Raw genomic sequence first — 43731 nt, 5'->3', positions numbered from 1 at the left:
TTTATAGGTTTGTAGTAACGGCGGTCAAACAGTAAGAGAAGTGTCGCCTATTCTATTGGGTGGCATTTTAATTGGTGGTGGACCGATGATTGCTGGTATGTTAATGTAAGGCTCTATCAATGCTAGTCTCCGAGCCTATATATAAAGCTTTAACACGTCCGCCCATGGTATTTGGTGTTCCGATGGTGCCTTTTATGATGATGGCACTTGGTTGGGCTTTGTTTGCAATTTTTGCAAAAGTGCTATTTGGCGATGTCTATTTGCTTTTAGCCGTTATGATCATTCCTTCTATATTTGTCTTTCAAATGATAGTTAAAAAAGATGATATGGCTTTTAGACTTTGGGGACTAAAGCTACGATTTTTCCGCTCTCCTTCCATAAATAAATTTTACAATGGTCGTAAAAGTTATATGGCAAATTCAACCTATTCTAAACAATCTTTACGTAACAAATATCCAAAACTTAGTGTTGTAGGACTTAGCGAGTTTGCAAATTTGGAAAATTTAATTCCTTATCAAACATTAATAGACAATATAGTAATCACAAAAGAAGGCGATTATTTGGCTAGTTGGCGTGTTGATGGCATTGCATTTGAAGTTGAGGATGATGAACTGATTGACATGAATAAAAATAAGCTAAATATGCTCGTGCGTCAGTTTGCAGGAGAAAATGTAAGCTTTTATTTTCATAACGCAAGGATCAATACACAAGTTAGCCAAAAAGAGTATTTTTCAAATGAGTTTTTAAAGAATTTTGCAAAAAAAATATTATGAAATTTTTAGTGCGGATAATCTAAAAGAAAATAGACTTTATCTTACGGCAATCTACTCACCATTAAGCAGAGCCGAAAAGATGAGCTTTAAAAACCAAAATATAGAAGCCAAAAAACGACAGATCAGAACTCATTTGAAAAGTTTTAATCAAAAATGCAACGTGATAGAGCAAAATTTGAGCCATTTTAAGCCCTATAAACTTGGTGTTTATGATATCGAAGGCGTTAAATTTAGCTCGCAACTTGAACTTTACAACTACCTAATAGGCGGTAAATTTACCAAAGTGCGCGTTCCAAATGCACCGCTTGACTTCTACCTTAACGGTAATTTAAACGAAATTTTTCCATCACAGCACACTATGCAGCTAAACTATAACGATGGCACAAGAAAATTTGTAAAAGCCATTGAGTTAAAAGACTATCCAAATGTAAGTTTTAGTGGTATTTTCGATAGTTTGATGTATGCAAATGTTGAATACACAATAACGCAAAGCTTTACTCCACTCTCTAAAAAAGAGGCAAGAGATGAGCTAACCAAGCAACAAAAAAGACTTATGGCGGCAGAGGATGATGCAATTAGTCAAATTTCAGAGCTAAGTTCGGCACTAGATGAGCTACAAAGCGATATCATATTTGGCGAGTATCACTTTTCTATCGTAATCTATGCCGATAAACAAAACGAATACGAACGCATAGCAAATCAAATAGCAGTTGTATTGCAGGATTTGGGATTTTTGGCTACTCAAGCAAACATTACCCTTGAAGCTACATATTTTGCTCAACTTCCAGCAAATTTTATGCTTCGTCCTAGACTTCATACAATCTCTAGTAAAAACTACGCTAGTTTTATGGCACTGCACAATTTCCCACGCGGAAAGCAACAAGGTAATCCGTGGGGAGATGCAATAGCAATCTTGCAAACACCAAACGGACAACCATTTTTCTTTAATATTCATAAGACAAATTTTCAAAAAGATGAATTTGGTAAAAATGATGTTTTGGCAAACACTTTCGTTCTTGGTCAAAGTGGTGGTGGAAAAACCGTGCTAATGAACTTTACGCTTAATATGCTGTGTAAATATAATGAGCTTGAAACATTTGCAGATAGCACACCAAAAGATAAGCGTAAAGCAACCTATTTTTATTTAGACAAAGACAAAGGTGCGCTTGGTAACATTATGACAATAGGCGGCAAGTATGTAATGATAACCAGCGGTCAGCCGACTGGCTTTAATCCGTTTTGTTGCGAGGCAACACCTGAAAATATCCGCCGATTAAAGGTTTTAATGAAAATGCTAGTAACCAAGGGCGGACAAACCCATCTAATGCTAACAACAAGAGACGAGGAGCAATTAAATTTAGCTGTAGATAGCGTTATGAGACTTGAAAAGAGTGATAGAACTCACGGCGTAAGTAGAGTTTGGCAATTATTGCAAGAGGGAGAAAATGAGACAAGCTCACTTAAATCTAGACTTATGGCGTGGACAATCGGTAATGAGTTTGGCTGGGTATTTGATAATGAAACTGACACGTTAGATTTTAGTGATGAAAACATTCTTGTTTATGGCATAGATGGCACAGACTTACTTAGCGACAATGAAATTTCGCCATATGTTGCTTATTATATCTTGTGGCGTATTATCGATATGGTTGATGGTCGTAGATTTGGTTTATTCATTGATGAGGCGTGGGACTGGCTCAAAAATCCAGTCGTAAGCAAAGAGGTTTTCAACAAAGAAAAGACTATTAGAAAAGAAAACGGCTTTTTATTTTTAGGCACTCAGAGCGTGGAAGATATAGCAAAATCAGATATAGGCACAGCGATAATGGAGCAAAGTGAAACTATTTTGTTACTTAGTAACCCAAAAGCCAAAGAAGATGATTATTGTAGAGCCTTGAATATGAGCGAAGCCGAATATCAATTTGTAAAAACAACAATACCTGAAAAATATGAATTTTTAATCAAAAAGGGAGTTGATTACAGGGCGATTGCAAAAATCAATCTTAGTCACTTGGGAAATATGGTAAGAGTGCTTTCTACTTCAAAAGACTATGTAGATGAGCTAACAAAGATCAATGCTATAAATATTGGCTATGATGAAAAATATCAGCTTGTAAAAGAGCTATACAGATTTTAAGGAGAAAAAATGCAAAACAATCTTGTTTATAAAACAAAAAAGACCCTAGTTATGGCTGCTTCAGTGGCACTATTGTCATCAAATTTGGTTGCATCTGGCATTCCAGTTATAGATGGTGCTGCCCTAGCACAAAATCAAATGACTTTTACGATGGAATGGACACAAACACTTAAAGACTGGGCAGAAAAAGTAAAGGTATGGGGCGAAGAAGCAACACACAGAGTTAGTGAAGTAAAAAAATGGGCTGATGAAAGGGTGCAGTGGGCAAACGATCTTTATACTAAAACTGGTATAAGAGATATAGTAAATTTCACGAAAGAGATGAACGAGCTTTATAATGAAGCCTACAATACTGGCCATACAATTTATACACAAGCAACAGGTTTTAGTCTTGATAATTTTGATGAAAGAGCGTGGGATTTATTTGTAAAATTTGGCGGAAAAGATCAATGCTCATCGATCAATGATGTTTCTCATCGAAATATTTGCAAAAAGAATACCACAAGTGCATTTAAAGAGCTTCAAGTTGTAGATAGGCAATTTGATCGCCTAAAAAGAGAAATTGATGACCTAGATAAATTAGGAAAAGAGATATCTAGAAACAAAGGCAAACAAGAAGATTTAAAAGGTTCACTTGATACAGCAAATCAAATCGCACTTTTAAGAGCAAGACAGGAAAATAACTGGAGAGCATACCAAAGAGATATGGATCAATTAGAAAATGAGAAAAAACGTCTGCAAGAGGCAGAATTTCAAGCCAAAAAAGAAAGACAATTTAAGGCTTTTGAGATATTGCAATAGGTTTTTATTATGTATGCTGTAAAAACAGAAGTTGGCAAAGGTTTATATTCACTAATTATGGATATATCTAGCAATGTTGATAACTTTTTCTCAAAAAATTATTCAACAGGAGTGAATACACTTCAATCCATAATTGATGCAACAGGCAATATTTTAGCCATATATTTAACCGTGTGGATAATGATAGAAGGTTATAGAATTTTATGGGGCAATGGTAAGCAAAGTTTTCAAAATTTTGCATTTGATGCAACTATAAAATTTATTTTTATAGTTCTTTCTATGAATGCTGGAAACTGGATAAATCTAGTATTTGAAGCTTTTAATGGGGCAAAAGATTTTATAGATACCTCTTTATCATATGATAGTAAAGGTGTATATGAAAAAGTTGCTATTTGGGCTGGACTTATGGGCGATTATTATCGAGTAGTATGGGATAAATCAGGTACTTTTGAAATTGCATATATGATTTTTATCATAATTGTTGCGTTTATAGGCTTTTTAATTGGTGCAGTTCCTATTTTAAGAGCCTTGTTCGTAAATACGCTATCATTTTTATTGCTTATGATTTTAGCACCACTTGCATTTTACTTTTTAATCTTCAAAACCACTAAAAATTCATTCTCACAATGGTTTCAAATGGTCTTATCAAACATTATAACTCTACTTTGTTTGTCATTATTTTTAAATATCTTATTTAACTATATTTTTATAAAAATTAATAAATTAGGCAATTTTTATGATGAAGCATTTACAATCGCCCTCTTAATGATATTCTATGGAATTCTATCAAACGTAATATGCGGTATGGCTGTTGGAATTGCTGAAAAGCTTACAAATATCAGTCTTGATGGATTGGCTGGTTCAGGCGTTGGTCGTGTTATGGGTCTTACTGGTGCGATTGGTGGTGCTGCAATAGGTGGTGCAATGCTTGGTGCAAGAGCCGCACAGGTAATGGGAGCAGGTAAGGCAGCTGGTTTTATCGGCTCACGCTTAATGGGATCTGCCGCATCTGCTGCCAAAGAAATTGGTAGCTCAAAATTAGGTCAGTCTGTGGGGCAAAAACTAAACGAAGGTTTAAATACACTCAAAGGCTCCTCTACAGGCAAGGCTGTTGGGTCTAGGCTAGATCAAGCTAAAAATATAGGTGCAAAAATAAATAACTTCACAAAAGGACAAGGTTGGTAATATGATAAATTTAAATAATATTTTAAATATTAAAAAACAATTTAAAACAATATTAAATTATGCCAAAATATTTTTTTCTTTATTGGTCGGCGTTAGCCTTATGAGTGGCTGTGCCACTCATAGTTCTGCTAAATTTGAAAATAATGGCAATCAAAAATGGGAGGACTACTTCGATAGCAAGGAATTTAAACCAATAAATGAGAATAAAGAAAATTTAGGTTTAAAACAAAATTTAAAAAAGGTAATGTAGATGAAAAAAGTAGATAAACAAATAGAAAATTTTGTTAAAAATAATCCTGATGAAGTGGCAATTAGCTACGAGGCAAGTATTCGCTATATAGCCGAGCAAGCAAATAAAAGAGCTTATTTCATCTCAGGAGTGGCACTACTTGTAGCTATTATTAGTGTTATAGCAGTTTGCCTACTAACACCATTAAAATCAGTTGAACCTTATGTAATAAGGGTTGATAATACGACTGGTATGGTAGATATTATAACCAGCGTAAATGAAGCCGCATTCTCGCAAAATGAAGCACTAGATAAATACTTTGCGACAATGTATGTAAAAGCTAGAGAGGGTTACTATTATGATATTTTGCAAAATGATTATGAATTAGTGCAAATTTTAAGCTATCCAGATGTTGCCAATATTTATTTAAAAACCTATGAAGGCGAAAAAGCAAGGGATCAGGTCTTAAAAAATGACTTTGAAGTCGAGATTGATATTGTATCGGTTACTCTTGGCAATAGTGCAGGATCGCCGATCGCAACCATAAGATTTAACGAAATCACTAGAAAAAAAGGCGAAAAAATAGCCATATCAAACAAGGCTAAAATCGTAACTCTTTCATATGATTATCAGCCAAATACTCTCACAACAGAAAAAGAGCGAATAAAAAATCCACTTGGCTTTAAAGTTAGCACATATAGAATTGATGATGAAATAAGGAGATAAACAATGAACTCAAATATAGATTTTATAAGACTAATTGACACAATGGCTCAAATTTTGGCTCAAAAAAATAATGATATTGCAGAACTTGTGCAAGAAATTGAAGCATTAGAAAGCAAACTTGCAAAGTATGAAAGTAAGGAGCTTTTTGAGATGGTTGGCACTTCAAGCATAGGCGATCGAGTTTTTAATATATATGAAAAATTTGTGCCTGATTTTGTAACAGATGAAGAGATAGCAATAGCTAATCTCATCGCTCCAAAATTTGACATATCGGAGTAATGAAAATGGACTATAAAACAGCTTACGCACACGATTTGCTTACACAAGCGGAACAATGCTTTACCGACAAAGAACTGTCTTATAGTTTCTTAAAATTTATTGTCAAAAATTCAAAAAACAAGCAAGAGGCAGAATGGAGACTAAAAGAGCTAAGAGCTAGGATTTGTTCTTTAGAAAATATGGCAAAAAACTCATATAATGAGATTTTGGATATGCAATATACCGCAGAACAAGAGGAAAATGAGCACATCAAAGAGCAAAGACAGGTTTTTAGAAACGATGAAATTTATGATTTTTTTTATGGATGACAAGAACGATGAATTCATAAAATATCTAAAAGAGATGGCTCCGATTGAACGGATCAATATTGCCATTAGGCAATTTGAGGCGTTAAGAATACAAAGCGATAAGCTAATTAAAGATTTAAAAAAGAATTACCAAAAAATGGCAATTACAACACCTGCCAAGCTATCAAAAACTAGTGTGCAAATTAAATCAAGTAGCACTTTGCAACTAGATCGTGGATTTTATCTAAACAATACTGGGAGATTTTAAATGATAAAAAATAATAAAAAATTATTTAATATTGCAATAATTTTATTATTAGCAATGGCAAATTTGCACGCAATAAATATCCCAAAGTTGTCCAAATTTGACAAGCATATAACTTATGCAACATATAATGCCGATGACGTTGTGCTAGTTAAATGCAAAGAAGGTTTTGTAAGCATTATCGAATTTGACAAAGATGAGCGGATAGTAAATATTGCCACTGGTTTTAGCGATGGCTGGGAGGTTATGGATAAGGATAATTACCTATTTATCAAACCCAAAAGCTACACCATAAAATCCGAAGAACAAAATATGACTGATGAAAACGGCGAACAGGTAAAATTCTATGGTAGCTCTGTCATCCAGCCAAATCCTACTGATTGGAAAACAAACTTGATTATCACAACAAATAAGGACAAGGTTTATACTTTTGATTTGGAGCTTGGAGAGGCTAGCAAGATTAACTATAAGCTAACATTTAACTATATAACACCAAAAGAAAAGATAGAAAAGGAAAAGGCTGATAAAGAACTTGCGCAAAAGATAGCGAAAGAAAAAGCTGAGTATCAAAAAGAGATCGAGCGAAACACAATACCAAGAAACTGGAATTTTGTAATGCACGTCAATAAAAATAGCGATACTATTGTGCCTGATTATGCTTATGATGATGGCGTTTTTACGTATCTTGGCTTTAGTTCTACTAAAACTATACCTAGTGTATTTTTATATGATGAGATCAATAAAGAAAGTATTCTTAATAGCCACGTTAAAAAAGACGGCAAATATGATGTGGTCATAATTCATAAAACTGCTGAGAAGATTTTACTCAGAAGTGGCGATAAATTAGTTGGTATTATCAATAAGGGTTATGGTCAAAATCCGCTTGATAAGACTTATAGCACAAATAAAGACAATATTCAAAGAGAGATTATAAGCAATGAATGAAAATAAAATTAGCGAAAATGCAAACAATCATTCAAATGATCAAGAGCCTCAAGTAGAACGTATTGCCTACGAGCAACCAGAGATAGAAAACGAACCCAACAGAAAAATGATGGTTACCGCCATTATGGGCTTATGTTTGGTAGTTTTAGTTATGGTCGGTCTTAGCTTTTTAAACAAAAATAAAGAAGTTGGCAAAACCGTTAAATCACAAGTGCAACAAATCGGAACCGATGTAAAAAGTAAAAATTTCGAATTATCGCAAGAGCAAAAGACAGAGCAAAGAAATTTTAATGAGTTTTCAGGCACGCCAGCTACACAACAACAAGCAAACGCCCAAGAAGCACAAAAAGCAGATCCGCTTTCTTCAAATCCAGCAATGCCGCATAAGCCAACATTTACACCAAAGGTTTTTAAAACTGGCGGAAGCCTAGCAATAGCTACAAGTAGCTCACAAAAAAATGAAATATATACCCCTGATCAAAATATTTCTTGGGAGGAACAAGCAAGAAAATTTGAAGAAGAAAAAGAATATGAAGGAGATACATATACGCCAAAAGTAGCAACAAAGGATAAATTTAATCCTAGCTTACTTCTGCAAAAAGGCACATACATAGGATGTTCTTTAAATACAAGGCTAGTTTCACAAATCAAAGGCGGAATATCTTGCACAACTAGTGAAAATATTTACAGCAAAGATGGCGTAACTCTTCTAATAGAAAAGGGAAGTAAAATTTTTGGTAGTTTTATAAGCGGCGAAATGAATGATGGCATAAATAGAATTTTTGTCGTGTGGAGCGAAATCAGAACACCAAACAATATCAATATTCCGGTGCAGAGCGGCGCAAGCGATGAATTGGGCGGAAGTGGTATGCAAGGATATGTTGATCATCAGTGGATGAAACGATTTGGGGCTAGTATTTTGCTTTCTATGATCGATGATGTGTTTAACTATGCCGCGAACGGCAAACGAGATAATAGCTACGATTATAGCGAAAACACAAGAGATGCAACCCAGCAAATGGCAAACACTGCACTTGAAGAATTTATAAAAATCAAACCAGTGCTTTATAGAAATCAAGGCGATATCGTTGGAGTATATGTTAATCGCGATATTGATTTTAGCAAAGTTTATAAATTGAAAGTAGGCAAAAGAAAATGAGCAATATAGGGCTAGATAAATCAACAATGCTTGATGGCTACGTTAGGCAGTATTTTGGAAAATACTTAGCCAATGACAATATAAACGAGATAGCTTATAATGGTGGAAATTTAATTTGGGTAGAGGACACAAATGGTAACTGGACTAGCTTTGAGAGTGAGCTAAATTTTAAAACGGCTCAAGCATTTGCAAACGCAAGTGCTGCGTTTAAAAATGACAAACTAGATAGGCAAAAACCTATTCTATCTTGCATTCTTTCAACTGGTGAAAGGGTGCAGATTATAGTGCCGAATGCCACAAAAGAAGACCATATATCAATTACCATTAGAAAGCCAAGCAAAGTCCGCTATACAATCGACGACTATATTAAAAATGGTTCGCTAGATCAAAAAATGGCAAATGAGCTAAAGGCAGCTATTGAAAGCGGCAAAAATATTATCATTTGTGGCGAGACTGGTAGCGGTAAAACTACTTTTATGAAAACACTTATTGATTTTATACCACTAGATGAGAGAATAATTACAATCGAGGATGTTGAAGAGATTAATTTTTGGGATCATAAAAACTTCGTGCAGTTATTTTATCCAAGCGAAGCCAAAAGCGATAGCCCAGTAAATGCAACAACTCTTTTAAAAAGCTGCCTAAGAATGAAACCAAGCAGAATTTTATTGGCAGAGGTCAGAGGCGGAGAGACTTACGATTTTCTAAACGTTATTTCAAGCGGACACAACGGCTCAATGACAAGCTGCCACGCTGGCAGTGTAAAGTCCGCCATTGATCGTCTTGTTATGATGAGTATGCAAAATGCTCAAGCACAAGTTTTAGGCAAGGATATGTTACTTGATATTGTATTAAATACAATTGATTACATTATTGTTTTTAAACGTCATAATAAAAAGCCAAATTATGGAGTATTTGGCAAACGGCGAATACTTCGTAAGAAATATCGAAAACGATACTTTTAGAAAAGAGAGCCTAAGGAACAAGTAATGAAAAGGTCTCAGGTTGTTTTTTCGGTTATTATCGCCCTAGTTCTTGGCTACTTTTTAGCCAGCGTTCTATTTTTTGGGCTAAATCATAGCTTTAAAAAACTTCCTAAATTATGGTATGCAGGACTTACCTTTGATATGTTGATAAATGGGTGGTCTAAAGCATATTTATCATACTTTCTAGCAAATTTTATTAGTTTTACACTAGCTTTTTTGTTGCCGCTATTACCAAAAAAGCAAAGTTTGTACGGCGATGCACGATTTGCAAATGCTAATGATGTTAAAAAAATGGATCTATATGGCGATGGCATAATCATCGGTAAATTTCAAAATCGCCTTTTAAGATTTGGCGGTCAGCAATTTGTCTCACTTGGCGCGCCGACACGTAGCGGAAAAGGCGTTGGCATTGTTATACCGAATTTACTTGACTGGAAAGAAAGTGCAGTAGTGCAAGATATAAAGCAAGAATGCTTTGACTTTACAAGTGGGTATAGAGAGAAAATTTTGGGGCAGAAAGTATATTTGTTTGATCCTTTCAATAAACGCACCCATAGGTATAACCCACTGGCTTACATAGATATGAATAGTGATAATGCAGATGGACAGCTTACTGATTTTGCAAATATTTTATATCCAATGACTGGAGATAGCACAACCCAGTTTTTTAATCAATTGGCACAGAACCTATTTATAGGAATTTGCTATATTGTCCACGATCTATTAAATTCGCAAGGCGGCATTATACTTCTAAAAAAGCTAAACGCAGAGATAGATTTTACGCTTTATGGCATTTTGCAAATGAGTGAAGGTTTTAAAGGCGAAGTTGATTTAGGGGATGGTAAAAAAAATCGTTTTTAAAGCATTTGATTACACATACAATGTTCTAGCCGAGCTTGGATTGATCGGTAAAAAAGCCCAAATGCGTTGCCAAAGCTATTTTAAGATCGATAGCGATAATACAAAGAGTGGTGTAATGTCAAGCTTTAACGCTCCGCTAATGATGTTTAGAAATGACAATATGAGACTAGCAACCTCTGCAAATGACTTTGATTTTAGAGATTTACGTAAAGAAAAAATGACTATCTACATAGGCATTACACCTGATCAATTGGCAAATGCAAAACTAATCTTAAATATATTTTGGCAGCAATTAATATTAGTTAATACAAAAGAACTGCCACAAGCAAATCCTGATCTAAAATATAAAGTGCTTTTAGTGATGGATGAATTTACTGCACCAGGCTATCTTAGCATTTATCTAAAATCCATTAGCTTCATTGCAGGATATTGGCTAAGAAGCCTAATGATCTATCAGTCAGGATCACAACTTGAAGCAAATCAACCTGATGGTTATGGTAGAGAAGGGGCAAAAACACTACTGACAAACCACGCTTGCCAAATTTTCTACACCCCAAGAGAGCAAGAAGATGCTGAAAAGATTAGTAAAATTTTAGGCACAAAAACCATTAAAAATAGAAGCAGAAATTTAGGGCAAGGTGGCGGTGGAAGCGAAAGCGACACTGGCAGAGCATTAATGTTAGCTCAAGAGTTACGAGAAATGCCATTTGAAAATGAGCTAATAACTATCGATAACGGAAAGCCAATTATGGCAAAAAAGGCATTTTATTACTCAGATAGCTATTTTATGAATAAATTTAAAGAAGTAAGCCCTAGCCTAAGAGCAATCGATGGCAAGGAATACGAAAAAGAGCAATACGAAGAGATTATCGATAAAAAGACTAAAAAGAGACAAAAACGTATCAAAATCAAACAAAACGGCAAAATTCCAAGTCGCAACCAACTTGAAAAAGCCATTCAGAATGGAGAAACAAATATAAAAGTACCACTACAAAATATGGCAAATATTAAATCATATTTTAAAGAGCTTTACAATGATGAATGCGAGAGATTTGAAAAATTGCCTGAAATAGTCCGAGAGATCGATGAAAATTAAGAAGAATACGAAAAGAAATTAAGACTTCAAAGGGATAGAGATGAAACAAGCAAACAAGAAGCAAAAAAACTTCAAGAACAATACGAAGCTGAACAATCAGGCAAGGCAAATGAAAGTGTAAAAAACATAGATACTGATCCAGTAGCAGATGAAACGATCAATGGTAGCGATAGTGATGAGGAGCAAATGGCCCAAAATGCTACTTGCCCAAATTATGATGAGCTAGATGATGAAAATCAAGATTATAGTGAGTAAAAAAATGAAAGATGTAAATTTTTACGAAAAGTATATAACACCGGCAGAATTGGAGGAGATGTTTGGTATAAGCCAAAGCACACAATACAAATTAAGAATGCAGAAAAACTATACCGATGAAAATAGGCAAAAACACATACCTATACCATTTGTAAAGATTGGCAATCGTATTTTATACAATATCGACAGCATAAAGAAATGGTTAAAAAATATAGAACAAAAGTGAATTTTAAAGGAGTGAAAATGATTAAATTTACATATCTAGCAAGCGTGGCAACAGCATTAATGCTTGTTGGTTGCACAAGCGTGCCAAAACCCATAGAGCTTGATGGCAATAGTCAGATCACTATCAATCAAGATCTAATCAAGCAAGAAAAACGCAATATTCCGCTTGATCCGTTCCTAAAACAAAACAATTGGACTTACAATTTAATGTTTGAGAAAATCGGCGATGAATATATTCCAAACGATATGGTTGTAAAAACATTTTATGTGGCGCATAATGCCGATAGGATTATTATAGTTGGCAATCAGGAGATAGCGCAAGATTATAAAAACTATTTAACTAGCAATGGTTGTAAAAATATAGCCATCCACCCAGTAGATAGCATTGGATTATCTAAAAAGCGTGTAAATATCTTATTTTTTGGAATGAAAGGAAAAAATGATGAGAGTTTTATCAAAAATTTTACTAACTTGTTTAGTTTCTAGTAGTGTTGTGTATGGTGCAGATGAGCTTACCGGAGACACAAAACTAGCGTGCGAAGCGATCCTGTGTTTATCAAGCAGTGAACGACCAGGCGAGTGTGCTCCAAGTCTAGCAAAATACTTTTCAATTACGGCAAAGAAAGCACACGAAACTATTAGAAAAAGAAAGAATTTTCTAAAACTTTGCCCCACAGATGAAACGGCAAAAGTAGATCAGAACTACGCAAGTCTGATTGATACACTATCGGAAGTTGGCGGCGGTTGCGATGCTAATACACTAAATAAAAATTTAGAAAAGCGTCGCGTAAGAATTGGAGAAAGCAGAATACGCCAAACCCAAATCAGAGTTAATCCAAATATGCCTGAATACTGTGTAAGATTAGCACGCCATAATTACACAAACATAAAGAGTATAAAATATACTTGTGATACTAAATTTTACGATATGGCTAGCTGGAATAGGGGTTATGAATTAATTTCCATAAATCAAGCCACATACAATACGCTACCAAGCGATAAAAAAGAAGTTCAGACAAATCCTGAATACACAAAATGTGGAGATCCTGATCGAAGTAGTTATTGGCAAAAGCTTTGTCGCCAAAATACACCACAATACTTTTTCTTTGAGAAAAAATATTTTAGTAAAGTTTGCTGGGTAGATTAATATGGAAAATAATGAAAATTTGCACGATGACACCAAAACAACAAATGAGAATGCACCAGTAAAAACACTAGAGAGCAAAGATGAGATCATTGCTAGGCTTGAGAGCGAAGCTTCACGTGCAAAAGATGAACTTGAGAATGTAGAACAAGGCAAAAAAGAACTACAAGATAAGCTTGAAAGGCTTATTTATGAGCGTAATATGACGGCTCAAATTCTAAGAGATGAAGTAGCCGAGCTAAGCTCAAAATTTGAAAAGGCTGGTTTAAAAATAAGCGAAAAGGGTGTTATATCAGTCCTTGATTATTCAAACTATCAGAAACGAGTAACTATTGCCTTTAATATGTTCGATAGTGATTTAAATATGTTGTTAAAAACCATCATTCGCATTGGGGAAGAAAATAATGCAGATTATAGCAATCATATAAAAAGAGTGGAGAATTTGCTTGATGAAAGCGTGAAATTAAGGCAACTTTTTGATTACTTAAACGAATTCATCTTAAATCCGCCCAGTAAAGAATTTATGGCTCTTATGAACAATACTCTTGGTATTAGAAAAATAGCACAAGACTACAAGGAATTTCAAAATCTTGCAGATATTACAAAAATTAAAGCAAGTATGCAAGAACAGGAAAATGTCTTTAATGAAATGGTATCAAAATTTGACAGCTTTGCCATAAATCAAAATAAATTCTTTGAAGACGAGATAAACAAAATAGAAAATTTCAAGGGTAAAATCAATGCTAGGTTAAATGATACCGGCGATGAATATAAAAGATTTAGTGAGAATATGATTTCAAATTTAAACGATCAGCTAAAAGTATTTGAGATAAATCTAACAGAATATAAAGAGATTAGAGAAAAAGAAGTAAAACTACTTAGTAAATTAAAGAAAGGAGGATACGCTCTAACAGGATTACTATTTTTATTGTGCTTGGCACTTGGTGGAGTTGTAGGCTATGCTATTTCTTTGGTTAAATAGCATTTAAAATTTTAAATAAAAAGGATACAAAATGGCAGATTTTGACAGAACAGAAAATGGTGGCGATAAAAGACTGGCAACTATTTTCATAAGCAAAACTGAGCTACAAGAGCAAAATAAAACACTCATAGGTTTTGGTATGGAACGCCCTTACGAAAAAGATGGCAAACAAGTTGAACTTGGTGCAGTAAAAGCGTTTTACGCCATTGAAAACGCTAGAAATTTCTTAAATGGCGTAGAGTGTCGCAATCATCCAGTAAAAATAGAGTGCGGTCTAGAAAATGAAAAACACACTTTTTATACAGCCTCTACTTGGATACACAATGGCGTTAATGATAAAACAGGTCAAACATATAGTTTGCATAAAATGGCTATAACAATTCGTCCTGAGATCAAAAACGAGGCAGGAGAGATCACTCAGCAGCAAGAGCGAATTTTTGCTACAAAAAATAGGAATGGCATAAAAGGCTATTCATTTGATAACACAAATGATAAAGCTCTTGAGAAAGAGTTTTTAAATAATATCTCAAAAGGCTTCAATCTAGGTCTTGCTGCTGAGAAAAATGAGACTTTGGCTAAAAATCCAAAGCTAATGGAAATCATAAATAAAATTCCTGATCGATCAGCGGTAACAATAAACTATGATTTTGTCAAGCAACAAGGCATTGTTGTAATGCCCGAAACGATGAAGTCAGTTTCAAAATCAATCAATAAAGGTGCCGAAATTCTCAATGGCGAGCTAAATCAAGAGCAAAAAAGTCAAGGCTTTGACAGATAATCTTGCATTAACTTTTTTGCCAAATTTGGGGCTAAAATGGTGGTTTTAGCCCTATTAAAATTATAATAAAAAATAATTTTAAAATGTATTAAAAAATAAAATATAATTTAAAACTATTTTTAAATTTAGTAAAGGATTAAAAAAATGGGTAGATTATTTATAGCCGAAAAGCCTGAACTCGCACGTGCAATCGCAAAAGGTTTAAATGGCAATGAGACTAAAAGCAATGGCTTTATTAAAAAAGGTGATGACACTATAACTTGGGCTTTTGGACATATTTTAGAGCTTTATAAACCTGATGACTATGCAGAAAAATATAAAAAATGGGATTTAGCAGATCTTCCATTTAAGATAGAAAAATTCAAATATAAGCCGATCGAAAAAAGCAAAGAGCAACTTAATATAATTTTAAATTTGCTGAAAAATAAAGGCATAAATGAAGTCGTCCACTGCGGCGATGCAGATGATGAGGGGCAAATTTTAGTTGATGAAATTTTACAATACGCAAACAATAAATTGCCAGTCAAAAGACTTCTTATAAACGATCTTAGCGAAGCCGGAATAAAAAAAGAGTTAAACAATATTAGATCAAACGATGATTTTTATGGCTTGTCCCAACGTGGATTTGCTAGAAGTTTGGCCGACTGGATAGTCGGACTTAATCTTACTCGCGCCTACACGGTTACAGCAAGAAAAAAAGGTTATCAAGATGGTGTTTTAAATCTCGGCAGAGTGCAAACACCTATTCTTTCCTTAGTGGTCAATAGAGATCAAGAAAATGAGAACTTTAAAAGCTTGGAGTATTTTGCGATTAGTGGCGAATTTAAAAGTTTTGATGGAATAGAATTTCGTGCAAATTTAAAGGTTGATGATAAAATTACCGATAGAGAAATAGCTCAAAATATTGCAAAAGAGTGTGAAGATAAAACAGCTAGAATTACAACAAAAAAGACTGAAAACAAAAAAGAGCTGCCACCGCTTCCCTATAATTTACTAAAACTACAAGCCGAGTGCGCCAAAGAACTTGGTTTAAAACCTGACAAAGTCTTGTCTATTACTCAAAATTTACGAGAAAAATTTCATCTTATAACATATAATAGAAGCGACTGCGAATACCTGCCCGAAACTATGTATGATGAGGCACCAAGCATAATGCAAAGCCTAAAAGAGCTTTTTAATAACACAAAGGATTTGGAGCTAAATGGAATTTTACAAAATGCCGATCTTGGTATAAAAAGCACCGCTTTTAACTCAGCAAATATTTCAGCTCATCACGGCATTGTTCCAACTGGTGCAAAAGCAAATTTAGATGAGCTAAGCAAAGATGAACTAAATATTTTTACAATGATTGCAAAAAGGTTTGCACTACAATTTTTTAAAGCAAGAGAGTATGAAGCAACCAGTATTGTAGTTGAAATTTGCGAGTATAAATTTACTGCTTCACAAAATATTACCACTGATTTAGGCTTTGCATTTTATCTAAAACCGCAAAAAGATGAAAAAAATGATAAAAACGATGAAGTAGAAAATACTTCAAGGCTAGCCGATTTGTTAGAAGGATCAACAGCAGATTGTATCAAAATCAAACTCGATGCAAAAAAGACCAAACCAAAACCATTTTATACTATGGCAACACTTCTTACAGATCTTACAGGCGTAGCAAAATATGCAAAAAATCCAAACATTAAGAAGCTACTGCTTGAAAAAGATCAGGGTAAAAAAGGCGAAAATGGTGGCATAGGAACACCTGCCACTAGATCAAATCATATTAAAAGTCTAATAGATAATGATTTTATCAGTGTTAGCGATGATAAGAAGCAAGTCATTCACGCAACACAAAAAGGCAAAGACCTAATTGCTGTTGCACCTGAAATTCTAACTAGCGTTGATATGACTGCTTTATGGTTTGAAAAACAAAAAATGATCGAAAGTCGTGATCTTAGCTTAGACGATTTTTTAGCAGAGATCAACAAGCAAATAAAAGACGAGATAGAAAAAGTCAAAGATAGCGATATGGGTAATTTTGGAGCAAGACCACAAGATGCGATAACCTGCCCTATGTGCAACAAAGGCTATTTAATTCGCCGTGAAAGTCAAAATAAAAAAGGTGTATTTTGGTGGGGTTGTAGCGAATGGCGCAATGACTGCAAGGCATTTTTTTACGACAATAATGGCAAACCGCAACTTGAGGCAAAACCAAAACAAGAGATACCTAATGATGCTCAAATTTGTCCAAAATGCAAGAGCGGAAAGCTTCTGCCAAAAACGAGTCAAAAAGGGTTTAATTATTTTGCTTGTAACGGAAAACTTAAAAATGGCAACTGGTGCAATGCCAAATTTAAGACAAATGATAGCGGCGAACTTGAAGAGATGATTTTTGATAAAAAGTGAGGAGTAGCAAATGTCAACAAGTAAAGAAAAAGATATTACAGAACAAACACTAAAAGATGAAGAAAATTCAGAAGATATGATAAAAAATATAACTACTCGCATTAATATGATTATTAATCCAAATGAAGCAAATGGCAAATATGAGATAAATAAATTTAGCAAAATATTAAATGTTGGAAAAGAGTTTAAAGGCGATGAAAATATAGCACTTTTTCAAACTTTAAAAATGATGGATAAGGCATTAATGGATGAAAATGACAAGGAATTTAAAGCTGAGTATGAAAAAATAGGATTAGAATTTACCGATATTAATGGCACTAAAATGCAAATTAATGCAACACTTGGCAAAGGTCATTTTCAAAAAGATTTAGATTATCTCATAAAAATTAGTTGTAATGATTGCAGTATAGATTGTGCTAGTAAAAGTGCAAATAACCTTTTTATAAAATCAACAGAACTAAAAGAGCCAAATTTAAATCAAGATAAAGAACAAATCAAAGAAAAAGATAAAAAAGTATTAGATTTTAAAAATCCAGCAACGCTTGACAATTTTGAAAAATGCTTAAAAGGTGGCATGGAAGCAACTATTGCACTGGCTGAAAGCATAGGAGATGAAAGCATTACTGCCTTTACTCAAAATTTAAGCCGTGTTGCTGGTGTTTCAGGGCTTGGCAAACACATAAGCAATACAATAACCCAGCAAAATAACAAAAATCAAAGCAAAGAAGTTATGAATAGACTAAGTCTTGCTTATGAAGAAAAGGTTAAAAGCGGAGCCATTAAGCTTCCAAAAGAAAAAGTTATCGAACACTCAAACCAAAAAACACTAGGTGCTAGTAGATGAAAATTTTAAAACAATTTAAAATAATAAATAATTATAAAAAATTATTTATTATTATGTTATTTTCGTGTTCCACTCTAAGTGCTGTAAATTTACCAAATATAAACGAAACTAAATTTAATTGGCTTTTTTATAAGTTTGGTAAAGAGTTTAATATACCACCCATTCTTCTTTGGGCAATAGCAAAAACAGAAAGTAATTTTGTTATAAAGGCAAAAAATATTAATAAAAATGGTTCAAGCGATTATGGATTAATGCAAATTAATTCTATACACGAGCCAACTTTAAAGGCAAAAAATTTAAGCCTTGATGACCTTTATCGTCCAGACATTAATATACAAATGGGGGCTATGATTTTAAGAAATTGCTTAAATAAGCACGGATTGGATTACAAAGCATTAAATTGTTATAACGGGAAAATTAATAACAATCCATATTCACACAAAATTTTTGCAAATTTAAATAAATTTAAAAAAGCAAAAGGAGTAATAAAATGAACTTGCATAAGGATGAAACAAGAGCTTTTTTAGAATATCTTGGATTTAATGTTGATAAACATTACAAATTTAAAATGCGAAATGATGAAAAAACAGCAAGTGCAAGTATAGATCCAAAAAATGGATACATAAAAGACTTTGGCAGCGGTTTTAGGGGCGATGTAATTGCATTTTACAAAGAAATAAAAGCTTGTGATGATAAAACAGCTTTTTTAGAAACTAAAAAGATACTTGATGATTTGAAAATTTACAATGAAATAAATGCAAACCATAATCAGGAAACAACGATAAATAACATAAAAATTCAAACATTAGAACAAAATATAATAAGAATAATAAGTAATAAGAATTTAACAACAGATGAGATATTTGAAGTTCTTTGTAAGGAAAGAAAAATCAAAGCTTATTCAAGCAGAGCCGATGATTTTTATGATAATGTTTGTGATACTATGTCTAATATGCTTGAAAAAGGCATTTTAAGTCGCAACGAACAATCAGATAGTTTTAGTATAAAATTTGAAAAAGAGCCAAAAATAGAGTATCTAGATGACAACATTATACAAAAATACGAAAACGAACGCCGTGAAAATTTTACTCGCTATCAAGAGCTGTTAGCAAAACTTTTACCAACTTGTGATAATGCAAAACGTAAAGAGTTAGCTCAAAATTTTCAAATAGGCTATTCTAAAAGTGAAGATAGGCTAATTATGCCTTTGCGTGATGAAAATGGTGGAATAATAACGCTTTGGAAATATAATCCTAATTTAAATATTAAATATACATTTAGCAAAGATCGACCACGCACAGCTTTTAATATTCTAAACTTAAAAGAATATACAAAAGATGATCGCCCTATTTTCATAGCAGAAGGCGAAAAGGACTGCCTTAATATGCTATCTCGTGGCTATAAAGCAATAAGCCTTGGCAGTGCAAGTGCTAAATTTAAATTAGAGCAAACTCAAATTCTAAAAGATTGTTATGTGGTTATTGCGTATGATTATGATGAGGCTGGTAGAAATGGAGCAAAAGCCTTAAAAGAGCAATTAAAAAATGTTTGCAATGTAGTTGAAGTAATAGACTGGGAAAAAATTTTAAAACAAAACAAATTAGAAAAAGAGCTTAAACAAGGCTTTGACTTCACGGATTTTTTAGAAGTTAGCACAAAACAAAGAGAAATAAAAAAAGGATTTGATAGATGAAAAAAAATAAGAATATAGATAAAGACAAGCTAAAGAAAAGACAAATTGTAATTTATCTTGAAGAAGATGAGTTGGAATACTTAGATTATATTTATAATAAAAAATTTTTTCCAACTCGTGCTACATACATTAGAATGCTTATAAACGAAGATAAAGAGATGAATGGTTATTAAAAATTATTTAATATTATATTAAATAATTTAATATTTTATAAAATCATAAAACAATATAAAAGTATGTAAAAATCGGCGTTTGCAACGAATTTAGATAAAATTTTACTAAAATTTTAATCTTACTTGGGAGCACAAAATGGCAAAGCGTAAAAATAACGATGATTTGTATGGCGGATTTGATTTATTTAGTATGGCAGACGCCCATCCTGAATATTTTGGCAATGATAGTCTTGGGCTTATCGTTGAAAATGCAATTAAAATAGATAAACAAATAGATGACTTGCAAAATAACATATTTAATACTATTGATGAAACAATGGATAATCAAGATGTAAAAGTTGAACCTGTCAAACAATTTAATAATATTTTCACTGATTTAAAACTAGATAAAACTATAGAGCTCGGTGGCGAAAAAGACAGATTTAGCAAGAACGTTGAAGCCATTAAACTTACAAATGAAATTTACCCAAAATTAGATCTTGGCAAAAAGGGAGAAATCGAGCTTAACATCACAAAAGAACAACAACTAGCAATTGCTAGTTTTTCAGGCTGGGGTGGCATTAATGGACTATTTGATGAGAGAAATGAAAAATGGCAAAATGAAAGAAATGAGCTAAAAGAGTTACTTTCAGAAGATGATTACAATGCTGCAAAGCGTTCAAATTTAACAGCATATTACACACCAAAAAATATTGTTAAGGCCATGTATAATGGACTTGAAAAACTTGGCATTAATACAGATGAGCCAAATTTACAAAAGAAAATTTTAGAACCCAGTGTTGGAAATGGTTCGTTTATTATTTTTAATGAAAATAAAAATTTTCATTTTACTGGTCTTGACATAGAACCTTTGACAATAAAAATGAATAAAATTTTATATCCAAATCAGCAAAATTATAATATTGGATATGAAAAATTTAGACACGATGAACAATTTGACGCAGTTATAGGAAATCCACCTTTTTTAGATGTGCCACTTTATGATAATACTCATCACGATATTTTTGGTTCGGCTCACAACTTTTTTATACAAAAAGCAACCCAATATAGCTTAAAAGAAGATGGAATTAGTGCATTTGTAGTAAGTCGTCATTTTATGGACGCCAAATACAACTCTGCAAGAGATGAAATAGCACAAAACCATACATTTTTAGGGGCTGTGCGTTTGCCAAACAATATTTTTAAGCACACAGAAGCAGAAACGGATATTATTTTCTTACAAAAAGGCAAACATCCTGAATACAATAAAGAAATCTCAAAAATAAAAGCAACTCAAATAACAGAAGATGGCATTGAATTAAAACAAAGTATCAACCAATACTTTATTGAAAATCCGCAAAATATACTAGCCAAGCCAACATATCGCACAGGACAATTTGGTAAAGGTATTTTTTATGAGCCAAAAAATGATGAAAATTTCAATCTTGATTTAGCAATAGAACATTTTATACAAGAACAGCTACCAGCAAATATATATAAATGGCGAGAACCTGCTCCGATCGTTGATTTTATCATTGAAAGCTACGATGATAACTATGAATATGTCAAAAATTTAAAAGAAAATAGCCTATTTATCCATAATGGAGAAGTTTGTAAAATAACAAGCTCGCTAGGCGATGAAATCAGGGCTTCAAAGGTAGAGAATTTAAGTTTAGCTGTTCAAAATCGTATAAAAAAATACATACCACTAAGAGATAAGTTAAAAGAGCTTATTGCATTAGAACAAACCAATATCAAGGACGATGATTTAAAACTGTGGCAAACAAGAGAGCAGTTAAACATCTTATTAGATAGCTATCACGCTAGTGAAGGTTTTTTATCTGGAAACAAAGCATCAGCATTTAGAAATTTGGATATTGAGTTTAGCAAGGTCAAGGCGTTAGAAAAAAACTATAAAAAGTCCGAACGTGCAAAAGATAGTAAAGAAGCCGTAAAAGAAAGTTGCGAAAAAGCAAACATACTACTTCGCCGAACAATTGGTTTTACGCCTGAAATTTTATTTGACAATGAAAAAGATGGTGTTTTAGTAAGTATGTATCAATATGGAAAAATTGACACTAACTATATCGCACAAAAATTAAACAAATCAAAGATTGAAGTTGAAGATAAAATTATTGAAGATAAGTTAGCTTTTTATGATCCGCAAAAATTAATAAATGGCGAACGTGAGCTAATATTTGCACCTATTTATTTAAGCGGAAATGTTAAAGAGAAATTGCAAATAGCAAAAGACTTGCAAGATATATACACAGATCTTATGCAAAATAATGTTAATGAGTTAAGTAAAGTTATACCACAAGATATTAGCTTTGTGGATATTGATACAAGATTTGGAAGTTCTTGGATACCAGTAAAATATTACAATGATTTTTTAGAACACGAGCTAAAAACTAGTAACTACGAAGAACAAGCTTGGAAGCTTAAAAATTTAGGCTCTATGGGTTGGCAAATAGATGGCGATAAGGACTATTTTTCACAATATGCTAGATACAATTACTCTGTTGAAGTTAAAGGACTTACAAATCAAAGATTAATTGATGGATATTATAAAATTCATCAAAATATAGGAAATAACAAAAGCGTATATGACATAATTGAAAGTGCATTAAACAACACGCCTATTAAAATTATGGAAAGAACCGATGAGCCTATGCTAGATCAAGAAGGTAATATAAAATACGACAAAGAAGGTAACATTATATACAAACAAGTAATTAATCCTGAAAAAACAGCAGAAGCAAATGCAAAAATAGAAGCTCTAAAAACTAAATTTAATGAATGGATTTATAGTGATAGAGCAAGAGCAAAAGAGCTTGAACGCATTTATAATGATAAATTTAACTGCTATGTAAAAGCTAAATTTGAAGGAGATGATTTAGAATTTAATGGACTTGATAGCAATATAAATCTTAGAAAGCACCAAAAAGACGCTATTTTTAGAAGTATGGTGCAAAAAAATATATTATTAGACCACGAAGTTGGAGCTGGAAAAACTTACGCAGCAATAGCTGCTGTTATGAAACAAAAAGAGCTTGGCCTTGTAAAAAAACCTCTTATAATTGTGCCAAATAACCTCGTAACACAATGGGATCAAGGTTTCTTTGAAGCATTTCCAAATGCTAATGTGCTAGTAGCTGATAAAAACTCACTAAGCCCAAAAGAAAGAGATGAATTTTTAGCAAATATAGCAAATAACGATTGGGATGCAGTTATTATTAAATATACTCAAATAGAAAAATTGCCAGTGCCATTTGAAACTCAGCAAAAAATTTTAGACAATGAAATTTATGAACTAAAAGAAGCACTCAGATATTACGAAGAACGTGATGAAGTAACAAACAAACGTTCAGCTCGTCAAATTGAAAAGATGATAGCAAAAACCGAACAAAAATTTGAAAAATTAATTGAAGACAGAACAAAGTCTAAAATTATGGATTTTTCAATGCTTGGCGTAGATAGTATAGTTGTAGATGAAGCACATAATTTTAAAAATTTAGGCGTAATTTCACCTATGAACGCAAAAGGAAAAGGAGCAAATATTTCAAGCAAAAGAGCTTTAAATATGTTAGCACTTACTACTTACATCAACGATAAAGACGATGGAAAGGTTATGTTTTTAACTGGAACGCCTGTTTCAAATTCATTGAGTGAAATTTATAATATGCAAAGATACTTGCAACCAAAAGAACTTGAAAAACTAGGTATAGACAGCTTTTCAAATTGGGCTAGTAATTTTGCAGGTATAGATATAGCACCAGTAAGGGATGCAAGTGGTCGTATTAAAATGGAGGCTAGATTTTCATCTCTTACAAATTTACCTGAACTTTCAAATATGTTAAGTCAGACAACAGATACAATCACAAACGATGATATTAAAGCATTTTCAAAAACATTTGTCCCAAATAAAGAAGTAATTTATATAAAAAGTGAAAAATCAAAACGAATTGCTGAATATATAGGAGAACCTGATGAAAATGGCTTATATCCCAGCCATTCAATCACAGGACGACTTATTCATATGGAAGGCGGCGGATATGATCCAAAAATAGATAATCCACTTAAAGTAACAAGTGATGCCAAAAAAGCAAGTATTGATTTTAGGCTTATTGATCCGACTGCACCTGATTACATAAATTCAAAAGTCAATATTGCTGTTGATGAAATTTTTAAAGAGTGGGAAAAATGGAGCGAACAAAAAGGCACACAACTTGTATTTTTAGATGTTGGCACACCACAAAGTGGCAGTGAAAAATCTTTCAACTTAAAATTAGATGAAAATTTAAGCAGAGAAGAAATTAAGACTGAGTATGTGGATGAATTTGAAAATATTAATGACACAATAGACAAAAATGAAATAAGCATAAATGACCTTGATGAAAATGGAGAAGTGCAAATAAAAGATGATTTTGATGATAGTAGATTTTTTCTTTATGGAGATATTTATAAAAAATTAACTCAAAAAGGAATACCAAGAGAACAAATAGCATTTATTCACGATGCAGTCAGCAACGAAGAAAAGGCTGAACTTTTTAGAAAGGTCAATAATGGCGAAGTTAGAGTGCTTTTAGGAAATCGTGCAAAAATGGGAACTGGCGTAAATGTGCAAAAACGTATTACCGCACTTCATCATATTGATTGCCCGTGGCGACCAAGTGATATAACGCAAAGCAATGGTAGAGCCATAAGACAAGGCAACATTTTTTACGAAAATGACCCTGAGAATTTTATTATTAAGGAATTTAGACATATCACGCCTGGCACTTTTGATGAAAGAAACTGGGAGTTGCAAAGCAAGAAAAATGAAGCAATTTTAAATTTCAGGAAAGGAATTGTTGGTGAACGCAGCCTTAGTGGCTTTGAAGAGGATTTGCTAAATTCAAACGAAGCACGTGCAGTAGCCAGTGAAAACCCACTTATCTTTACAGAGTTTGAGTTAAACGAAGCCATTAAAAAGGAAAAAAACGAGATCAAACGCTATAAAGAACAAATTTTCTCAAACGCAGACGAGCAAGAGAAAAATAATACAAAAATAGCCAAGCTTACAGCACAAATACCTAAAATCAATACTATTAAACAGGTAGTGAAACAAAATACAAAAGAAAATTTTACTTGCAAGATCAATAAATTTCAAGCTTCTGTTGCTCAAGGTGGATTTGAAGCAATCTCACACGAATTTATTATTCCAAAATATAAAGAAGTAGATTTTATGAAATTTAAAGATGAGCTTTCAAAAAGTATGTTTGAAACAAATCAAAACAAAAACGATAAATCTCTCTTGTTCGATATAGCTTTTAAAAATTCTACTAGTTTTGAAGCAGTTAAAGAAAAGCTAGAAAGCAATAATAATATTATGCAAGAATTTAAAAATGCTACCTTAAAAGACTATGAATTTAAATTAAATGGCGATATGCAAAAACCAGTTGAGCTAAATTTTATAAAAGATATAATCAAGCCTGAGCTTGATAGCATAGAGGCAAAACAAGATCAAATGGCTGGTATGTTACTTGGTAATATAAATTTATTGTTTGCCGCAAAAGATACACCAAGAGAGATTATGGAATACAAAGGATTTAAAGTCATAGACACAGCAACCAAGACAGCCTTTGAAGGCAATGTTGTATTTTTTAAGCTTGTAAATCAAGAACACGAGATAGAACTAGAACCAAGATCGCTCGAGTATCACGATGATAAATTGCGAGGCGTAAGTGCAAGAGAGCAAATCAGTCTAAAGGGCTTTATTGCTAGGATCAATAATGTTCTAAGCGATGAAGCACTGCAAAAGAGGTTAGAGAAAAACACGACCGAGCTAAAAACATTGCAAGAAGCAAATGCAACCCTAAAAGAATGGTCGGAAAATAACCAAACCTATCCAAAACAAGAGCTTTTTAATAGACTGCAAAAAGATCTCGAAATTTGCAACGCCGAAAACGACAAGATGACGGTCGATAGACAATATAAAAGTGAGTGGAGAAGCGGCGCACTTGAAGAATACAAAAACTGGGATAAAGCCCAAAAGGCAAAAATGCTTGAGAAGCTAAAAGAGCAAAACCAAAACATACAAATTCCAGTAGCACAATCCGCCATAAAATCAGCTCAAGCCACGATAGCCCAAAGAGAAGAAAAATCAACCGACAAAGGTCGAGGCTTTTAATTTGATACATTTTAGAATTATATTAAACAATTTAATATAATTCTAAATTATTTAATATCTACAAAAAATAACCGAGAAATTTATACAAGAACCCAGCAGGAGAAATAATTATTTATAATATTAAATTATATTTTATTATTTAATATTATTTTAAACTTTTTTATATTATAATTCTTTCAAACTTCAAGATAAAGGAGAAAAGATGTTGCCAAACACGCCACAGGATTATCCTACTGGCTTTGCAGTGCCTATATGGTATGCGCACCTTATAGAACAAGTTGGTGAAGAAGCCATTGAAAAACTTGGCTTTTACCCAAATGAAAGGCTACTTGAGAGTGCAAAAGCTCTAGTAGCCAAACAGGATCAAACATTGGCTAATTTTTTTAGCCAAAAGATATTTTGGGGAATTTTCTACAAAAGCAACGGCAGCGACGAGGAAGCATTGGCAGTAAATAACCGCAGAATTATTCCGCTCGTATGGTTTAGACAAATCGCCGATAGCAAATTTGCAAGCTCGCTTAAAGAGATCGCAAAGATTGCTAAAAATGATCTAGAACAGCTCATTTACGAAGCTATTTTGTATCAAGAGTTTTTTGAGCTACAAATTTTGATAAAAGACGAAAGCATAGCGTGGCTTAAAAATAACGCTACAAAAAGTGAAATTTTAAGACATCACGGCTTTAATGAAATGCTTGGATATAAGTATTTTCTAAAACGAGTTAGGGAAGGTCTTATGTTTTCGGATAAAACTTATGAAAATGGCTTCGATGAGCGAAAACTACCAAAATTTAGCCAAATGGTAGCAGATGGAGATGGTGTATTTTTACCTTGCTCACTGCTTAAAAATGAGCTGCATTTTGGTGGCGGAAACTGGCAAATAGAATATGAGTTTGTTGCCGACGGCGACTATTAATCTATATTATATTAAATTTTAAAATAATTTAATAAAGGATAAAACTATGAAAAATTTAAGTAAAGTTGCACTTGGTGCATTGATCCTAGCAATGTTTGTTGGTTGTGGCGAAGAGAATGCTAAATTTGGAGATAAAGAATATACTCACGACTACCTAAACGACAAAAGCAATGTAAAAACCCTAGTGGAACTGGTTGAATTTTGCGAAGAAAACAAGAGTGCTAATCTAAGCACTACTCAGATGAAAAACTGCGAATTAGGTAATTTTATCAAGCACAAAAAAAATCAAAGTTGGGGCGCGCTTACTGGCGGCAATGAGCCAACTGAATGGGAAAAACTCGTAGAAAAATATGGTTCAAAAGATAAAAAATAATGCCAAATTTTAAAGGATAAAGAATGTTAATTGCAATCACAAACGAAAAAGGCGGTAGCGGTAAAACAAATATTGCCATAAATTTAGCCGTAAAACTATCTCTTATGGGCGATGAAACGCTATTAATTGACGCTGATCCGCAAAGAAGCGTAGATGTTTTTACAGATATTAGAGCTGATAGCTCTTTGCCACTGCTTTTTAATAGTGTATCAAAAATAGACTCATCGCTGCTAAAAGAGATACAAAGCTTAAAACAAAAATATGATAGCGTAGTGATTGATACTGGCGGTCGTGATAGCTCTGAAATGCGTCAAGCCTTAGCAGTTTGTGATATTGCAATTATCCCAGTTATCCCAAGCGATCTTGATATTGCGGTATTAAATAAGATGATTTTGGTATTTGAACAAGCTAAAATTTACAATCCCAACGCAAAAGCACTTATTGTCATATCAAAAGCTTCGCCAAACCCATTTTTAGCCAAAAAAGTTAAGGCTTTGCGTGATTATATTAGCGAGAAAAATTTAGATGATATTTTTTTAATGAATAGCATTATTTATGAAAGAGAAGCTTACCGAAACGCATTTTCGTTAGGTATGGGCGTAAGCGAATACTGCAAAAATAATGAAAATGCTGAGATTGATTTTGAGAGCTTTTTTGACGAATTAGTTAAATTTGTAAATAATTAAAAATAATAAAATATTATTTTTTAAAGTTTTAAATAATATAATATGATAAATTTACAAGGGCGAAAAAATGCTTACAAAAGATGAAATCTTAGACTATTTAAAAGAGATTAAACCAAAATTACAAGAAGACGGCATTATAAAACTTGGGCTTTTTGGTAGTTTTGCAAAAGATAATGCCGATATCGCAAGCGATGTGGATATTACAATAGAAACTAGCAAGGATTTTGTAAATAAATTCAAAGGTTTTAATGGCTTTATATATTTAGATGATTTAAGAAGTGATTTTATGCATAAATTTAAAAGACAAGTTGATATATGCGACACAGCCTCAATGTCTTTACAAAAACAACAAAATTTACTAACAGGAGTGATTTATGTCTAGCAATACAAAAACAAACGAAAGACTTATTTTGATTAAAGATAAAATTGAAAAAATTTTTGAAATTTGTGAGAATGGAATAGTTGCCGCACTAGATGATGAAACACTAAAAAGACCTGCTATTTTAATGCATCTTGTAGCTTGTAATGAGCAATTACAAAAGATACAGGATAGTGGCGATATAAAAGTACTATCAATATTTACGCCAGAAAATATTAGGGGGCTTAGAGGGGTAAGAAATGCTACGGCTCACGATTATGAAGGGGTAAATTTATCAATAATAGAAGATGTCATTAGAGATTATCTGCCAAGCATCAAAACAAATATAGATAAATTTTTAGCAACCCAGCAAGAAATCAATAATGAAAACAGCCCTAAAGCAATCCTTTCAAGACTTGGCGATGCTTATACTAAAAAGATAGAAAGCGGAGCAATTAAACAACCACAAATAAGCGAAAAATCAAAAGAAAAGGAAAGATAAAATGGATGGTGGCGAAAATTTAGGCAATTTCTTAAAAAACAACAACGAGCGAGACTATTGGCTAGATGTATGTGTTCGTATGGCTCATCATAGCACAGCAATCGAGGGTAATACTTTAAGTCAGGACGAGACTGCTTCAATCTTGCTTGATGGCTATATAGCAAAAGCAACTAGCGAGTGTGAATTTTATGAAGTAAAAAACTATCGCCAAATTTTGCCAAAAATGTTTTCATCTTTACAAGAAAAAAGCCAAGATAGACGAGAAGCTAATAAAAGATTTTCATAGGCTAATAATGAATAATTTAATAGACAACAACGGCAAATTTAAAACTATCGAAAATTTAGTTGTAGGAGCAAATTTCGAACCTACAAAGCCGTATCTAGTGCCAGTAGCAATTAAAGATATGTGCGATAATCTATATTTTAGACTTGATAATGCCAAAAATGACGACGATAAGCTAAAAGCAATATTGCAAAGCCATATCAAATTTGAAAAAATTCATCCTTTTAGCGACGGAAACGGCAGAACCGGCAGGATAATTATGATCTATGGTTGTTTAGAGAATAATTTAGCACCAATTATAATACCAAAAGAGCAAAAAAATAGATACATTGCAATACTGCGCAACAATGACATCGATGGATTTATGGCGTTTGCTAAAGAAATAGAAAAAGATGAAATATCAAGGCGTAATAAATTTTTAAGCCAACGACCAAATAAGCAAGATAATAGTAAATCAGTCTTATCTAGGCTCAGCAATGCTTACGCCAAAAAGCTAGAAAGCGGAGCGATCAAAGCATTAAATGATACCGCAAATTCAAAGAAAAAGGAAAAATGATGCTATACTTATCAGGCTGGGAAGCATTAAATATACCTAGATTAGACGGCACAACGGCTGATTGGCATCCATTGCTTTATCTAGCCGATAAAAATAGCATTAAAACATACGAAAGCAATGAAATTTTAGGCGATCTAGGAATACAAAAACGATACATAAAAATGCTAGACAAAGAAGAATACGTCGCAAACTATGCAAGAGCGATTGCGGACTTGGTGTATAGTGGCGATACAGATGGTCTTAAAAACTGCACAAGGGATTATCTAGATGATGATGAAGAGCTTGAGTTGTTTGGCTACTTAAAACTCATAAATACGAACAAAAAAGTGGATGATTTTATGAAATTTGAGCTAACAAAGCTCTATTTTAAGGATAAAAAATGTTAGAACAATATCAAAAAGAGAGACTTGAATTAATAAAAGAAATTGTGCCCTATTTTGGAGATAATTTTGTTTTAAAGGGTGGAACAGCACTTACTTTATATTATGGACTAAATAGATATTCTGAGGATATTGATTTAGACTGCACGACAAACAATATGAATTTTATAAACAAGCTAAAGCGTCATAAAGATTTTAGCAAATGGAGTATAAATATCAAAAAAGATACAGATACTGTTTTTAGAGCTATGATAGATTATGGTGCAACTTCGCACTATGGCAACTATCCATTAAAAATAGAAGTAAGCAGCAGAAATAAAGATCTACTAAGATCTAATATTTTAAAGTATGAGAATATAAAAGGCGTTAATGTTTATTGCGTAGATGAGCTTATAAAAATGAAAGGGGTTGCATTTAGCGGTAGAGATAAGATTAGAGACTTTTATGATTTGGGATATTTACTTGGGGCTTATCCTGATAAATTTAGTAAAGAAAACTTATTCAGCATACGAGAAAAAATATTTTACTGTGGCGAAGACGAGCTAAATTTGCTTTTAAAAGATGAGAATTCTAAGCATAAACTTATATCGCAAGATAAAATTCATATAACAGATACCTATACGCAAGATGTGCTACTACGTATTGAAAATATGTTAGGACTCACAATTCAAAACGAGATCGTGCACTCTCAAGGTAATAGCAAATCAGTCCTATCTAGACTCGGCAATGCTTATGCCAAAAAGCTAGAAAGCGGAGCAATTAAACAACCACAAATAAGCGAAAAATCAAAAGAAAAGGAAAGATAATGCAAGAACAATATACGGAAATCAAAGATAGCAATATTATTAATAAACAAAACATAGACATTGCAGTAGGGCTTGGGCTTGTAGATGATCTGAAACCATCAAAGTATTTTTATAAAGCTGTTGAAAAATCGCGAACTTACAACGAACTTGAAGAAAATATAAAGAAATATTATGATGGCAAAAAGCTAGATAAAAAAGAAGTCGGCGAAAAAGAGTGCGATATAGTTTCAGTAAATATCGCCAAGTATTTAGAAAAAAGTGGCTTTACGCTATCTCCTGTTACATTAAAGACTATACATAAAAATTTATTTATAAATGCCTTTCCACAAGGGCTTGAAAAATATGTTGGAGTTTTTAGGGATGTAAATATTTCAAAAAAAGAAGAAGTCTTGGGTGGCGAAAAAAGCGTAGAGTATGGTAATTATGATGAGCTTGGCGATATGCTGGATTATGATTTTGATAGAGAAAAAAAGAAAGATTACACCAAAATGACTAGGCAAGAACAGGCTTTAAATGTCGGCAAATTTGTAAGCGGGGTATGGCAAATTCATCCGTTTCGAGAAGGTAATACTAGGACAATTGCGGTTTTTACTATTAAGTATCTGCAAAGTAAAGGCTTTGAAGCAAACAACGATATCTTTAAAGAAAACTCAAAATATTTCAGGGATGCTTTAGTGTTAGCAAATTACGACAATATGAAAGAAAATATAAAAAGTGATTTTTCATACCTAGAGAGTTTTTTTAACAAATTTATTCTAAATAAAAATATAGAGTTAAAACTGCTACCAAACAGCCCAAAGGGTCACAAAAGTGAGAAATCAGTCCTATCTAGACTCGGCAATGCTTATGCCAAAAAGCTAGAAAGCGGAGCAATTAAACAACCACAAATAAGCGAAAAATCAAAAGAAAAGGAAAGATGATGGGAATTTTGGATAAAAAAAAGGAATTCGCGTTTGTAAATAACGCAAGTGTTACCGCAAGTAGCAATGTAAGTGAGTTTATAAATTCAGGCGCAGCGGACAAAAAAGAAGATAGAAAAAGCAATGCCGGTCGACCTAGAAAAGAAGGTGAAAAGCCAGTAGCGGTTGCAATATATCTAATGCCAAGCGAAAAAGAGCGACTAGAAAACGAAGCAAAAGAGCAGTTTATGAGCCTGTCAGGGTATCTAAAACAAAAGCTTTTGGCGTAAAATAGGCACTATCTTTGAAAGTCGTGCTTTTTTACAGCTGTTTCTTTGCTATCGCTAGATTGAATTTTATCAGTTTTTTGTGTGTTTTGCAGGGCCCTAGCCTTGCTAACACCATTCTTGTTTTGTCTTTTATTGATAGTTTGACTTTGTAAAGTTATATTAGAGGCTTGTGATTTTTCTTCGCCTAAAATTTTATATTCGCTCTTTTTCTTTTCACTCTCACTTAGTGGCTTTAATTCAACTTCTCGCTTGCCCTCAACTGAGCAATCCCATACATTTTTATACACAGTTTTTTCATACCATTGTTTGGTTTTCTTATCATAAATTTTCTTTACGACTGCTTCTTGATCGGTTACCGTAAAACGAGCCCAATCGCCATTTGTAATATTATATTGTTCCATTAGTTTTTCTAAATGCTTGCCCCAAAGGATGGTTTCTTTACCTTTTCTAGTTTCAAATTTAACATAGTAAGACTCTTCCACGTGTTCCTCTAGTGAGAAATTATATTTTGCCTTTCCATATCCAGTGATCTTGTAATGGTGCGGCTTGTGTCCATCCCAAGGATCAGGGTATTTATCTCTTGCGAATTCCTTTTGTTTGCGTGAAAAATTAGTTGCCTTATAGCCTAATTCGGTTAGATTTGTCGCAAACTCATTGCGTAGATCATCGAGATCGACTGGAGCAATCTTGATCCTATTACCATTGCAATCAACAGTTTTCAAATCCAAATGACAATGCGGATTGTCCGTATCATTATGGATTGCTAATATAAAAAGATTGTTTGGAAATTTTTCTTTAATAGTTTTCATCGCCGCATTTTTAATATCATCCACTGGTATATTGTTTTCGCCCTTCATCGAAAAAACCATAACCGATAGTCTTGTTCATTTTTTGAATATAGACAGTGAAGCTTTGGAATTTTTTGATACAAATTTTAGCAAACTAAGCAAGTTTATAAAAGAAATCAAGCCTATTGAATGCGAAGCATTAAGCATAGATATTTCGAGTAAAAACGAAATGATAATATCATCATCTAGCGTTACTTTTCAAAACAAAGAGAGTAAATTTATTTTCCTTAGATCATCTATTTATAAATCAAAAATTTACATAAAAGACAATTATACTATCTTTGTAGGCGGTGAGTATAAAGGTAAATTTTGCTTCTATGAAGCAACCTTAAATAACATCTCAACGATATGCTATAAATCTGCGACAATGCGTGAATTTTTTAATATTTACTTTTCTTATTTATCAAAATTACATCTACCATTAAAAGATATAAAACTAGACTTTGAAAGAGACCCATTGTATATAAAATCTCCTTTTAAATTTAGCTCACTTGAAAATTTTATAAATAAAAAAGAGCTTTTTGTTAAAAAATATCCAAAAGAGAATTTTCTAAATGCTACCAATAAAAGCACTTTATCTGCTTCATATTTGGTACTAAAAACAAAGAAACATATTCCGCAATCACACTATCAAGAGATCATAAATTTTATTCTGCGAACTAGTCCTAAAATATCAACCAATCATCAAGCTTCATTTTTAGTAGGCAAAATTTTAAAAAGCTATCTATGCTTTAAAATACAATCAGATGAAAAAAGCAAGAACCAAATAATTTACGATTATGTCAATATGGCTTTAGAGCAAGGAGAAAATGTAAATTTAAAAATCAAATCATTTAAAAGAATAAAAGCCGAACACGATAGATTAATGTTAAATATAGAGCTAGAACGTGCGCCTGAAGTAATATTAAACAAAGACAATCCTTTTTTACGTCTAAAACTTCCAAGCGATATAAAAATGCTAACAACCAAGCAAGAGATGGTTGAAGAAGGAGTGATTAATCACAATTGTGTAGCTTCATATATAAAAAATGTAAATGCTAACAGATGTTTTATTTGTTCTCTAAGAAGAGACAATGAGAGATACACGATTGAGATTAGGCGATCAAAAAACAAATTTTGCTTGGCACAGATTAAGGGCTTTTCAAACAGTGAAGCACCAAGCGAGATAATAGAGTATGTAAATAGTGCGATATTAGCGAATAATAAAACTGTGCGATAAATAACATTTGTATGTTTTGGTTTTGCTCTTTTAGCTTCTCAAGCATTTTTGCCTTTTGGGCTTTATCCCAGTTTTTGTATTCTTCAAGTGCGCCGCTTCTCCACACCCTCAAATCATCTGCTTTATCTGGTGGATAATCATTTATGAAAAGCAATTAACAAAGACGCAAGCACTCCAAAAACTAATAAGAAAACAATAGCGTTCATTGCAAAACCTATTATGTCTATATTATTCATCTGTTTTATCCTTTAAACTGAATATCTCTAAGTTCAATATCTCTTATATTGTCGCAACATTCAATTCTCTGCTGCAGACAATATTAGAGCTGTAACTATTCCTATTATCACAAGTGACCAAAAGCCAAAGGGAGCAAAATTTTCCAATGTCATTTCTAAAGAATGCAAACCTTCTCTTGCTATTTGCTCTATGGTTTTATTGCTTTCTTCTATCATTTTCAATTTCCTCATTTTTCTTCCACATTTTCAATATTACAAAATATCTTTTTATTGCAATTGCCATATCCTTTTAGACGTTTGATCTTAAAAAGCTTGCCATCAAATTTATCAAACAACTTCCATAGTGTATTGCGACCGACTATCTCAAGATAGTTTTTGTTTGCTAACTTTTGTATAGCATTAGCAAGATCGCTTTGAGAAATTTCGCTTTTTTGATCTACAATCTCTTTTGCTAGTTGTAATGAAATTTTTTCCTTTTCATTTAATCCAAAAAAATCATCTTTGATAAATTCTAGGCTCAAATTTTTAGTATCTATTTGAACTACTGCTTCTTTTGTATGGCTTCGACGCTTCTTTGGCTTTAAGCTTAAAATCATTGTATTGTCGGCAACTATTGCATTGTCGGTTTCATTTTGCAGATAATACGCTTCATCCACACTATCCATAAAAGCAGTTGCACCTTTGTAGTTTTCATCATTTTTATCCATACCTTGCTTCGGTTGATGGTGTAAGAAAATAATAGTAGCCCCTTTATCCCTAATGCTTTGCAGATCCGCCATAAATTTGGTAATATTTTCATCTTTACTTAGACTGCCCTTGATGAAATTTCTAACACTATCAATAATGACAAGTTTATTTTTTAAATCGCCAAATTTAGCTTTTTTATTTATATTTTTAAAAAGACCAAACCTACTTAGGCTATTTGATAGAATGTATTTTAACTTGCTATTACTATCATCAACAATCTTATCGGCTTGCCTATTTTGTAACATATCGACGCCATTATCGGCATCAAAATATAAAATTTCATCGATTTTGGCATTATTTTTTATCAGATAATTACAAAGATGTAGTGCGAACATTGTTTTTCCACTACCAGCACCAGCATAGATCATATTTAGGCTTTGCTTTGATATAAAATTTGGTATTAGCCACTCAAATTTTGTATTTTTTGTATCCAAAAGTTTTAAACCCTTGATATTTAAGATATATTTTGATAAAATATTGTCGTTCTGTAGGTGGGCTGCTGACTTCATATTGTAGCCCCCTTAAATTCTAACTTCTCCATTATTTAATCTCTTGTTTTTTAAGCCACTCATTTACACTAGCTATACTATATAAGATTTTTTTGCCTATTCTAATATATGGCAACGGTGGAATTTTAGAACTATATTTTTCCGTATAGTTTCTTCTAAACCTAAGTCTATTTTGCTTTGATTTGCTTATACCAAACATCTCTTCAAACTGCTCCGGCGATATAAAATCTCCTTGCATTTTGATTTCTTGGTTATCCACTATTTCAATCATTTTGAAACCTTTATATAAAATTATAAAAATCAAAAATCATTTTAAATCATTAATGCTTATTTTTTACTTAATATATTAAAATATTGCCTAGTTTTTGATATAATATTATTAAAAACTATGGAAAAATAATATGAAAACAAACGGATACGGCGATAAATTAAGAAAATTACGCAATGCTTACGGACTTACACAAAGTGAATTTGGTGACAAGATAGGAATAAGTAGAGTTAGGGTTAATTCCTATGAAAACAACATTACCCCACTTCCTATGCAAGTAAAATACAAAATAGCTGAGGCTACTGGTATTAATATTGAATATTTTGATAACGATATAGATTTGGCTACTGCAATCAGTAAATACGGCATAAGTTCCGAAAATGGCAAACTGCAAATAAAAACCAATAAAGAGACAATTTGCACCATATACGATGACTTATACGACTTTGCAAATGGTAGGTATAGCATTGATCCATATCTGCAAAAGGTTCAAATTTTAACAAAGCTCTTTAATTTATCAAAGCCATATGACTATAATTTTGTAGTCGCCACTAACAAAAAAGCTATCCCATTTGCAAGCGATGGAGATATTTTAGTGATCGTAAAAGACAATATACCAAAAGACAATGCTCTTTTGATCTTAAAAGTAAATGATGAAATTCTAGTTAAGTATTGCAGAATAAATCCCTTCAATCAAAATATTAAGCTTTTTTCAACCAATGATGATTTTTCAAATATTGAGTTATCACAAAAAGAACTTTACGGAGTTGAATTTTTAGGATATATTGTAAATATCTTTAGAAATTATCAACCTGAAGTCTAATTTTAAACATAATTTTTTCTTTATTGGTATGGGGGTTTGGGGGCTTGCCCCCATGTTTCAAGTAAAAGTTCAAAATTTGGCTTTGCCAAATTTTGATTTACCTATTATCCTGGTTTTGTTTCTTTTTCAAAAGACAATAGTTCCCCTTCCTTTATACTTTCGTAAGTGTATTAGTAGATTTTTGACAATAAAAAACAACTAATTATAACTTGTAAAAAATAAATAAATTATAAACAATACAAATAAGCTAATATGGTAATTTTTGGAGTAATTATTTGATATATTTTATTCTATGTCCCATAAAATGTGATATTTTATGATATTTGATAGTCCTAGTGAACCCACCACTATAAATTTATTTCTAATTGCTATCGCTTAAATTTAAAACCATAAATTTAATTAAATTACATATTTTCTAAATTTTACGTGTTTAAATATACTTGTTTTTAATCCATTCTCATTAATAACAACATCTCTTTTTGTTGTTGCATAAAGTGGAGTAATGTCATTTTCTAAGCAAAATTTTACTAGCAAAAATGTAAGCCCAAAATCTCCTTGTATCAAAGCAAAATCCTCACTTTTGGCATTTTTATCTAAATATTCAAAAAAAGATTTTGCATAATTTAAAAGCTCATTTTCTCCAAATTCAGCTGGAACTTGAGAGAAATTAGCTTGCAAATCACTTGGTAAATTTACAAACTCACTGATTTTTAGTGAGTTTTTTGCATCTATGATTTGCTCATCTGTTAATTTATGTGAAAAAAACAAAAAAAGTTTCATTTTACTCCTTTAAATTTGGATTGAAATATAATTCTTTATTTTTTAAATTTAGGGCTAGAATTTTACTTTTGTTATTAGTTTTAAAAAGATCATAACACTCATCTGTTTTTGATAGTTTACCATTATAAAAATCTAAAAGTTTATTTTTTACTGTATCTGTTTTTATATTTTTAGTTAAAGTTTTGTTTCGCACTTGAGTAGCAAATTTTTCTAAATGATAGCTTGTAAAATCTTTAACTCGCTCTTCATCTACTATCTCTACTAAGTTACTTAAAATATCTTCTTTTAAAACTAAATTTTCAAAATCACCTAAAAGGATTTTAAGCTCACTCTTAAGACTTATGTTCTTCGTACTTATGTGAGAAAGTTCATGTCTTATCTCTCCTATTTTCCTTCTAAAATCTGCCAATTGCATAAAAACAGCACTATTTAACTCTATAAAATAATCACAAGGTGGTTTTATTTCATAGTTTTTATCATTTAAAGTTCCTTGATTTATAAAATTCAAACAAAGTTGCAAAACTTCATAATTTGGCTCTAAGCTGTTTTTGGAAATAATATATTTTTTTAAATATTTAAAAAAATACATATGTAAAGCCTCTATTAAAAAGTTCGAAGTATTTAAAAAATAGTTCTTATTATATAAAAATTTTGAAATTTTATAATAAACTTCGTATCGCTCTTTTTTGCTAATATTTTCAAAAAATTCTATATCATTCAAAACTTCTGAAATTTCATTTTTTAAAAAATAAAGGTCACTATTTTGACGAGATATTAGTTCGTTTTTTAAATCTGGGTATTTTGTAGTACACTTTAAAATTTGATTTGATAAAAGACTTTCACTAAAATCTTTTAATTTCAAATACAATAAATCCTCTGTATCGCTGTATGGGATCTTTACAAATTCATTAAAACTTTTTAATACGAAGAAAAAATCAATTATATTAACATATTCAGTCAGAAATTTAAACTCAAAAACACGTGGTTTTCCCATTTCGCTAATTTGTTCAGCGTAAATGATTTCTATTTTTGCTTTATTTCTATTCAAAAGAGCTAACAAAAAGCCCATAAAAGCAGCATCTCTCATAGAGTGAGTTATGTCTATAATAATTTTATCATCTTTTTAAATTTCATCTGAAATAGTTGAAAAAAGCTTTTTATAATCATCAAAATAATCCAAAATTTTACACTCTTTTGGATAAGTTGGAGCTTCTTTAAAATTTATAGAGTGTAAAATTACTATATTAGCATTAGGATTTGATTTAATCAATGCTTCTGTAGCTGTTTTATATTCGTCATTTTTGATAACTTTTTCGCACTCTCCTGCTAAATATAAAGAAGTATTAGGCGTTAGCACTGTTCGTTCAAAAGATATTATCTTCATCTTAACTCCCCTACCTTAGGTAAAATCTTATCTTTATCTTTAAAATCGCCAAGTTCCATATAGCTAAAATCTGCTTTTTTATCATCTCTTAGCATAATTTCTAGCTCTTTTAATCTATCAACTTCCCATAAGCTTTTTTTATCTTCTCCTAATTTATCTAAAATAAACTTTTGAAATTTAGATATAAAATTTTGGCTACTATTTTCTAAATTTGGCTCACAAAACTCACTATTTTCATCAAATAAAGTGCTGTATCTTTTTTCTAAATCATAAATTTTTAAATTTGCTTTGATTTCTATCTTGCCAAATCCTAAAGGTTTTGCCATACCGATTTTATGGTAGCAATTTTGTGGTAAATTTAAAACAAAAAGCAAAGCTCCAAGCTCTATATCGCTTAAACTCTCAAACCTTATCTTTGTTTTAAAAATATTTTCGCTATCAAGTGGCTTGATATGCTTTTTCATATTTTCATTTGTATTTTGTTTCATTTTTCCATTATGATGGTTTAGATTAAAATTTTGATGATGATAGAATTTATACCCTCTTATTTTTGCGTCTTGACTATCATAATGCTTAATCTCTGAAACATTTTTAACGCCTTTTTGCTCTAAATAAAGATTATACGAAGTTGGTTTTGGTGATGATAAAATAATCTCTACATCATTTTTAGTAAGCCATTTTGGTTCATTTTTTAGCGATGCATCTTCAAAAAACACTCTTGTAGCCAAAACTTTATCTTTTCCAAAAATAGCTTGTGTTAAATCTAATCTCTTATCATCTTTTAAATTTTTATCTATTATGTCGCCAATGCTGTTTTGGTAAGGAATCCTAAAATAAGAAGTATGGCCGAAAAAAACCTGCTCTTTATATTTGTCATCTGGATCGTTTTTTTTATTAGTTATTGCATAAAAGCAAGGAATACCATCTGGGTACTGCTTTTTGTCCTTAACTAGTTCTATTAAATTTAAAAATTTTCCTTGCTTAAATTTTTTCTGACTATCATATATATATGGTTTAATATCTCTATTGTAATCTAGTTCTATTTTTTCTTCTTCATTTTTTGGATAAAAAAACTTATAGCAAATTTTATTTCTATTATCTTTTATATTTCTACCTTTTAAAAAAATATTCCCTATTTTTCCAACATAGACTACAAAGCGGTCATTTTTTTGAATAATTTCCATATTTTTTTGCTCTTTTGAATATTTTTTATCTAATTTTTTTACTTCATATCTGTTTAAATTTGTATTTTTTTCAGCTTTTGAATCTATATAAGAAACTTCATCACATTTTGTTGGAACTATATAAAAATCTCTATCATTTCTACATCTTAAAATTCCAGGAGATGAGTTAGGTTGTAATTCTCCTTCGCTATCTTGATATTTTAAAAATTTTTGATATGTCGTTTTTAAACTATCATCAGCCACACCTGCAACATCTCTAAAATAAAACTTATGGTCATTAAAAAAACTAAATTTTGAGTATGAACAAATTTCAACCAATTTTCTTATCATTCCTCTAATTGAACTTCCTGGGATCTTATACTCGCCATCTACATTAAAAAAATCATTTAAATCATTACTTTTACCACTATCTCCTATAAAAAGTGGTGATTTTGTAGTTATGTTTAGTTCTATCTCGCCACTATTTCCACTAAATCTACTAAGCCCATCGCCTTTTACAACTCTTCCTTCTTTGTCAAATTCTAAATCCAAAATAGAGTCTTGATATATCACCTTACTAGGCAAAGAGACAAAATTATATGGAGCGTGAGCGTTGAATTTTACAGATTTTGGTTTATCTTTTCCCATTTCTTAACTCCTTTCATACTTGCTAATCTAAAATCTTTGAAAAAGGCCTGATTTGTGTCTTTAAATGTAGATATATAATCTCTTCTAGTAACTGCTACTAATTTAAAATTTTCATTTTCTAGCGGGATTATAAACTCACTTCCGCTTTTGCTTGATAATTTGCAAAATCCATTTTCAAGCTCTTCAAATTTAGAACCCATTAAATAAAACTCGCTTTGTATATAATCTTCATCTTCTTTTAGCCCATTATCATCTCTAAGCCTTGCCAATAAATCTCTACCTTGATTATTAATAAAAAGTTCTTTGTTTTCATCAAAAATTCTAGCTGTTAAAATTTCATCTAACTTTGGCATATCTCTATCATAAAACTCAAATTTAAAATCTCTAATTCTAGCAAACTCGATACTCTTTCTTAGCCAAAAAATCGCATAACCATTTTTTATTTGATTAAAAATTTCATCTTTATTTATCGTTTTTATCATAATTTCTCTCCTAAATTTGCTACAAATTTATTCAAATCATCCTTGCTATAGGTTTTATCTTTTTGATAAATTTTAAAATTTCCATTATAAGCTTCAAAGCTAGCATCTTTATCGCTATCATCTTCTTTTGATATTTCAAAAACTCCACGCCCTACATTTTTACCGCCACCAACTGCAAGTTTTGAAGTCGCTAAATCCTTTAAAACTAGCAAAATAAGCCCTATTTCTTTATAATCTGGATTTTTAATCAAAACATCAAGCCTGATATCTCCTTTAAATAGTGGCTCGCTATCAAATAACGCTCCATCAATAGTAGAGCCACTAAATCTATCTATTTTAGTTCTTTGTTGGATTTTTGTAAAAGCTTTATTTATGACACTTTCTTTTATTTGTATTTTTGATTTTTTAGCCTGTTTATTTTTTTCATCAACATAACCAAAAAGATCGTCTATAAAACTCTCATTCTCTCCTAAAAATTTAGCTATTTTTAAAGCTCTATTTCTAATAGCTCCTTTTAAGCTCGTCCCACTTGCTAAAAACTCATTATTTTCATATAAGCTTCCTATATCAGAGTCGCTTAAAGCAGAAGCTGAACCTATCAAGAGTGAGTTTTTAATGTCTAAATTTAGGCAAAATCTTATCTCTTCATTTTCTTTTTTAACTAAATTTGGTTTATAATTATCAAGCTCTTTTTTATCTAAAAAGCTCTCAAAAGCTCCATTTTGGCTAAAATCATATCTTGAAACTCTAATATCACTAAACTTAATCTCTCCTAAGCCACTCATAGTCTTAGCCCCTATAAAAAGCCCATTTTTCAAGATAGAATAAAATATATCAATAGCCCTATACATATCATCTTGGTTATGAGATTTTCTTATGGTTACTTCTGCTTTGAGCTTAAATTTAGCCCCGCTTCCTACAACTTCATAATCATATAAAGCCCCATCTTGAGTAATTCCTGTAACATTTGACACCTTGATACCGTTTCTTATATTTATCTTTGATTTTGATATAAGCTTAGCATCACTTAGCATAAGCTGGCTTGGACTATCGCCATCTCCTAAAATAGCACTAGTTAAGCTATCATCATATTTTTTAAACTCGCTTCTTATCACGCCTATAAGTGAAGTAGCTGGTATAAAAGGGTTTTCATTTGCATCTTTTACCACCATACTATCTATAAATTCACCATCCCCACTACTGATACTAAATGCTGTTTTGTTTGTCAAATTTGCTGTGATTATAAATTTCTGTTTAATTCTAGGCATTTTTTTGATCCTTCTTTTTTAAGTAACGAATTTTATTTACAAAAGCTTTTATTTGAATTTCATCTTTGTATTTATCTATAAAATCTTTTTTTAAATTTGAGTAGATTTTATCTTCAAAAAACTTATCTAACCCATAAGGAGTAAATTCTTTACATTTATCTTTGATTTTTTGATTAAAAGTGGTGAGTTCTTTGTTATCACTATTGCTTTGCTTTGCTTTATTAAGCTCGTTTTTAAACTCTTCAAAACTAGCAGATTTTAAGGCTGTATTTTCTAATCTTGAGTATTCGTTTTGAGTTAGGCTTTCATCTTTATGAGTGATTTCATCTTTAATGTATCTCGCATCAAGTAAGATCTCACTATAAATTTTATCTTTTAAAATCTTTAAAACTATCTCTTTTTGGCTATCTGAAATTTTTGTAAAATCTATTTTGTTATCACGACTTTCTCTTTTGCTTTCTTTTAAATTTAGCCCATTAAAATTCTCATAAATTTTAACTTGCCCATAACCGTGCTCTACTAATTCCCCAAAACCATTTTCTAGATAGCTTACATCAATTGGCTCTTTTAAAGTGATTTTAAAGACGTTTCCAACTTCAAAAGCTAAAACCTCAGGAATTTTAGATTTATAATCTAGTTTATAAAATTTATGTCTTGAAAATCTGGCTTTTGACTCTATTTTTTCTATTTCTAAATAGCGTTTAAAACTGCAAATATCTGGCGAAAATATACCATTTTCATCAAAAAGAACTAATGGACTTTGACACACCATATAAAATTCTTGCAATTTTTTATCTAAGTTGCTGTTTTTTGATATATTTATGGAAATTTTAGAATTTGAGTAGCCTTGATTTTTAGATCTTCCAAATTTGATATTATTTCCAACTTCTTTTTTTACTTTTTCAAGCAAATCATTATCGCAAATTATCTCAGCTTTAAAAGCTT

At 31.9% G+C, this 43731-nt stretch carries 47 protein-coding genes and 1 pseudogene (1 of these 48 cut by a window edge); 37 read left to right on the top strand and 11 right to left on the bottom strand.

Annotated features, from left to right (window positions below; translation table 11 throughout):
- Positions 1 to 119: 119 nt before the first annotated feature.
- The 35 genes and pseudogenes from F1B92_RS09225 (at position 120) to F1B92_RS07055 (ending at position 32411) form a co-directional block, all read left to right on the top strand.
- Positions 120 to 773, top strand: coding sequence for a type IV secretion system protein VirB3 (locus F1B92_RS09225; RefSeq protein ID WP_229770971.1), 654 nt, complete (start codon positions 120 to 122; stop codon positions 771 to 773).
- Positions 754 to 2910, top strand: a complete 2157-nt coding sequence (locus tag F1B92_RS07220; protein WP_229770970.1) for a VirB4 family type IV secretion/conjugal transfer ATPase — start codon at positions 754 to 756, stop codon at positions 2908 to 2910. The genes F1B92_RS09225 and F1B92_RS07220 overlap by 20 nt, the downstream gene beginning before the upstream one ends.
- Before the next feature lie 9 nt (positions 2911 to 2919).
- Positions 2920 to 3711, top strand: a complete 792-nt coding sequence (locus F1B92_RS07215) for a type IV secretion system protein (RefSeq protein WP_154571178.1) — start codon at positions 2920 to 2922, stop codon at positions 3709 to 3711.
- Positions 3712 to 3720: 9 nt separating this feature from the next.
- The gene (locus F1B92_RS07210) at positions 3721 to 4896 is read left to right on the top strand and encodes a type IV secretion system protein (protein ID WP_154571177.1); all 1176 of its coding nucleotides are present in this window, start codon (positions 3721 to 3723) and stop codon (positions 4894 to 4896) included.
- Position 4897: 1 nt separating this feature from the next.
- Positions 4898 to 5146 (top strand): hypothetical protein, encoded by a 249-nt coding sequence (locus F1B92_RS07205; RefSeq protein WP_059429722.1) that lies wholly within the window; start codon positions 4898 to 4900, stop codon positions 5144 to 5146.
- Entirely contained in the window at positions 5147 to 5851 is a 705-nt protein-coding gene (locus tag F1B92_RS07200; RefSeq protein ID WP_059429723.1) for a virB8 family protein, read from the top strand. It begins immediately after the preceding gene.
- A gap of 3 nt (positions 5852 to 5854) precedes the next feature.
- The gene (locus tag F1B92_RS07195; protein ID WP_154571176.1) at positions 5855 to 6130 is read left to right on the top strand and encodes a hypothetical protein; all 276 of its coding nucleotides are present in this window, start codon (positions 5855 to 5857) and stop codon (positions 6128 to 6130) included.
- A gap of 5 nt (positions 6131 to 6135) precedes the next feature.
- Positions 6136 to 6438, top strand: coding sequence for a hypothetical protein (locus F1B92_RS07190; RefSeq protein ID WP_229770969.1), 303 nt, complete (start codon positions 6136 to 6138; stop codon positions 6436 to 6438).
- Positions 6371 to 6685, top strand: coding sequence for a hypothetical protein (locus F1B92_RS07185; RefSeq protein WP_195836322.1), 315 nt, complete (start codon positions 6371 to 6373; stop codon positions 6683 to 6685). Before F1B92_RS07190 ends, F1B92_RS07185 begins: the two co-directional genes overlap by 68 nt.
- Positions 6686 to 7627, top strand: coding sequence for a TrbG/VirB9 family P-type conjugative transfer protein (locus F1B92_RS07180; protein WP_154571173.1), 942 nt, complete (start codon positions 6686 to 6688; stop codon positions 7625 to 7627).
- The gene (gene virB10 / locus F1B92_RS07175; RefSeq protein WP_154571172.1) at positions 7620 to 8786 is read left to right on the top strand and encodes a type IV secretion system protein VirB10; all 1167 of its coding nucleotides are present in this window, start codon (positions 7620 to 7622) and stop codon (positions 8784 to 8786) included. Before F1B92_RS07180 ends, virB10 begins: the two co-directional genes overlap by 8 nt.
- Positions 8783 to 9751, top strand: coding sequence for a P-type DNA transfer ATPase VirB11 (virB11, locus tag F1B92_RS07170; protein WP_154571171.1), 969 nt, complete (start codon positions 8783 to 8785; stop codon positions 9749 to 9751). The genes virB10 and virB11 overlap by 4 nt, the downstream gene beginning before the upstream one ends.
- Positions 9752 to 9775: 24 nt before the next feature.
- Positions 9776 to 11645 (top strand): annotated as a pseudogene (locus tag F1B92_RS07165) (type IV secretory system conjugative DNA transfer family protein); the annotation flags it as partial.
- Between the two features lie 310 nt (positions 11646 to 11955).
- Positions 11956 to 12210 carry a helix-turn-helix domain-containing protein gene (locus F1B92_RS07160; protein WP_195836321.1) on the top strand — a complete coding sequence of 85 codons (255 nt, stop codon included), beginning with the start codon at positions 11956 to 11958 and terminating at the stop codon, positions 12208 to 12210.
- A 17-nt stretch (positions 12211 to 12227) separates the two neighbouring features.
- A complete protein-coding gene (locus F1B92_RS07155; protein WP_065843653.1) occupies positions 12228 to 12695 on the top strand; it encodes a cag pathogenicity island Cag12 family protein in 468 nt (155 codons plus the stop codon).
- A complete protein-coding gene (locus F1B92_RS07150; RefSeq protein ID WP_195836320.1) occupies positions 12652 to 13356 on the top strand; it encodes a TrbM/KikA/MpfK family conjugal transfer protein in 705 nt (234 codons plus the stop codon). Before F1B92_RS07155 ends, F1B92_RS07150 begins: the two co-directional genes overlap by 44 nt.
- Before the next feature lies 1 nt (position 13357).
- On the top strand, positions 13358 to 14335 hold the full coding sequence (locus tag F1B92_RS07145) for a V-type ATP synthase subunit I domain-containing protein (RefSeq protein ID WP_154571169.1): 978 nt from the start codon (positions 13358 to 13360) through the stop codon (positions 14333 to 14335).
- 31 nt (positions 14336 to 14366) lie between these two features.
- Positions 14367 to 15113, top strand: a complete 747-nt coding sequence (locus F1B92_RS07140; protein WP_154571168.1) for a hypothetical protein — start codon at positions 14367 to 14369, stop codon at positions 15111 to 15113.
- 144 nt (positions 15114 to 15257) lie between these two features.
- Entirely contained in the window at positions 15258 to 17504 is a 2247-nt protein-coding gene (gene topB, locus F1B92_RS07135; protein ID WP_154571167.1) for a DNA topoisomerase III, read from the top strand.
- Positions 17505 to 17514: 10 nt separating this feature from the next.
- Complete coding sequence (locus F1B92_RS07130) at positions 17515 to 18348, top strand: hypothetical protein (protein ID WP_154571166.1); 834 nt, start codon at positions 17515 to 17517, stop codon at positions 18346 to 18348.
- A gap of 53 nt (positions 18349 to 18401) precedes the next feature.
- On the top strand, positions 18402 to 18842 hold the full coding sequence (locus F1B92_RS07125; protein WP_154571165.1) for a lytic transglycosylase domain-containing protein: 441 nt from the start codon (positions 18402 to 18404) through the stop codon (positions 18840 to 18842).
- The gene (locus F1B92_RS07120; RefSeq protein WP_065843660.1) at positions 18839 to 20041 is read left to right on the top strand and encodes a toprim domain-containing protein; all 1203 of its coding nucleotides are present in this window, start codon (positions 18839 to 18841) and stop codon (positions 20039 to 20041) included. The genes F1B92_RS07125 and F1B92_RS07120 overlap by 4 nt, the downstream gene beginning before the upstream one ends.
- The gene (locus F1B92_RS07115; RefSeq protein ID WP_154571164.1) at positions 20038 to 20214 is read left to right on the top strand and encodes a hypothetical protein; all 177 of its coding nucleotides are present in this window, start codon (positions 20038 to 20040) and stop codon (positions 20212 to 20214) included. Before F1B92_RS07120 ends, F1B92_RS07115 begins: the two co-directional genes overlap by 4 nt.
- A gap of 136 nt (positions 20215 to 20350) precedes the next feature.
- Positions 20351 to 26365, top strand: a complete 6015-nt coding sequence (locus F1B92_RS07110; protein ID WP_154571163.1) for an N-6 DNA methylase — start codon at positions 20351 to 20353, stop codon at positions 26363 to 26365.
- A gap of 202 nt (positions 26366 to 26567) precedes the next feature.
- Positions 26568 to 27278 carry a hypothetical protein gene (locus F1B92_RS07105; RefSeq protein ID WP_154571162.1) on the top strand — a complete coding sequence of 237 codons (711 nt, stop codon included), beginning with the start codon at positions 26568 to 26570 and terminating at the stop codon, positions 27276 to 27278.
- Between the two features lie 46 nt (positions 27279 to 27324).
- Positions 27325 to 27651, top strand: a complete 327-nt coding sequence (locus tag F1B92_RS07100; protein WP_154571161.1) for a hypothetical protein — start codon at positions 27325 to 27327, stop codon at positions 27649 to 27651.
- Positions 27652 to 27674: 23 nt separating this feature from the next.
- A complete protein-coding gene (locus F1B92_RS07095; protein WP_154571160.1) occupies positions 27675 to 28337 on the top strand; it encodes an AAA family ATPase in 663 nt (220 codons plus the stop codon).
- A gap of 67 nt (positions 28338 to 28404) precedes the next feature.
- Complete coding sequence (locus tag F1B92_RS07090; RefSeq protein ID WP_154571159.1) at positions 28405 to 28719, top strand: nucleotidyltransferase family protein; 315 nt, start codon at positions 28405 to 28407, stop codon at positions 28717 to 28719.
- Complete coding sequence (locus F1B92_RS07085; protein WP_065843665.1) at positions 28712 to 29197, top strand: HepT-like ribonuclease domain-containing protein; 486 nt, start codon at positions 28712 to 28714, stop codon at positions 29195 to 29197. The genes F1B92_RS07090 and F1B92_RS07085 overlap by 8 nt, the downstream gene beginning before the upstream one ends.
- A 1-nt stretch (position 29198) precedes the next feature.
- Positions 29199 to 29483, top strand: coding sequence for a hypothetical protein (locus tag F1B92_RS09220; protein WP_229770968.1), 285 nt, complete (start codon positions 29199 to 29201; stop codon positions 29481 to 29483).
- A gap of 7 nt (positions 29484 to 29490) precedes the next feature.
- Entirely contained in the window at positions 29491 to 30036 is a 546-nt protein-coding gene (locus tag F1B92_RS07080; RefSeq protein ID WP_229770967.1) for a Fic family protein, read from the top strand.
- Positions 30036 to 30422, top strand: coding sequence for a hypothetical protein (locus tag F1B92_RS07075; RefSeq protein WP_065843667.1), 387 nt, complete (start codon positions 30036 to 30038; stop codon positions 30420 to 30422). The genes F1B92_RS07080 and F1B92_RS07075 overlap by 1 nt, the downstream gene beginning before the upstream one ends.
- Entirely contained in the window at positions 30416 to 31222 is an 807-nt protein-coding gene (locus tag F1B92_RS07070) for a nucleotidyl transferase AbiEii/AbiGii toxin family protein (RefSeq protein WP_229770966.1), read from the top strand. Before F1B92_RS07075 ends, F1B92_RS07070 begins: the two co-directional genes overlap by 7 nt.
- Entirely contained in the window at positions 31222 to 32142 is a 921-nt protein-coding gene (locus F1B92_RS07060; protein WP_154571157.1) for a Fic family protein, read from the top strand. The genes F1B92_RS07070 and F1B92_RS07060 overlap by 1 nt, the downstream gene beginning before the upstream one ends.
- Positions 32142 to 32411, top strand: a complete 270-nt coding sequence (locus F1B92_RS07055; RefSeq protein WP_059429740.1) for a hypothetical protein — start codon at positions 32142 to 32144, stop codon at positions 32409 to 32411. Before F1B92_RS07060 ends, F1B92_RS07055 begins: the two co-directional genes overlap by 1 nt.
- A gap of 8 nt (positions 32412 to 32419) precedes the next feature.
- On the opposite strand, the gene F1B92_RS07050 is transcribed toward F1B92_RS07055, so the two are convergent.
- A complete protein-coding gene (locus F1B92_RS07050; protein WP_154571156.1) occupies positions 32420 to 33268 on the bottom strand; it encodes a relaxase/mobilization nuclease domain-containing protein in 849 nt (282 codons plus the stop codon).
- 34 nt (positions 33269 to 33302) lie between these two features.
- Here F1B92_RS07050 and F1B92_RS07045 point away from each other — a divergent pair, with 34 nt between their 5' ends.
- A complete protein-coding gene (locus tag F1B92_RS07045; RefSeq protein WP_154571155.1) occupies positions 33303 to 34478 on the top strand; it encodes a PcfJ domain-containing protein in 1176 nt (391 codons plus the stop codon).
- 296 nt (positions 34479 to 34774) lie between these two features.
- On the opposite strand, the gene F1B92_RS07040 is transcribed toward F1B92_RS07045, so the two are convergent.
- The 3 genes from F1B92_RS07040 to F1B92_RS07030 are packed head-to-tail and all read right to left on the bottom strand — an operon-like array spanning position 34775 to position 36241.
- Positions 34775 to 34930: a hypothetical protein gene (locus F1B92_RS07040; protein ID WP_154571154.1), complete on the bottom strand. Its 156-nt coding sequence runs from the start codon at positions 34928 to 34930 to the stop codon at positions 34775 to 34777.
- Between the two features lie 11 nt (positions 34931 to 34941).
- The gene (locus F1B92_RS07035) at positions 34942 to 35970 is read right to left on the bottom strand and encodes an AAA family ATPase (RefSeq protein WP_154571153.1); all 1029 of its coding nucleotides are present in this window, start codon (positions 35968 to 35970) and stop codon (positions 34942 to 34944) included.
- A 31-nt stretch (positions 35971 to 36001) separates the two neighbouring features.
- Complete coding sequence (locus F1B92_RS07030; protein WP_002849934.1) at positions 36002 to 36241, bottom strand: hypothetical protein; 240 nt, start codon at positions 36239 to 36241, stop codon at positions 36002 to 36004.
- Between the two features lie 130 nt (positions 36242 to 36371).
- Between F1B92_RS07030 and F1B92_RS07025 the strand changes: the two genes are divergently transcribed.
- On the top strand, positions 36372 to 37061 hold the full coding sequence (locus F1B92_RS07025) for a LexA family transcriptional regulator (RefSeq protein ID WP_002849933.1): 690 nt from the start codon (positions 36372 to 36374) through the stop codon (positions 37059 to 37061).
- Positions 37062 to 37460: 399 nt separating this feature from the next.
- Here the strand turns inward: F1B92_RS07025 and csx20 are convergent, their stop codons facing one another.
- The 7 genes in view from csx20 to F1B92_RS06990 are tightly spaced (at most 36 nt apart) and all read right to left on the bottom strand, a layout consistent with a single transcriptional unit that may run on beyond the window.
- Positions 37461 to 37841, bottom strand: coding sequence for a CRISPR-associated protein Csx20 (gene csx20, locus F1B92_RS07020; protein WP_154571152.1), 381 nt, complete (start codon positions 37839 to 37841; stop codon positions 37461 to 37463).
- Position 37842: 1 nt separating this feature from the next.
- Positions 37843 to 38928 (bottom strand): hypothetical protein, encoded by a 1086-nt coding sequence (locus F1B92_RS07015; RefSeq protein ID WP_195836318.1) that lies wholly within the window; start codon positions 38926 to 38928, stop codon positions 37843 to 37845.
- A 36-nt stretch (positions 38929 to 38964) separates the two neighbouring features.
- Positions 38965 to 39225 carry a hypothetical protein gene (locus F1B92_RS07010; protein ID WP_154571150.1) on the bottom strand — a complete coding sequence of 87 codons (261 nt, stop codon included), beginning with the start codon at positions 39223 to 39225 and terminating at the stop codon, positions 38965 to 38967.
- Complete coding sequence (locus tag F1B92_RS07005) at positions 39222 to 41036, bottom strand: TIGR03986 family type III CRISPR-associated RAMP protein (RefSeq protein ID WP_154571149.1); 1815 nt, start codon at positions 41034 to 41036, stop codon at positions 39222 to 39224. The genes F1B92_RS07010 and F1B92_RS07005 overlap by 4 nt, the downstream gene beginning before the upstream one ends.
- Entirely contained in the window at positions 41009 to 41518 is a 510-nt protein-coding gene (csx19, locus tag F1B92_RS07000) for a type III-D CRISPR-associated protein Csx19 (protein ID WP_154571148.1), read from the bottom strand. Before csx19 ends, F1B92_RS07005 begins: the two co-directional genes overlap by 28 nt.
- Positions 41515 to 42786 (bottom strand): RAMP superfamily CRISPR-associated protein, encoded by a 1272-nt coding sequence (locus tag F1B92_RS06995; RefSeq protein ID WP_154571147.1) that lies wholly within the window; start codon positions 42784 to 42786, stop codon positions 41515 to 41517. Before F1B92_RS06995 ends, csx19 begins: the two co-directional genes overlap by 4 nt.
- Positions 42779 to 43731 carry the 3' portion of an RAMP superfamily CRISPR-associated protein gene (locus F1B92_RS06990; RefSeq protein ID WP_154571146.1) on the bottom strand. 487 nt of this gene lie beyond the right edge of the window, so only the last 953 of its 1440 coding nucleotides appear in the window; its start codon lies beyond the right edge, outside the window; its stop codon occupies positions 42779 to 42781. Before F1B92_RS06990 ends, F1B92_RS06995 begins: the two co-directional genes overlap by 8 nt.

Source organism: Campylobacter portucalensis (assembly GCF_009690845.1).
Lineage (GTDB): Bacteria > Campylobacterota > Campylobacteria > Campylobacterales > Campylobacteraceae > Campylobacter_B > Campylobacter_B portucalensis.
This window is presented reverse-complemented; position numbering and strand designations above follow the sequence as displayed.

Coding starts and splice junctions, on each gene's coding strand:
- F1B92_RS07095 (WP_154571160.1), top strand. CDS start 27,675: ATGTTAATTGCAATCACAAACGAAAAAGGCGGTAGCGGTAAAACAAAT.
- csx19 (WP_154571148.1), bottom strand. CDS start 41,518: ATGATAAAAACGATAAATAAAGATGAAATTTTTAATCAAATAAAAAAT.
- F1B92_RS07060 (WP_154571157.1), top strand. CDS start 31,222: ATGCAAGAACAATATACGGAAATCAAAGATAGCAATATTATTAATAAA.
- F1B92_RS07030 (WP_002849934.1), bottom strand. CDS start 36,241: ATGATTGAAATAGTGGATAACCAAGAAATCAAAATGCAAGGAGATTTT.
- F1B92_RS07180 (WP_154571173.1), top strand. CDS start 6,686: ATGATAAAAAATAATAAAAAATTATTTAATATTGCAATAATTTTATTA.
- F1B92_RS07195 (WP_154571176.1), top strand. CDS start 5,855: ATGAACTCAAATATAGATTTTATAAGACTAATTGACACAATGGCTCAA.
- F1B92_RS07015 (WP_195836318.1), bottom strand. CDS start 38,928: ATGAGAGATGCTGCTTTTATGGGCTTTTTGTTAGCTCTTTTGAATAGA.
- F1B92_RS07130 (WP_154571166.1), top strand. CDS start 17,515: ATGTCAACAAGTAAAGAAAAAGATATTACAGAACAAACACTAAAAGAT.
- F1B92_RS07110 (WP_154571163.1), top strand. CDS start 20,351: ATGGCAAAGCGTAAAAATAACGATGATTTGTATGGCGGATTTGATTTA.
- topB (WP_154571167.1), top strand. CDS start 15,258: ATGGGTAGATTATTTATAGCCGAAAAGCCTGAACTCGCACGTGCAATC.
- F1B92_RS07125 (WP_154571165.1), top strand. CDS start 18,402: ATGTTATTTTCGTGTTCCACTCTAAGTGCTGTAAATTTACCAAATATA.
- virB10 (WP_154571172.1), top strand. CDS start 7,620: ATGAATGAAAATAAAATTAGCGAAAATGCAAACAATCATTCAAATGAT.
- F1B92_RS07185 (WP_195836322.1), top strand. CDS start 6,371: ATGAGCACATCAAAGAGCAAAGACAGGTTTTTAGAAACGATGAAATTT.
- F1B92_RS07080 (WP_229770967.1), top strand. CDS start 29,491: ATGAATAATTTAATAGACAACAACGGCAAATTTAAAACTATCGAAAAT.
- F1B92_RS07100 (WP_154571161.1), top strand. CDS start 27,325: ATGAAAAATTTAAGTAAAGTTGCACTTGGTGCATTGATCCTAGCAATG.
- F1B92_RS07010 (WP_154571150.1), bottom strand. CDS start 39,225: ATGAAGATAATATCTTTTGAACGAACAGTGCTAACGCCTAATACTTCT.
- F1B92_RS07190 (WP_229770969.1), top strand. CDS start 6,136: ATGGACTATAAAACAGCTTACGCACACGATTTGCTTACACAAGCGGAA.
- F1B92_RS07155 (WP_065843653.1), top strand. CDS start 12,228: ATGATTAAATTTACATATCTAGCAAGCGTGGCAACAGCATTAATGCTT.
- F1B92_RS07140 (WP_154571168.1), top strand. CDS start 14,367: ATGGCAGATTTTGACAGAACAGAAAATGGTGGCGATAAAAGACTGGCA.
- F1B92_RS07055 (WP_059429740.1), top strand. CDS start 32,142: ATGGGAATTTTGGATAAAAAAAAGGAATTCGCGTTTGTAAATAACGCA.
- F1B92_RS07090 (WP_154571159.1), top strand. CDS start 28,405: ATGCTTACAAAAGATGAAATCTTAGACTATTTAAAAGAGATTAAACCA.
- F1B92_RS07115 (WP_154571164.1), top strand. CDS start 20,038: ATGAAAAAAAATAAGAATATAGATAAAGACAAGCTAAAGAAAAGACAA.
- F1B92_RS07145 (WP_154571169.1), top strand. CDS start 13,358: ATGGAAAATAATGAAAATTTGCACGATGACACCAAAACAACAAATGAG.
- F1B92_RS07200 (WP_059429723.1), top strand. CDS start 5,147: ATGAAAAAAGTAGATAAACAAATAGAAAATTTTGTTAAAAATAATCCT.
- F1B92_RS06995 (WP_154571147.1), bottom strand. CDS start 42,786: ATGCCTAGAATTAAACAGAAATTTATAATCACAGCAAATTTGACAAAC.
- F1B92_RS07070 (WP_229770966.1), top strand. CDS start 30,416: ATGTTAGAACAATATCAAAAAGAGAGACTTGAATTAATAAAAGAAATT.
- F1B92_RS07005 (WP_154571149.1), bottom strand. CDS start 41,036: ATGGGAAAAGATAAACCAAAATCTGTAAAATTCAACGCTCACGCTCCA.
- F1B92_RS07085 (WP_065843665.1), top strand. CDS start 28,712: ATGTCTAGCAATACAAAAACAAACGAAAGACTTATTTTGATTAAAGAT.
- F1B92_RS07215 (WP_154571178.1), top strand. CDS start 2,920: ATGCAAAACAATCTTGTTTATAAAACAAAAAAGACCCTAGTTATGGCT.
- F1B92_RS07105 (WP_154571162.1), top strand. CDS start 26,568: ATGTTGCCAAACACGCCACAGGATTATCCTACTGGCTTTGCAGTGCCT.
- F1B92_RS09220 (WP_229770968.1), top strand. CDS start 29,199: ATGGATGGTGGCGAAAATTTAGGCAATTTCTTAAAAAACAACAACGAG.
- F1B92_RS07150 (WP_195836320.1), top strand. CDS start 12,652: ATGAGAGTTTTATCAAAAATTTTACTAACTTGTTTAGTTTCTAGTAGT.
- F1B92_RS09225 (WP_229770971.1), top strand. CDS start 120: ATGCTAGTCTCCGAGCCTATATATAAAGCTTTAACACGTCCGCCCATG.
- F1B92_RS07205 (WP_059429722.1), top strand. CDS start 4,898: ATGATAAATTTAAATAATATTTTAAATATTAAAAAACAATTTAAAACA.
- F1B92_RS07025 (WP_002849933.1), top strand. CDS start 36,372: ATGAAAACAAACGGATACGGCGATAAATTAAGAAAATTACGCAATGCT.
- F1B92_RS07035 (WP_154571153.1), bottom strand. CDS start 35,970: ATGAAGTCAGCAGCCCACCTACAGAACGACAATATTTTATCAAAATAT.
- F1B92_RS07210 (WP_154571177.1), top strand. CDS start 3,721: ATGTATGCTGTAAAAACAGAAGTTGGCAAAGGTTTATATTCACTAATT.
- F1B92_RS07075 (WP_065843667.1), top strand. CDS start 30,036: ATGCTATACTTATCAGGCTGGGAAGCATTAAATATACCTAGATTAGAC.
- F1B92_RS07040 (WP_154571154.1), bottom strand. CDS start 34,930: ATGATAGAAGAAAGCAATAAAACCATAGAGCAAATAGCAAGAGAAGGT.
- F1B92_RS07120 (WP_065843660.1), top strand. CDS start 18,839: ATGAACTTGCATAAGGATGAAACAAGAGCTTTTTTAGAATATCTTGGA.
- virB11 (WP_154571171.1), top strand. CDS start 8,783: ATGAGCAATATAGGGCTAGATAAATCAACAATGCTTGATGGCTACGTT.
- csx20 (WP_154571152.1), bottom strand. CDS start 37,841: ATGAAACTTTTTTTGTTTTTTTCACATAAATTAACAGATGAGCAAATC.
- F1B92_RS07160 (WP_195836321.1), top strand. CDS start 11,956: ATGATGAAAATCAAGATTATAGTGAGTAAAAAAATGAAAGATGTAAAT.
- F1B92_RS07050 (WP_154571156.1), bottom strand. CDS start 33,268: ATGAAGGGCGAAAACAATATACCAGTGGATGATATTAAAAATGCGGCG.